Source organism: Collinsella sp. wc0583 (assembly GCF_046116915.1).
In the GTDB taxonomy this organism is placed as follows: domain Bacteria; phylum Actinomycetota; class Coriobacteriia; order Coriobacteriales; family Coriobacteriaceae; genus Collinsella.
In genome coordinates this window covers 1-57,671 of sequence record NZ_JBJXBN010000007.1, presented here as the reverse complement: position 1 = coordinate 57,671, position 57,671 = coordinate 1, and the positions used below count along the sequence as shown (strand labels likewise).

The window sequence follows — 57,671 nt, the reverse complement described above, 5'->3', positions numbered from 1 at the left end:
TACGGCTGCGGCGCCGAGAGCCTCTTTAAGATGTGCGTCGGCAACCAGATCGGCATCGAGCTTGCCGAGGATGTGGACGTGGAGAGCCTCTTCACCCCGCTCTACGGCAGCTTTATCGTCGAGCTCGCCGAGGACGCCAAGCTGCCCGAGGTCGCCGACGGCGTTGTCGTCGAGCCCCTGGGCACCACCGTCGAGGGCTATGTCATCGACACCGGCTCCGAGGTCATCGAGCTCGCCGAGCTCCAGGAAGCCTGGGAGAGCGGCATCGAGAGCGTCTTCGCCTACCGCAGCGCCGGCGAGACCCCCGAGGTCGAGACCATCGACTTCCGCGCCAAGGACATCCACGTGTACGGCGGCGCCAAGATCGCCCGCCCGCGCGTGATCATCCCCGTGTTCCCCGGCAACAACTGCGAGTACGACAGCGCCCGCGCCTTCCGTGCCGCCGGTGCCGAGGCCGACACCTTCGTGATCAACAACCTCACGCCCGAGGCCGTCGCCGAGAGCACCCACGAGCTTGCCCGCCGCATCCGTGCAAGCCAGATCGTCATGATCCCCGGCGGCTTCTCGGGCGGCGACGAGCCCGATGGCTCCGCGAAGTTCATCACGGCGTTCTTCCGCGCTCCCGAGGTCACCGAAGCAGTCCGCGACCTGCTCCAGGCCCGCGACGGCCTGATGCTGGGCATTTGCAACGGCTTCCAGGCCCTGGTCAAGCTCGGCCTGGTGCCCTACGGCGACATCGTCGACGCCACGCCCGATGCGCCCACGCTGACGTTCAACACCATCGGTCGCCATCAGAGCCGCCTGGTGCGCACCCGCATCTCGTCCAACCTGTCCCCGTGGCTGTCGCAGTGCAGCCTGGACGACCCCTACACCGTCGCCATCAGCCACGGCGAGGGCCGCTTTGTCGCCAATGACGAAGTGCTCGCCCAGCTGATTGCAAACGGCCAGGTCGCTACGCAGTACGTGGGCGAGGACGGCAAGCCCGGCATGGATCTTTCCGTCAACCCCAACGGCTCCGCACTCGCCATCGAGGGCATCACGAGCCCCGACGGCCGCGTCCTGGGCAAGATGGGCCATGCCGAGCGTCGCGGCGACAACCTGTACCGCAACGTGCCCGAGCATGTCCCCGGCGACAAGTTCATGCCGATCTTTGAGGGCGGCGTAGCCTACTTCGCCTAAACCTTTCCCATCGGGTACAATCCCTTCGGGTAACATCACCCGCCACCGACGCATCCGGTGGCGGGTTCTTTTTTGCTTCGCGCATGTAGGAAGGACATCATGGAAAGCCGCAAGCCGTATCTCGCCACCCTGCCCGGACTCATCCTGGGCTGTCTCGTCTGCTGTGCGCTCTGGGGGTCGGCTTTCCCCTGCATCAAGATCGGCTACGGCCTCTTTGGCATCCCCGCTCACGATAGCGCCTCACAGCTGCTCTTTGCGGGCTTGCGCTTCACGCTTGCCGGCGCCCTGGTTATCGTTGGGATGAGTGCGGCTCAGCGCCGTCCACTCGTTCCGCAAGCGCGCGATATCAAGCCCATCTGCATCTTGTCGCTCTTCCAGACCATCGGCCAGTACTTCTTTTTCTACCTTGGTCTCTCCCGGGCAAGCGCTATGTCGAGTTCCATCATCGAAGCCAGCGCCAACTTCCTCGCAATCCTCTTTGCCGCCCTGGCGTTTCGCACCGAGAAGCTCGATACGGCCAAGGTGCTTGGCTGTATGCTGGGCTTTGCCGGCGTCGCGCTCGTCAACCTTTCGGGCGCGGACGGCACCTTTGGCTTTGCGCTCGACGGCGAGGGCTTTATCCTGGCCTCCACCGTCGCGGGTGCCCTTTCGACCTGCCTGATCGGTATCTTCTCGCGCGAGCACGACGGCGTCTTGCTTGCCGGGTGGCAGTTCTTGGTCGGCGGCCTGGTCCTCACCGCCATCGGCTTTTTGATGGGTGGCGCGCTCTCCCCCACGGCGATTGCCCCCGCCATCGCGCTCATCATCTACATGGCGCTTATCTCCGCGGTCGCCTACTCGCTGTGGTCGCGCCTGCTTGCCGTCAACCCCGTCAGCCGCGTCTCGGTCTTTGGGTTTATGAACCCCGTCTTTGGTGTGGTGCTGAGCGCGCTGCTGCTCGGCGAGGGCGCTGGCACGAGCCCCGTTACCGTCATCGTTGCCCTGCTGTTGGTCTGCGGCGGCATCATCATCGTCAACAAACCCAAAAAGGCCTAACGAACTGCCCTTATTTAGTAGAGGAGATTCACATGCTTTAGCTTAATGGAGTACATCGGTGAGCTGAGGGCCGCAACGCACGCCAGCGTTCGCCCTTTTTTCTAGCGTATCTGGACGCCGGCTTTCTTCTTCTCGCGCTTTACGCGGTAGAGCTCCGCGTCGGCAGCGCGAAGCAAGTCTTGCCAGGTATCGACGCCATCACCAACCCGTGCGTAGCCGATGGACATCCGCAACAGATACGGGACCTCGGCGCGCGCGAGCTCGTCGCTGATTGCCGCGCACAGACACATGATGTGCTGCTCCGCCGTCGCCTTTTGAAGCACCACAAACTCATCGCCGCCATAACGTGCGATAAAGCCACCAGACGCCGAGCAGACCTCTTTGAGCGTAGCAGATATGACCTGGAGGGCATGATCGCCCTCAACATGTCCATACCGGTCGTTAATCTGCTTAAAGCCGTCAGCGTCCATCATAAGCAGATATACATCTTCGGCCTGATCCACATTTGAAAAGAGCGACAGCATATAGGTCTCAAAACGGTTGCGATTGTTGAGGCCAGTCAACGGGTCGGTCGAGATCAGCTGCTCCTGGTAGATGATGTAGAGCAGCAGGATGCTCAGCGTTATACCGACACAAAGGCCCGGTACCGAAAACAAAACCTGGAAGGTACCGCCCACCAGAGCGGGAACCGCAAAAAAGGCGAGGGTGCGATAAATGGCCTTCTTTTGCAGACTTTCGACTTTTCGAGTCTGAATAAAGGCATGCAAAGACGTATATATGATGTAGCAGTAGCTAACGATAGGCTGAATCATATAAAGCGCTCCGCGACGATATACGCCCTGTGCATCGATATAGAACATAGTGTGCGTCCAGTAGCTGGTAAATGCCAGCACGACCACCAATACGGTTGGCAACGTCACGAGCGCCACCCTATAGCGCGCGGTCAAAAGGCGTGAGCCCTGCACTGTCTCGGAATAGAAAAACCAAATGAGGCACGCGATGGCGAACAGCGAAAACGAGACCGCGTTGGAAATCCAGTTGGCCGTGATGCCTACAGGAGTGCTCACGCCGTCCGAGAGCGTCCAGATCATATCGAAGAAAATGTAGGCTGCAGACGTGTAGCCCAGCATGCTAAACAGAAGCTGCTGGGTGCTCGAGAACAAGGAGCGGCGGCTTCGTGCGGCAAGCCCGATAAGAACAATCATGCATAGCAGGAATATCTCGATTTTGAGTGCCTTAACCACTAGACGCCATCCCTTCAATATTCAAGTGGTCAGAATCGCCCGATTCTGGTCTGGGCAACAAACACCCCCTACCCGCAGGGGTAGGGGGAATCATAGCAGAGCGCCCGAACGTCACTGCAAAACAGTCATCGTTCGGGCGCTCAAACGGCGCGAATTGCACTCCGGCATCATTGATTGGTAGCGATTGCTATTCGCCATCGATGTCGGTCGCGACGGCCTCCTCGATGGCCTCGACACCGGCAGGCGACAGATCCTCCTTGCCCTGGCAAAACTTCTTGTCGACCCAGCCGGTCAGAATCGGGGCCATGATTGCTGTGATGATGACGGCGGTGGCGATCTGCGCATACGCGGTGGGCGCAAGCTCGGCATAGCGCGGAGCTACCTCGGCGAGGGCGACCGGCGTGGTCATAGCCGTGCCGGCGATAGTGGAGCAAGCCACAGCGGCCTTGCCATTGCCGCCGCACAGGCGCTCGAAGGCAAAGGTAATGGGACCGACGATAAAGAGCGTGATGAGGCCCAGCAGGATGCCCGAAATGCCGCCGGTGATAAAGCTCGAAAGACTCATGGACGCACCGAGCTGAAAACCGATAACGGCAATCGCAGGATTGGCGCCGGGAACCAGCAGGTTCTTGATGAACGGGAACAAGTTGCCCAGAACCATGCCGATAACAAGCGGCAAAATGGAGCCGATGATGGTGCCGACGGGGATGTTGGCGAGACCCGAGACACCGAGGATGATCATCGTGACGGCGGGGCCGGCCGTAAAGAACAGGATACCGACAGCGCCCTGCTCGGACTCGTCGCCGAACTCGCCCATGATGCCCGTGTAGAGCGCCATGTTGCAAAACGTAATGCCGCCGATGATGGAGACCGAGCTCAGACCCAAAAGGTTATCGTTAAAGAAGTACGCGACGCCCAGGCCCAACGCGGCCGCAACAACAAGCTTGGGGATCAGCACGACGATGCCGGTCTTGATAGCGCCCGGCGTGGACTTAAAGCTGATGCCGGCACCCACAAACAGCAGGATCGCGGCGACGATGGTGTTGGAACCACCGCGGCAGGCGGCGGTAAAGAAGCCGCCGATCTCAAAGACCTGCGGGCAGAAGGTATTGAGCAAAAGGCCAACGATCATCGGGTAGATCATGATGTCACCCGGGATACGCGGGACTTTGAATTTCTTTTGCTCGTTGGCGGTCGCTTCCTGTGCCATGAAACCCCCATTTCCGCTGACGCAGAACAAAAGCCCACGTCACACTTTGCTACAGTAAAGTTTGACCATGGTACCAGAAGAAGCAGACCGGCTCGGTGAGAAATTCGATTCGTTGTGCCGGGACGCTAAACGTGCCCCGCTCTTATATGAAGCTCAAAACGATATAGAACACGATGCCCGAGACGCAGCACCACAACATCGACTTTGTCTTGATTGCCACCGCCACGACGCCGACAGCCGCAATCCAGGGAATCAAGCCCTGCCACAAGCCGGCGTCGAAAGCGCCAGGGCTTATCAAATCGTTGGCAACCAGCGCCGCAAAGGCGGCAGGCGGAATATAACTCAAGGCCTCGGTAACGCGGGGCGACAGCGTTCTCCCGCGCAAGGCAAACGCCGGGGCAATGCGGAAAAACGCGATGGCCGCCCATGACGACAGCCATAGGACCAAAAACTCATTAACGGGCATCGCGAGCGCCCCTTCCCTCGGCGAGGACATCGCACGCGAGTGCCGTGACAACGCCGACGAGCACACTTGCCGGCACGGCGATATTCGTCCACCCCAAGAACTTGCATATGGCGACGGACACCGCAGCCAAACCGGCAGCTACGACATTGCCGCGCGACAGTCGCTGCGAAAAGAGTAGGCAGATAAAGAGCGATGTGCAGACAAAACCCGCAATAGCGGTGGGAACATCGACAACGGCGCCGACGATGGCGCCCGTCGTACACGAAACGCCCCATGTTGCGATGAGGATCACGTTGAGCACAAAGGACTCGAGCGGACCCCAATCCTCCCCTTTAACCAACTTGGCAAGCGAAATGCCGTATGCCTCCTCGGTAAGTGTCGCGGCAACAGCCAGCGTCTGACGCTTCGAAGCACCCCTCAAATGCGGTGCGATCGATGCCGAGTAAAGCGCAAAGCGCGAGGAGATTGCGGCGACGCTCGCGACGATCGACGCCGCAGGCACGCCTGCTAGCCACAGATTACAGATCATAAACTGCCCGCTGCCCGTCACGAACGTGCTGCTCAGGGCAAAAACCATCCAGGGTTCCATTCCCGTCTGCGCCATAATCATTCCGCACGGCGCGGCTATCGCAACATAGGTAAGCATCACCGGCCAGACGGTTTTAACGATTTTGAGCACCATAGCGTTCCTCGCCCCGACAAGATTTCCGAGCCGCATTCAACGACGCGGCAGAACCATCGCCCGATGGCAACCGAGTTCACCTACAATTGCCACCGGATCGAAAGACACAGAAAGACACAACTTTTTAGGAAGTCATTATGACAGCTATCGATCGAACGCGGGCTGCCGCGGCCTTCAAGACCTACACCGATGCCTACGATGCCGCCAATCCGCGTATCGCGCTCAAAATCGAGCATACGTACCACGTTGCCGAGGCATGCGATGCCGTGGCACGCGAACAGGGCTGGTCACCTCAGGACATTGACCTAGCGTGGCTTTGCGGCCTGCTGCACGATATGGGCCGCTTTGAGCAGCTGCGACGCTGGGACACGTTTAAGGATGCCGAGAGCATGAGTCATGCGGCGTTGGGCGTCGAGGTTCTCTTTGGCGAAAACCCTGCAGACGCGCCCGCGACAACAAGTATCCGCGACTTTATCGACGATCCGGTAGAAGACGAGTTGATTCGCGCAAGCATTGCCTATCACAGCGATTTCCGTCTACCCGCGCAGCTCGACGAGCGCACGCGGCGCTTCTGCGATATTGTGCGCGATGGCGACAAGGTCGACATTATGCGCACCATCGCCGACAGCACCATCGACACCATCCTCAAAGTGGATGAGGACGTGTTTCTTGCCAGCCACTTCTCGGCACCGACGCTGGCTGCCTTTGACGAGCACCGCTGCGTCACGCGCGATGAGCGCGATGAGCCCGCGGACTACTTGGTGGGGCTTATCTGCTTTATGTTTGAGCTCGTCTATCCGGCAAGCCGCGCGCTGACGCGCAAGCAGGGCGATATCTACCGCCTGCTCGACGCACCTTTTGGCATCGTGCGGCCCTTTACCGACCCCGCCACGCAAGCGACCTGGGAACGCCTAAAGAAAGAGATGCGAGCCTGGCTGGCCAGCGCCTAGCGCTCGAGCTGGGCCAGAAGCTCCTCGACAACTTCGACGGCGTCACCGACAACTTTGTACTGCGCAGCGCCGAAGATGGGGGCATCCGGGTCCTCGTTGACAGCGATGATGCACTCCGCGCCGCCGATGCCGGCAAGATGCTGGATAGCGCCCGAAACGCCGATACTCACAAGGAGCTTGGGCGAAACCGACACGCCGGTCTGGCCAATCTGGTGGCGATACTCCAACCAGCCTGCCTCCACAACGGGACGCGTGCAACCAAGCTCGGCACCCAAGGCATCGGCGAGTTTTCGCATCAGGGGCAGATTCTTCTTGGAGCCGATGCCGCGGCCCACCACGACCAGGCGCTCGGCATCGGCAATTGATGCCTGCTGCCCCCACTCCTCGGCGGGAATCGAGATCTCGACACGGGCCTTAACATCATTCGCAAGCGATACCTGGGTAATCGTGCCAGAGCGGCTGTAGTCAAACTTGGGTGCCCCAAAGATGCCGGGGCGCACCGTTGCCATCTGCGGCCGATGATTGGGGCAGATAATGGTGGCCATCAAGTTGCCGCCAAACGCCGGGCGGGTCTGCTGCAGTAGACCCGTCTCCGTATCCATCGAAAGCACCGTACAGTCGGCCGTAAGGCCCGTCTGCAAGCGTACGGCCACACCGGGCGCCAGCTCACGACCAAAGGCGGTTGCGCCGTACAGAATGGCCTCGGGTCTGCGCTCGGCCACCAAATCGCAGATGAGACGAGCATAGATCTCCGCATCGTTTTGGCGCAGTCGCTCGTCGCGGCAGACCACGACCTCGTCGGCACCGGCGCAGACCAGATGCTCCAGGTCCTCAAGCGAGCCCTCGGGGCCCATGCCGGCCAATGCCACCAGACGGCAACCGCGAGCATTGGCAAGCTCGCGCCCCTTACCCATGAGCTCGTAGGCCACCGGAGCCACGACATCGTGATCGTCGGTCTGAACGAATACCCATATGTCTCGATACGCATCGAGGTCAACCGCGCCAGCGGCCTCGTCGCGCTCGATCGAAATGGCATTGACGGGGCAGGCGTCGACGCACCCGCCGCACAAGATACAGCCGTCGGTCACATGGGTGCAGCGGTTGGGGCGCTCGCCCTCCATCACAATGCCACCCGAGGCACAGGCGCGAACGCAGCGGCCACAGCCAACGCACGCCTCGCTATCGATTATCAGTCCGCTCATCTATGCCATCCCCTCGATAATCTTGGCAATCTTTGCCGCCTGCTCGACCGGCGTGCCCTCGATGGCCTCGCACGTTTGGTCGCGGTCGGGCACAAACGAGCGCACGACCTGCGTCGGCGATCCGGTAAGGCCGCAACGCGAAGGGTCAGCATGTACATCGGCAGCACAGACCACCCGCACATCCGCATCTTCGGCCGCGCGAATGCCGGCGATGCTCGGCATGCGCAGCTGGCCGATCTCCTTGGCGGTCGTCATCGCGCACGGCATCTCCAGATAGACCGTCTCCTCGCCGGCATCGCAACCGTGAACGAGCGAAAGCGCACCGCACGTCGTAAAACCTGCGCTCTGCACGCAGCTCACATCGGTCACGCAGGGAATCTCGAAGGCGCCGGCCAGCTCGGGGCCAATCTGGGCGGTATCGCCATCTACCGCCATCTTGCCGCAGATGAGCAGGTCGAAGTCCTCGTCGAGCGCCTCGATACCGCATTTGAGGGCATAGGTGGTCGCCAACGTGTCCGCGCCCGCAAAGGCGCGATCGGTCAGCAGCAGCGCATCATCGGCGCCGCGGGCAATGCAGTCGCGCAGCAGCGATTCGGTTGCAGGGATACCCATCGACACCACCGTCACGCGCACATCCATGCCAAAGCCGATAAAGTCGTCCTTGAGCGCCAGCGCGCATTCGAGGGCACTTGCATCGAAGGGATTAATGACCGCCTGCTTGCCATCACGCACGATGGTATTGGTTTTGGGGTCCATCTTGACCTCGGTGCTTCCCGGTACCGCCTTGACGCACACCACCATATGGAAATCGCTCATCTTCACGCGCCCCCTTTCTGGACGAGTTCATCCAAGAGCTTCTCCGAAAATAGGTTGCCACGACCCAGCTGCCCGGCAGGATCGAGCTGCAGCTTGAGTCGAGCCGATTCGACCATGGCCTCGTGGCCGTACATCGTCTCCAAAAAGCCCGCTTTGATCTTGCCGACGCCGTGCTCGGCAGAGACGGCGCCGCCCATAGCCGTTACCTCCGCAGCCCACCGGGCAAACAGCTCACCACCGCGACGGTAGTCCTGCGCATCGCGCGGCAGGATATTCACATGCAGATGGTTGTTGCCGATATGTCCCCAGGCGGCAGACTCAAGCCCGCTTTCGGCCAGCGTGCGGCGATAGAAGGCAACGACATCGGCCAGGCGCGCGTTGGGTACCGACATATCCGACCCCAGTTTGGTAATGGTGGGGTCGGTGCGGCGACGCTCATCGATGAGCATGTTGACACTCTCGGGGACGGCGTGGCGGAAGAACCGCTGGCATTCGCGATCGACCTCGGTGCGCGCAACCCAGGTCGCGTCATCGCGGCCGCCCGCAAGCTCCAAAACCCATCCCAGGTGGTACAGCTCCTCAGTCGCTTGAGCCTCGTCGTCGCAGTCGAGTTCCACGTAAATACAGACCTTTGCCTCATCGTCGAGTGCCGGCAGCGAGGCAAACGCGGTCGACTGCTCGCGCTGGCGGCGAAGGATATCCAAGGCGCCGGCATCGAAATACTCAATAGCGGCGGCATGGGACAGCACGGGGCGCACGGAATCGGTAAAGGACACTGCCTTGTTCTCGCTGTCGAAAAAGCAGCTCACGCCCCATACGACCGAAGGTGCCGCCTGCAGGGCGATCTCGAGCTCGGTAATGACGCCGAGTGTGCCGCACGCACCGATAAAGAGGTCGATGGCGTCCATATCGTCCGCAACGAAATAACCCGACGCGTTTTTGGTCTTGGGCATGGTATAGCCGGGAAGATCCAGCTCGAGCGCGCGGCCTTCCGCTGTCACGAGCGACAAGTGGCGTGCGTCAGCGTGCGCCTGACCTCGATGAAGCTCAAGCAGGTCGCCGTCCGCCAGTGCCACGTGAAGCCCCGTAACGTGCGGGCGCATGGGGCCGTAGGCGTAACTGCGGGCACCAGAGGCATTGCACGCCGCCATGCCGCCCAGGCAGGCAGATGCCTCGGTGGGATCGGTGGGAAAGAACTGCTCAGGAGCTGCCTGGAACTCCTCATAGGCCTCAAGCGATACCTGATCCCAGTCAGCGGTCGGCAATGCCTTCTTACCCAGCTGCTTGCGCAACTCCGAAAGCACGACGCCCGGCTCCACGCGCAGCAGAAAACGGCCTCGCTCGTCGCGGCGAAGACCCAGGTAGCGATTCATACGAGAAGTGTTGAGGATGTGGCCGCCGTGGGGCACGGCACCGGCAGCCAGACCGGTCCGAGCACCCTGGACCGTTATCGGAACATGCTCGGCATGGAGCTTTCGCAGAATGGCGCGGACTTCGTCCTCCGTTGTCGGAAACGAGATGCTCGACGCCTCGCCCGATGTGCGAGATTCATCGCGACCATATTCTTCGAACTCGTCGCCGAAGGGTTTGATGGCTGCAGACACGCGAACTCCCCCTTTAGTTAACTACAGTGTTTGCAGGGAGATGTTACCGCATCGTTTCGTCGACGTGACTGAGACCGTCTCCATAATTGGCGAATTTTACGTTTGCGCAATTCGGCGAGCGGCAGCGTTTTCTCGGCAGGCGCTCTATTTAACGCGCTCCTTCCCATCGCTGCCACGCATGCAATTGGCGCCCGAAAAAAGTTGAGATATTTTTTACCCTCTCTCACCTGCGGCGATGTAAATCCGTCAAGCATTTGGTCAGAAATTGGTCAAGTTACGGCTGATACGGTCGGCATCGACAGCCAAAGCCAATGGAAGGTTTGGCCCAAAAACAGGGAGGTTCCCATGGCATATTACTGGCCCCAGTACGGCGTCGCTATCGAAGTTGACGACGACCCGTATCTTCTGCCCTTCGACGAGGAGGCATTTCCCGATGCGGCTGTCTATCACGTCACCACCGACGTGATTTGCGATCCCGAATCGTTTTCGGCACTCGCTCACCACATCGCCCACATCCACGACATCAAACTCGACCCAAACTTCGACGAGCTCATCTACTCGCGACGCCTCATGCTCCACATGCTCTTTGGTGCCGATCCGTCCACGTTCGCGCGCGTCTATACCACTAAGGATGCCGCATGAGCGCAAGGAAGCAGTCGAGCCCCCTAGGGTCAAAACATCGAAAAAGGCTCGGCGTTGTCTGCCTGGCCATCGCCTGCGCCCTTATCGCCGTCGGCCTTTACGCCTGGCAGTCAAAGCCTGTCGCCGAGACCGGTGCCTCGGTCACAGCGGCAGAGGGTAAGTCGCGTCAGGAAATCCAGGACGAGCTCGATGCCATCGTCCGCGACAACATGATGACGATCTCGGTCGCACCGGTCGCCCAGCTACAGAAAGGCGGCAAGCTGCGGGTCAACGTGCAAAACGTCCAGGATAACAAGTTTCCCCAGCGTTTCCGCGTGATCCAAAACGACGAGACCATCTATGAATCGGGCGTGGTCGAGACCGGCAAGACCGTTGAGGCCTGCCCTGCAGGCGACATCAAAGAAGGCGAGGCGTATATCGAGATCCAGGCGCTCGACGCCAAGACCTACGACGTCCATGGCAATCCCACGCGTGTCAAGGTGCGGGTTGCGCAGGCAGAAGACTAGACCTGCCACCTGTTATGAAAATGCGCACCCGTGCCGCTTTCGTCTAACCCTCACGGAAACGGTCCGTGACGAATAGAAAGGAACGATTATGGACATCACCAGGAACCTGAGTGGAACCAGGGCGCTTGTCGTGGGCGCGGGGCTGATGCTTGCGCTCTCAATGGGTGCCGCGCCGACCCCCGCCCTGGCGGAGGGACGCACTGGAACCACCAACGTGACCATCAGGACCCAAATCGACAACATCAAGTTCAAAGCCCCGACCGTCATCCCATTTGTCGCCAAGGCCGATGGCACGCTTCAGGGCCCTTCCGAGAATACAACCACCATCGACAATCTTTCGGCCTATGGCATCCACGTTACCAACATGAAGATCGGCGCCAAGAACTCCTGGAGCATCGTCGCCGACGCCAAGACGGGAACCGCCCAGAACTCCATCGATTTTAAGGTTGGCCCGGACAAGGCACTCCAAGACGCTCACGCCGCAACGCAGGAAGCGGGTCTCGACCTTTCCAAAAATGCATCCTTCGACATGGGCTACCAGGGCATCGCCGATGGTACGGACAAGATTAAGCTCAAAACGAGCGGCAATGTCGCCCGCGTCACGCGAGACATCTTCCATGTGACTGGCGAGGGCGACCAGGTCGCAAGCATTACGTGGACGGTCGAGCCCGGTGCGCACACGGCCTAAGGCGATTGTCCTTGCCCTCATCATCGGCGTTGTAACGTTTGCCCCAATCGCCGCCTTTGCCCAACAAGAGCAGGCGCAGGCTGCCACGCAGGTGACTGTCGATCTATCGAAGCTCGAACGCAGTGGCCAACATGAGCCCCTAGCGCAAACGGGCGACACGCGACAACTCCTGGCAGCAGGAATCGCCGCGGCAGGCGCAAGCGCCATCGGCCTTGGCCTGCGCATCAAACGCAGCCAGTAGCCACGCAAATCGAGACCGTCCAGAACAGGTAAGGAGAACCCATGGCATCAAAGAACCTTTTGCCCGTTGCCCTGCTCTGCAGCGCGCTTGCCACCGGCATGCCCGTCGCCGCTCTAGCGACACCCGCCGTGAACGTCCCCTTACCTGCCGTCAACCGTCTCGCCACAAACCAGATGAGCGCCATCGCGTGCCAACGCTTCTCCCTTGCGCAGGCAAGCATTTCGACCTCGGGGTGCCTCCGTCGCCGCGCAAATAGCTCGATAGTCGTGGATACCGAGCACTCGCGCACAACGGACGGTCCTCTAACGGGATGCGCTATCTTCACATGGCGCGCGGTTGCAACTGATGCCGATGGCGATTCCTGCGACGTGGAGCTGCGCCTCGACATCACCCTGTCCGATGACTCGGCAGACGGGGCAACGGTCGCCTTCGACAGCACATTTTTCGAAGACGGAGGAGGTGTATGCCTGGGCTGCGTCCCCTCGAGCGCCGATGGCACGCAGCCCGCCATCTCATTCACCGCATCGCTGAAAATGACCAAGGTGGGCACCGACGCCACAGCGAATGGCGAGATCGCCCTGATGTTCTACGCGAGCGACACAGAAAGCCAGGAGATTCGGGGCAAACAGCGGACCGGATCGCTCAGCCTGACGCGAGGGACAGATCCCGGTCCTGTCGATATCAGTACCGAAACGCAAGATGTGCATCACGCCCTTGTCGATCCGGCGCTCCTCGAGATGGAATGGAGCGGAGTAGGAGCGGTCGGACTCGCCCCCTCGACAGGTGACATCGCAAGCGACTCCAGCGAGAGCAGCGGTGAAATAGCGCCTGGGGACAATGGCGCACCAGGCGGCATAACACCGCCATCGAGCGGTCCTTCAGCCACTTTCAGCGAGCCAAGCGAAACGGCCGCCGCAGTGGGCGGCACGCAAGCTGGCGAAAACTTGGGGTGTCCCATGCCGGCAGACATCGACGAGGGCAATTGTTGCATGATGGTCGCGCTCGACCGCACGGAAACCGTCGACGCCGCGAGCATTGAGGTCACCGTTGCCGATAAGCCCGTCCGCAAAGCGGCCATTATCGCATTCCCTAAAACCGTCGAAGTTGTTTTTCTGCCATCGGGCGAGGTCGTAGCCCCCACCTTGCTCACCTTGCTTGGGGCAAAGGGCACGGCCAACCAAATCGACAACCTCACGGTCGTCGACCCTGCGACCACCGCAAAACTGCACCTGTATGCCGTAACCTCGGATGGAGGCAAAACCGAGGAATTCGACGGTGAGAACCTCCTGAATAACCGGATACTCCATAAAATGGAAGACGTCTCGTATCAAATTGAGCTCGAGGGATTTGACCGAGCTCGAGATGCCGATATCATCGCCGCGGCCATTGAGTCCCCGCAGCGACTCATGACGCTGTGCTTCGATTACAGCCCCTATGTCGTGATGGGAGGCTGAGGCTTGGGCACCAAATGCCGTCGTTAATACCACTTATATAACGTATAGGATGAGGCATGACGCACCCTGCAGCCCATTCTGCTACGATTGCCAGGTTGGCATCAATATGGGAGGGTTCATGCCGGGTTTGGGAACGGTCATCAACGTCGCGCTTTTGATCGCGGGCGGTCTGCTGGGCCTCATGGGCGGGCGCTTCATTACGCCCCGCATCCAAGACACGCTCATGAAGGCGTCGGGGTTGTGCGTTCTGTTTATCGGCCTGGGCGGCACCATGCAAAAGATGCTCGTCATTGACGGGAAAACGCTGGCGACCACCGGCACCACCATGCTTATCGTCTCATTTGCCCTTGGCTCGCTCATCGGCGAGGCCATAAACCTGGAAGCCGGCATCGAAAATCTGGGCGAATGGCTCAAGCGCAAAACCGGCAGCGAAGGCGACAACGAGTTCACCAATGCCTTTGTCTCGACATCGCTGACCGTCTGCATCGGTGCCATGGCTATCGTGGGATCAATCCAAGACGGCTTGCTCGGCGACTGGTCCACGCTTGCCCTCAAGGGCGCGTTGGACTGCATCATCGTCTGCACCATGACGGCTTCGCTCGGCCGCGGCTGCATCTTCTCCGCCCTGCCCGTTGCCGTATTCCAGGGAACGATTACGCTGTTTGCCGGCGCGCTCTCCCCCATCATGACCGCCGCCGCCCTCGACAGTCTATCGCTCGTGGGCTCTATACTCATCTTCTGCGTCGGCGTCAACCTCATCCGTCCTCAGACCTTCCGCACGGCCAATATGCTCCCCTCCGTTGTCATAGCCGTCATCTACGCCCTCCTGTTCTAAATCTATCTACGTAGCGGTATCTCGAACACCTGTTTGATGCTGTGCTATGATATGAGGTCACCGAAGCTGCGTTAGGAGAGGAGAAACGGTGGCCGACCAGGACATCAAGATGCTCATCGAGCGCATTATGGCCGAGGCCCGGACCCATCAGTCTGCTCGCTTCTCAAACGAAGTCTATGCTGACGAGCCGATTCTCAAGACCGGCCGACAGATGCAGAATTTCCTTCCCGACCAGTACCGCAAGATGCGCGAGATATCGCGCTGGCAGGATGACCCCAAAGGCGGTGCGGGACGCTGGCTTTCGGAAGCTGAGCTCTTCTACCGTCAAGGCCTGCTGATGGCCGACTTTGAGGACGACTGTCCCTACAACGGTACGTTCAAGTCGTACTTTCCCACCTACAACGCCATGAGTGATCGGCAACTGCGCGGCTATTTTACTTGGCGCGCCCAAGTGCGCCGCGGAACCGTCGAGGAAACGTCTACGTCCTTTGCCTTCCTGTATCTCTATGAGCTGATCTGCGGCATTGGCGTAGATGACCCACTCGATGGTTTTAACAAAATCAAGGCCTTTTGGGATGCCTATCGCGCCTTCGAGCCCGGCATCGACCGGTTTGCACGCGTGTGGCTGCAGGATTACGCCGTTTTCCACGGACTCGACCCCAAGCTACTTCGCGACTCTAAAACCGTCGCATTCGACAACGCCCTCATCGAACTGCGGCGTGCGGCGCGAGACCTTGCGCCCGCGCCGACGCCGTCAGACCTGGCGCCTGCGCGTCGCAAGGCCTCCAAGCCTACGCTCCCCCTTCCGCCCGACGAGGCGCGCGAGGAGCGACTCATGGCCGCCATCAATGCCCTCTCCACGTATAACCTCAATAACTCAAGACTCGATCGCGGCCACCATCGCGATCTACGCCACGTGGCATGCGCCGTGTATGTCCGTATGGCGCGCTACTATGACACGCACCGAAAGACCGGTATCGTGGCGAGCTTGTTTGGGGAGGAGACGGCCATGCCCTACACCATGTTTGCCTCGGCCGTGTTCTTTGCGCCCGAGCGCCACAAGGATTGCGAATACCGTCTGGACCCCATCCATATTTACCGTTGTCAAAACGGCTTTTGGGAATGCATGCGAATTCACGGCAGCAGGCAAAAAAGCAGCAAGCTTGGTGAGATGATGCGCGCCTGCGACCAACGTCTACGCCTGGCCCTAGACCCTGCCCACCCCCTGAAGGAGGAGAAGGTCCCCAAATATCTGGCCAAGATCATCGATGACGAGATCGTGGCATGGCTTTCGTGGGACGCCGCGCACCAGCCTGTCAAGATCGATATCGATTTGAGTCAGCTGGGGCACATTCGGAGCGCCGCCGCGCAAACGCGCGAAGCGCTTTTGATCGATGAGGAGCGCGAGGATGGCGCACCCGTGGAAGCCGAGGCGACACTTATCGAGCAACCGAGCACCGAGTCTGCGCCCGACATGACTGCCGAACCTGGAGAGATGACCATACAGCAAGACGAACCCGACGAGCCGACTGTCTCCACCGAAGAGTTTGGCGTCGTGGCACCGCTCCTCGCACCGACGCCCGTGTTCGCAGCTGTTGCGCCCGCTGACGCCACGAACGAACTCGCGCCTGCCGCAGACGCCTATCTCCGCGCGTTGCTCGAGCAGAACATGGCCCAGACGGCATCGGCAGTGGCACAGTCGGGCCAGGGCGAGGACATGCTCGTCGATAGCATCAACGAAGCGCTCTTTGACCTGGTGGGTGACACCGTTATTGAATTTGGCTCAGCAGGACCGCACATTATCGAGGACTACGAAGCAGACGTGAGAGGATACCTAGACCATGAGTGATACCGCACCCACAGCACCCCGCGTGCCCAAGCGCGTCGCCGCCGTCATTCTCAACTCGCTCAAGGGCGGCGTGGTCCCGCGCATCGGCCTTCCCTACATCACCGTAGGGCGCGAGGTCGAGATCCGCGCCCTGCTCACCGACCTGAGTCTCATCGCCGACGGCGGCGCGAGCTTCCGCTTTCTAGTCGGTCGTTACGGCGCCGGCAAGAGCTTTTTGCTCCAGACCATCCGCACGCACGCCATGGGTGAGGGTTTCGTCGTCGCCGATGCCGACCTATCCCCCGAGCGCCGCCTGCAGGGCGGGCAGGGACAGGGCCTTGCCACCTACCGTGAGCTCATCCGCAACATATCCACTAAAACGCGCCCCGAGGGCGGTGCGCTCAACCTTATCCTTGATCGCTGGGTCGCCTCGTGTGCCAATGTCGATGAGTCTGCCGTCAATGCCCAACTGGCCCCGCTCGAGGAAATGGTCCACGGCTTCGACTTCGCCCGCATGCTCCGCCGCTACCGCGCGGCCGTATCCGAGGGCGACGAAGAAGCTATGAGCCGCGTGACCAAATGGATTCGCGGCGAGTACCGTACCAAGAGCGAGGCACGCGCCGAGCTGGGATCCTCGACCATCATCAGCGATGACGACTGGTACGACTACGTTAAGCTCGTTGCGCGCTTTTTGGTCTGCAGCGGCTACAAGGGTATGCTGGTGCTCATCGACGAGCTCGTGAATCTGTATAAGATTCCCAACGCCATCACACGCCAATACAACTACGAGAAAATCCTGACCATGTACAACGACACGCTCCAGGGCAAGGCGCAGTACCTGGGCATGATCATGGGCGGCACGCCAACCTCCATCGAAGACCGCCGCCGTGGCGTGTTCTCCTACGAAGCCCTGCGCAGCCGACTCGCTCAAGGCCGCTTTGCACGCGAGGATCTTAAGGACATGCTCGCGCCCATCATCCGCTTGCAGCCACTCACCTACGAGGAGTTGCTGGTGCTGATCGAAAAACTCATGCAGATCCATGCCGGATACTTTGGCTGGACGCCCACGCTTACCGAGAACGACTTGGTGGACTTTCTCAAGATTGAGTTTGGCCGCGTGGGAGCCGATACGCACTTGACGCCGCGTGAGGTCATCCGCGACTTTATCGAGCTGCTCGATATCCTGTGCCAGAATCCCGATGCAAACGTGGCTGAGTTGCTGCAAAGCGTCGGCGGCGACACGCTGGCGCCGGCAGCCGCAACAGGCGACACCGGCACCGCAGACGGCGACCGCAACTTCGCCGAATTCACCATCTAACCTGCCAAAAAGGGACAGGTTTATTTTGGCAGGTTTTATCTGCACAAACGTTGAGACGGCAATGCAGCAAACCATTGCCAGCCGCGTTGAGAGATTCGTTTTTGAGAGGAGGCCCCGTGAACGCCTTTGACCGCTACGCCCCGTTTATCCAAGACTTCATCTACTCCCACGATTGGGAGAGCTTGCGCTCTATCCAGGTTGCGGCAGCAGATGCCATCTTTAACACGCAGGACAATGTGCTCCTGACGGCATCCACGGCTTCCGGCAAAACCGAGGCAGCCTTCTTTCCCATCCTGACCGAGTTTTGGGAGAACCCGCCCGCAAGCGTGGGCGCCCTCTACATCGGCCCCCTCAAAGCGCTCATCAATGATCAGTTCGTCCGCCTCAACGACCTCTGCGAAGAGGCCGATATCCCCGTCTGGCACTGGCATGGCGATGTCTCGCAGTCGCACAAGGCTAAGCTCATCAAAAAACCGAGCGGCATCTTGCAGATTACGCCCGAGTCACTCGAAGCGCTCTTAATCCATAAGCACATGGCGATCCCGCGCATGTTTTGCGACCTGCGCTATGTGGTCATCGATGAGGTTCATTCGCTCATGCGCGGCGACCGTGGCGGGCAGACGCTCTGTCTTATCGAGCGACTCTCGCGCATGGCTGGCGTGCAGCCTCGCCGCATTGGCCTTTCGGCCACCATCGGCGACCCCGAGCGCACGGGCGCTTTTCTCTCACAGGGAACGGGGCGCGACTGCGTTATCCCCCGCTTTGAAGAACCGCGCCGCGTGTGGCGCATCTCCATGGAGCACTTCTACAACTCGGGTCCCCAGGCACAGCAGCGGGGATTCATGGGCACAGGTCCGCAGGAAGCCGAAGTACTCGCATGCGAGCGCATCGAGGCGGCGGCATCCGCGGCACTGCCCGCCGGCGCCCAAGACATGCGTCACAGCGGACAGCCCACACAAGAGGAGCGCCGTCAACGTCGTGAGCGGGCACGGGGCAAGGCCGCTCCCAAGGACCGCCAAGCTTCCTCGGCCCCCGAGGGCGAAGTCGACATCCCCCAAGCACCCGAACAGGCATTACTCAACCCCACCGACACAGCACCAGACAACGCCGACCCCGGCATGGGCTATATCTTCGAACACACCCGCGGCCGCAAGTGCCTGGTCTTTGCCAACTCGCGCGAGGAGGCGGAGGCCGTATGCTCCATGCTGCGTAGCTACTGCGAGAGCCGACACGAGCCCGACCGCTTTCTCATCCACCACGGCAATCTTTCGGCATCGCTGCGCGAGACGGCCGAGGAACTCATGCGCGATGAGGAGCAGGCACAGACAACCGTCACCACCTCTACGCTGGAGCTCGGTATCGATATCGGCCGCCTGGAGCGCGCCTTCCAGATTGACGCGCCGTTTACCGTCAGCTCCTTTTTGCAGCGCATGGGGCGCACGGGACGCCGCGACCTTCCGCCCGAGATGTGGTTTGTCATGCGCGAGGAAGAACCCGAGCCGCGCACGATGATGCCCGAAACCATTCCGTGGAAGCTCCTGCAGGGCATCGCACTCGTACAACTCTATCGCGAGGAAAAGTGGGTCGAGCCGCCCGAGCTCGATCGACTCCCCTACAGTCTGCTCTATCACCAGACCATGTCGACGCTTGCCAGTACCGGCGAACTCACGCCGGCAGAGCTTGCCCAGCGCGTGCTCACGCTCAGCTACTTCCACCGCGTCTCGGCCGATGACTATCGCGTGCTACTGCGTCACCTCATTAAGATCGACCATATCCAAGTCACCGAGGGCGGCGGACTCATCGTGGGTCTCGCGGGCGAGCGCATCATCAACAACTTTAAGTTTTACGCCGTATTCCAGGAAAACGAGGAGTTCACCGTTCGCAGCGAGTCGGCCGAGTTGGGCACGATCGTCAATCCGCCACCGCCCGGTGAGCGCATCGCCATCGCCGGACACTGCTGGATTGTCGAGGAAGTGGACTGGAAGCGCCACACCGTCTTTGCCACGCAGGTCAAGGGCCGGGTGCCGGCCTACTTTGGCGACTGCCCCGGCGACATCAATACACACGTACTCGAGCGCATGCGCAAGGCGCTCAACGAGCACGCGGCGTATCCGTACCTTATGGGTAACGCGCGGGCCCGCTTGGCGCAGGCTCGTCATACGGCCGAGATTTCGGGCGCGGGAACTAAACCGCTCATTAACCTGGGCGGCGATACCTGGGTGCTCTTCCCCTGGCTGGGCAGCTACGCCTTTTTGGCCCTCGAGCGCATGCTCAAGATTAAGTGTGCCGCGGAGTTGGGCCTTCGCGGACTCGACCCATCACGCCCGTACTTTATGCAGTTTAAGATGAAGGCCGACGAGGAGACGTTCTTTGAGGTGCTCGCCGCCGAGGCCGAGAAGGACTTCGATCCCATCGAGCTCGTCTATCCCGGCGAGGTGCCTTATTTTGACCGCTACGACGAGTTTGTTCCCGAAGAGCTCGTGCGCAAGGGCTTTGCCGAAGGCGTGCTCGACATCGAGGGCATGAAGCAGCGCGTTCTCGGCTGGGGCGACCACGCCTAAGACCAGTCCCTTTTGGGACGGGGCTTGTTAACCAGTCTTTTTGGAACGGGGCTATTATAGCTACTTAATGTCGTCCAACGATTTCGATGGACCGCAAATAAGATCAATCTCGTATGTAGTGGCCGTCAAAATAGCCCCTCCCCTGCAAAAACAAAAGGTAACTGGCAGAAGACCCCTTGTCTTTACGGGCAAAAAGGGGCAGAACGGTAAAGTACACTTGTCATGTAAGGTGCTTATTATTCAGGAATTAGATTTGCTAAGCAGGGCTGCAACCACCAATCGTTGTGATTTTAATGTTACAAGAAAAGTCTAAATTCCTTCATAGTGCCAAAACCCGCAGAGTAAATTGCCGACTGCAGCACCTAAAAACTAAGACCTATCGCATTCCGCGACCTGAATTTTCAACATATTGTGAATTGCATTAAGGGGAAGTTTCCCGCATCCACGTCTAGTGCAGACGTAGACGGGAAGCCGCAATTATAAGTCACTAGTCTGGGGCAGGATTAAACGGTTCACCCCTGGTAAGATATAGCAATCTTCGCCCGAGACCATTACTATTCCGCCAGCATCGATAAAACGCTGATATTCCTCGGCATTAAGGCCCACCGATTCAAAGCTAACGCGTACACCCGTAGCCATCAAGAAGGCTCGAAACTTCTGGCAGCTCGTCAATCGATACATCAATTCTTGAAGGCATGTATTCCACCAATTTTTAATGAAACAACGGCGGTGATCGCTATCGCGATTGCGCCAATAATACCGAGCGCCATCTGAATGGGATATGACCCCAACACATGTCCAAATACGGAGAAAAACAATGCGGAAAAGAGGGCCCTTACCAGAGACGCGGCGGAAAGGATCGTCGCACGGAGATCGTCCGCTATCCCGTCTTGGATTAAGTTTTCCGAAGTGATGTACACCACTTCTGGGAGGAAACAAAGCACCATGCTAAGGCCAAACAAACACAAAGGATTTGAAGCGAACCACGGAAGAATCAAGAAAAGGCCCGCCTCGATTAGCATCGAGCCGAGCATGGTATTTCTTTTCCCGAAACGCGATGAGAAGAAATCTGCTGCAATGTAGGCCGTCGCATTTACTGCATAGGATGCACCGAAAAAGATTCCTATTATGGAGACGGGAGCATGAAACGCGTCGAATACCAACTGATTCAAGTTGTAATAACTCCCGTAGAATCCGTCGAGCATGCTTGTGCCGATGAGGAGAAGCAATATCGCAAATGCGGATTCTCCAACGCGCCAGGTTTCGCCCCTGAACATCTTGGCTGCGTCAAACCTCCCCTTTTCTGATCTTTCAGAACGGGTCGTTTCCGTCCTCTCAATGGGATACAGGAGGAAAAGCTGCAGGAGATAGAAAACGAAGACACATATGTAGAGGGCACTCCAAGACACTTGGGCAATGAAAGACCCGAGTACAATTGCTATTCCCGTAGCGATTGATTGCGCGGCGAGCAACCGAGCGTTGATGGTGAGGAAGCGCTCTCCTTGACCGGCATTTCGAACAATTTCATATAAAAGTGCTTGTTCGGATCCCGATTGAAGGGAGTAGGCGAGCGCCTCAACAAGGGAAAGCACAACAAGAAAGGGACCTGAGAGCAACAGCATGCCGGCCGTATGGAAGAAAAGCAGCAGCACGCCCACTTGAATCGAAAACTTCTTTCCAAAGAAATCGCCTACCAGCCCTGTTGGTAGCTCGAGGACGACCGTTGCAATGTTGAACAGGGCTTGATAAAGCGTGATTTCCGTGACAGACATTCCTTTCTCCGCAAGGAAAAGTAGAAACACTCCCCGATTTAAAACAAATCCCGTGAGAACGAAAAAGGCGGAATAGACGTGCAGTTGCGTAGTGGCTTGCTTGTTCATTTGATACTTCCGATGACAATTTTGGCCTAGCGGGCGGCGGAATCAACCGAAGATGAGGCGCGTTGGCGCCGGGCGTCCAGATGCGTCATGCTGAAAATAGATGAAGCGTATGATTGACAAAACCATAGAGCCCGTCACAAATTGACTACTCCCAATGCTGGTCGTGGAGGGCGGCACCGAGAAAGTCGGCATCGAAAGGCACAGCTTCAGCAAAGGCGTAGTCGCCGTCGCTGGCGATGAGCAGGTAGTTCTCCTCGCCGCCGAACTCCGCATCACCGCATGGGACCACCCAGGCGTGGGCGAATACCTCGAGTGCCGTGGCAGCGCAGTCGCGCAGGAACGTCACGTCGCTCCCCTCGTTTGCGCTCACGATATTGGCAACGTAGATACCCCCGGGGTTCAGGCTGCCCCGCACCAAACGCAACGCCTCAACCGTCGCCAGCTCGCGTACGGGCTCGGCACCGCCAAAGCAATCGCTCACGACCACGTCGTAGCGACGATGACCCACGCTTGTCACGCCCAGATACGAGCGAGCCTCGGCGGTAATCACCCGCAAGCGGTCGCCCACCGTGCGCTCCAGCTCGTCCAGGTAGAACCAACGGCGCGCCAGGCGCGTAATCTCGGCATCGTACTCAATGACGTCCATGCGCAAGCCCTCGTGCGACATCAGCGCAAACTTGGGATAGGCAAACCCGCCGCCGCCCAGCATGAGCATACGGTCGATACCATGCCCGTAAGCATCACGCATTGCTTCCTCAGCCTCAAACACGTCGTCAAATGCACGATAGTACACAAAGACGGGCTCCGCCCAGCGTTCGCCAACGTAACTCGCGCTTTGGTAGACGCCGCCCTGCACGAGCACGCGAATCTCATCGCCGCCCTCATCGTGCACGCGTTTCACGCGCGCCAACCCATTGCGGGTTCGCGCAACCTGCAGACAGGCAGCACGAACGGCGACAGCGGCCGCACCAAGCGCCGCGGCTCCCAGAGCAACGCCGGCAACGACGCCGGCAGAAACACTCGGCTTGTTCATCTAGAGCTCCTTTTGCAGATAAAGGCCATGGTCATAAAATCCAAGATGGCGATAGTACTCGCGTGTGCCAATCGCGCTAATCACGTTGATACGCGCATAACCCGCATCCCGGGCAATCTCGCACGCACGCTCTACGAGCAAACGCCCCAACCCGTGATGCTGCGCCGCCTGGCCCTGGTCGCCCACGCGTGCCGCCATGCCATACACGTGTACCTCGCGAATCATCGCCTCGTCCGGTGTCGTCGGCAACTCGTCCGCATGCGCGGCAACAAACGAATGGTCGGGCAGCGACAGGCGCAAAAAGCCGGCGATCTTGCCTTCGGGCGTCACCCACTGCAAAAAGCGTTCACGCGTCACCGGCGTCTCGTACGCCACCTCCTCGTCAAGGGTCAGCTCATCCAAGTCGGCACCCGCCGTGCTGATCTCGCGATAGCGAATCTCGCGCACCGTCGCACCATCCCCCCGAGCAGCCAGGCGGTTCTCAACGAGCTGACGCAGGTTGGGTTTCTTGTTGCCCACCATGATGTCATCGGAGCTAAAGTCGCGGATCATGCGGCTGATGCGGCAGAACGCCGGCGTCACCACGATATCGTCGGCCAGCACATCGAGCAGCTCTTCCTCGGTATAGGGACGCCACTCGCCGCGCTCATAGCAGCCCACCAGACGCGAACCCTCAATGAGCGCACACGGGTAGACCTTGACCTCGTCGGGCATAAAGGCCCCCTCGGTCATAAAGCGCTCGTAGTCGCGCTTGTCCCCCTCGGGTGTGGCGCCCAGTAAGTTGAGCATAAAATGCGCATGGATCTTAAAGCCAAACAGGCGCGCAAGCGAAAACGCCTGCTCGATCTGAGCCACCGAAATGCGGCGCTCGTTGATATCGAGCAGGTGCTGGTCGAGGCTCTGGATGCCCATCTGAATCTTGGTGCAACCCAGGCGGCGGATGAGCTTGAGGGCCTGCGGCGTTACAGCATCGGGGCGCGTCTCGACAACGAGCCCCACCACGCGATGCTTCGCCGTCTCGTTGACGCGCTGCTGACGCTCAAGCTCCTCCATCGTGGCCGTCTGCCACTCGGCAACCTCGCCCCACGGCGTACCAGGGCCGTACAGACGACGCACCGCGCGGTTATAGCCACCCACGGCAGCATCCACACGCCCCTGCTCGTCGGTAACACCGCTCGCAAGCTCGGCCTCGTCGGTCGCAATACCGACGGCCCGATAGCGTTCGCGACGCTCCGCCACCACCGGCGGCAGGGCATCGGCGGGAGCGTCATCGAGCAGGCGCCCTGCCTCGGCACGGCTGATGCCCGGACGCGCCAACATGGGGTTGGCCGCCACGCCGGCCACGGCATCGTCATTGAGCGCGCGGAAGAGCTCCGACATAAACCACATCTGATACCCTTGCGGATAGTCGCTCCAGGTACCGCCAAGCACAATGAGCTCGATCTTATCGGTCGCATGACCCATCTGCGAAAGCGCGGTCAAACGGGCGCTCACCTGCAGATATGGATCGAAGCAGTTTTGCTCTGCACGGGCACACGCCGGCTCGGCATGTAAATAGCTTTTGGGCATGCGCAGGTCGTTGGGGCAAAACAGGCAATCGCCCGAGCACGGCCACGGCTTGGTGATGACGGTAATGGTTGCCACGCCCGAAGCCGTGCGACGAGGCTTCATACGCAGCACCTGCAGCAGTTGACGTTCCAGCTCGGCACCGACATTCCACCCAGCCCAACGAGCCGGCTCCTCACGTTTAACCCGCTGGTAGAACGGCAGCAGACGGCGCTTGGCCAAATCGCGTTTGTCGGCACCCTCACGGCGCGCCTCGGCATGTATCAGTTTGACGAGCGCTTTGTCATCCACGGTCTCGCCGCGACGCAGAGCCTCGAGTATGTTCAAGATAATCTGTTCCATGCCCCCATTGTAAAGGCAAAGGCGCCGGAGCCGATCTCGGCTTCGGCGCCTTCATCAAACAGCGCGTCTATATCTTCGCCTAGGCTTTCGTCTGCCTCAATACTCCGAATCAAACGACATGTCGCCCGAACCGACCTCAAAACGATACGTGGCAGACTTGTCACCGTTATCGAATTCAAGATTCAAAATGGTCTCGCCGTCGTAGCCAAGCGGAAGGAAATCGCTCTCGAAGTCGCCGCTGCCCAAGGTGAGGCTCGCCTTAAAGCCCGTCGAGTTCGGAACCGTCATCTCCACATCGCCCGAGCCCACACTCACGTCCATCGACTTCGTGGGGGCCGGGTAAAGCTCGAACGTCACATCGCCCGAACCGACCTCGGCATTCAGGGTATCGGTCACGGTGCCCGTAAACTCAACGTCTCCCGAGTCCAGAGTCAGGTTGAGGTCATGACACGCAATGCCCGCGACCGTCAGATCACCCGATCCTACATTCGCTGTAATGCCCACCATGTTATCGGCAACTTTGCGCGGCAGTTCGACGGTAACCGTGCGGTCAATGGCGCGCTCGTCATCGCAATCGAACTGGCGAATCTTGAGCGTAGAGCCCTTGATTTCGGCCAGGTTCTGGGTTGCCGCATCGAAGGCAACGGCCCCCGTTGCCACGCGACCGCTTTCAATTACGCGCACTGGCCCGCCGGAGACGTGTTTGACCTCGACCGTGCCCGACGTCACGTCCAAGTCAAGCGATGTGAACGCGTCGGCATCAAAGGTTTCGCTCGAAAGCTGCTGAGGCTGAGCGGAATAGTTACCGTCATCCAAAAGATCGCCCTCGTCCACCACATCGTCCATACCAGACAGGCCGGATACAACATCGTCGAGATCCCACGGGCCATCAAAATGAATCAATGTCCGCGAAACGCCAAAGACAAGTCCGATGATAAGCACAAACGCTCCGATGCCAATGCCCAAGCGCCTCTTAGACTCATGCGAGAGCTTCATCATTCATCACCTTCTTTGGCACTCGACTCAGCGGTGGTCGCGGCAGCCAGGTCAGCGTCAACCGCTGTGGAAACGTCCTCCCCTTTAGTCCTAGCGACCGCCGGCGCCGAACCAACCTGGATATCCCCGCGCGCCCAATCGCCATCGAGCGCACGTGCCACCCAGTGATAGATGGGGATCGTAAAGAAGATCAGTGCGGGAAAGGGGCTGACACCAACCAGGAACATCAGTAAAAAGAACAGCAGCCAGCACACGGCCCAATACGGGAACGACTGGAACGGACCCTTCACCGGAGTCGGGCCGGCCGCAACGGCACCCGTCACCTGAGCCGTCGCCGCATTGGCGGCCTGCGCACTCCAGCTTGCCGCCTGCGCCGCCTTGGCTGCCGCGTCACTTGCCTGCGTTGCCGCCTCAGTCGCACGCGCCGCTGCCTCATGGGTGCGGGCGCGCTCTGCCGCCTCGGCCTCGCGCTGACGAGCGCGGTCCTCGTTCTCAAACTCGATATCGTCCTCGATCTCATCGCTCGGATTGAGGAGCTCGTCCAAACTCACGCCATAGAGTTTGGCGAGCGAGATCAGGTTTTCGGTATCGGGCGAGCTCTCCGCGCGCTCCCATTTACTGACCGCCTGGCGCGACAGTCCCAGCTTTCGCGCCAGCCCTTCTTGGCTAAAGCCCTTGCTGCGACGAAGGTCGGCGAGCCGCTGCGCAGTTTCTACATTCATGGTTCCTCCTATGTGATGCCAGCCGTGCCGCCGGACCGTTTTTGTTCTTAAGGCGCCTTGCACAGTTAAAAATGTATCCGCCACCGCCAAAAGCATGCCACCTATTCTAGTGAGATTTTTGACAACCGGCGGTTGCGGATGCATATGAGCTGCGGAAATGTGTCCAAACAAAGCAATGACCCGTAGCTTGGTTGTCCCCGTTGCGGCGTTAACGGTAGTATGGTCGTACTGTTTGTTTCGCACCGCCAACGGAGGGAGTTCCGCGCCGTGAACCGCGATTTCGCCTCATCGCTCATCCAGCTCAATAACACGTTCTATCGCGAGCACTCCGCCTCCTTTTCCGATACGCGCCAAGCCCCGTGGCCCGGCTGGGTGCGTACCATGGACATCGCGCTCGAACAGCTCGACGTCGCCACGATCGAGCATCCCGTCCGCGTCTTCGATCTTGCCTGCGGCAATATGCGATTCGAGAACTTTGCCGCCGGCGGCGCACTTGCCGCCAAGGGCGTCGACGGCGCAAACCCCTCGGCGGATGCCAGCTGCCCGTTTGAGTTCTATGGTGTCGACTCGTGCCAAGACCTGGCCATCGATGCACGTGGTCACGCCCTGCGCATTCCCAACCTGCACTTCCAGGAACTCGATGTGCTCGACGCTCTCATGAAGCTCAACCCCGCCGAGACGCCCGACGTGCTTTTCGACGCCCCACTCGCCGACATCTCGGTCTGCTTTGGCTTTATGCACCACGTACCGTCATGCGAGTACCGCGTACGCGTGCTCGACGCCATGGTGCGGCAGACGCGCCCAGGCGGCATCATCGCCATCAGCTTTTGGGAGTTCATGAACGACGAGCGCATGGCGCGCAAGGCCGTTCGAGCCGAGGCCCGCGCCGAGCTCACCCCGCCGTTTGAGGGTTACGATTCAGCGCAGTTTGAAGCCGGCGACCACCTCATCGGCTGGCAAAACGACCGCCACGCCTACCGCTATTGCCATCACTTTGACGATCAGCAGATCACCGACCTGGTGCGTGGCGTCCGTACGTTCTACAAGAGTGGCGAGGTTCCCGTACGCGAGCTCGAGCGCTTCCATGCCGACGGTCGCAGCGGCGAGCTCAACCGCTATGTGATTCTCAAGCGTCTGTAGGCATCGACGACTCGCCGTCGAGCCGCATCGCATCTTTCGGGCAAACTATGCCCACCCTTTTTTCAACCCATTGACGGAACGTGCAGCTATGCGTTCCATACTTATGACCAAGGAGCCTCATGGGAGCCGTCCACGTTCGCACGCCTAAGAACTTTGTGCTCGAGGAGCGCCTGGAGCGCTACGCCGATGCGATTGAGACGAACCCCGAGGCCTATGCCGGAGATTGGCGCAAGGCCTGTGCGCCAGCTGGCAGCAAGCCCTTCGAACACCTTCACCTTGATCTTGGCTGTGGCAAGGGAACGTACCTTGTAGAGCGCGCGGCCCACGAGCCAAACACCCTTTTTATCGGCATGGACCAGGAGCCCATCTGCATCGCCTATGCCGCGCAGAAAATCTGCGAGCAGGAACTGGCCAACGCACTCGTCCTGCCCCGAGGCGCCGCATCGCTGCCGCAGCTGTTTGCCGCAGGCGAGCTCGACGCCATCACCATCAACTTTCCCACGCCGCAGCCCAAGGCCAAGTACGCCAAAAAACGACTCGTCCATGTCGACCATCTAATGCTCTATCGCCCGCTCTTTGCAGCCGGCGCCACCGTAACGCTGCGCACCGACAGCAAACCATTGCGCGATTACGCCCTGGGACAGTTTGCCGCGGCAGGCTACGACACGCTTTGGATAAGTGACGACGTCCGCCGCGACCATCCCGAGCACCCCGAGACCGAATATGAATGCCGCACGCGCGAGATGGGTGCCGTCGTCTATGGCATTTGCGCCACACCCGGCGAGAAGCCTACCGACGAACAGCTCACGGTAGGCCGCGTGCAAGAGCAGAGCCTTGCGTGCTACCTGCCCGATAACCTCGATGAGCTCACCTATGTGCCTTTAGGCATGGAAGAGGCCGTCGAGAACTTTAGAAACCGTGCCCGCAAAGGCAAGAAGCGCCTGCCGCAAGAGTCCTAGGGGCTTCTTATGGTCGTGGCGTCGGCAAACAAGCGCGAATAGGCGCCAACGAACGACCCTCAAGCCTAAGTGAGTAGACTTTTTTGCAATAGCCAAGCACAACCCGCATAACGAAAACTAAAACCGCAGGTAAATCCCTTACGCAAAAGTCATGTGCTCGCGATATTGCAAAAAGTCTAGTCACTTAGCCGGCAACTGCACCAAACGGCTGGGCAGAACGCCCATTTCCTGCATTTTCTCGCGCGCTGGCACCCCGCGCCGCCGCTACGCCATAATAGTTGGCGGATAATCGCGAGAGAAAGCAACCACATGGCACAAACCACGACAGATACCGCCGCCAGCACCGTCTCCGGCGCCGGCGCCGCCAGCTCATTCTCGGGCGGCACGGGAACCGAAGCCGAGTTCGGCTCGCTCGGCGCGCTCTCCCCCACCTGGTGGGAGCCCGAGGACGGCAGTGAGCCCGAACCATGGCTCACGCCCGATCAGGCCTTCGAACGCTTCTTTGAATGGACAGGCGATCGCGGCATTGAGCTGTGGGATCACCAAGAAGAAGCCCTCATGGACCTGGCTGCCGGCGATCACGTCATTTTGGGCACACCGACCGGATCGGGTAAATCGCTCGTCGCGCTGGGCATGCTCTTTATGGGCATGGCGCAGGGCAAGCGCTGCTACTACACGGCTCCTATCAAGGCTCTGGTCAGCGAGAAGTTTTTCGACCTTGTGCAGGTGCTCGGCCGCGACAACGTCGGCATGATCACCGGCGACACGCATATCAACACCAAGGCACCCGTCATCTGCTGCACGGCCGAAATCCTTGCCAACGATGCGCTGCGCGAGGGCGAGGACGCCGATGTGGGCTGCGTGGCCATGGATGAGTTCCACTACTTTGCCGACCCCGACCGCGGTTGGGCCTGTCAGGTACCGCTGCTCACCCTGCCCCACACGCAGTTTATGCTCATGAGCGCCACGCTCGGCGATGTCACTGCCATCGCCGCCTCGCTCGAGGAACACACCGGCGCTGCTTGCGACTTGGTTGTCGACGCCCCGCGTCCTGTTCCGCTGAGCTACGACTATGTGACAACCTCCCTCGAGGGCACGGTCGAGCTCGCCATGCGCCGTGGCGAGGCCCCACTCTATATCGTGCACTTTAGCCAGGATGCCGCCCTTGCGACGGCACAGTCGCTCGCCAATTTTGGCATCGCTAGCAAGGAGCAGCGCGAGGCCATTAAGGAAGCGGCAAAGGGGACGAGCTTCTCCACGGCCTTTGGCAAGATTCTCAAGCGCCTGCTTGGATGCGGCGTCGGCGTGCACCATGCTGGCATGTTGCCGCGCTATCGCCTGCTGGTCGAGCGCTTGGCGCAACAGGGCCTGCTGCCCGTCATCTGCGGTACCGACACACTCGGCGTCGGCATTAACGTACCCATCCACACTGTGGTGCTCACCGCGCTCACCAAGTTCGATGGCTACAAGATGCGTCGTCTGCGCGCCCGCGAGTTCCATCAGATTGCTGGTCGCGCCGGCCGCTCGGGCTTCGATACCGAGGGCATGGTCATCGCCGAGGCCCCGGAGCACGAGATCGAGAATGCCAAGCTTATGGCCAAAGCGGGCGACGACCCCAAAAAACTCCGTAAGATTAAAAAGAAAAAGGCCCCCGAGGGCTTTGTCACCTGGAACAAGCAGACCTTCGAGCGCCTAATCGAGACGCAACCCGAGACGCTCAAGCCGCGCCTGCGCATCACACACTCCATGGTGATTAGCGTGGTCGAGCAGGGCGGCGATGCCCGCGCCCGCGTACACGACCTCATCGAGACGAGCCTGCAGACTCCCGAGGAAAAGGCTAAGCTCGAGGTTCGCGCCGACGAGATCTTCGCCACGCTCATCGATTCCGGCGTCGTCGTTCGCACCGAGGTGCCGCCCGCACCCGACGCCCCGACTGACGCCGCACCAGACATCGACTATGCGCTGACGGTCGATCTGCCCGAGGACTTCGCGCTCGATCAGCCGCTCTCGCCGTTCTTGCTTGCCGCATTGGAGCTGCTCGATCCCGAGAGCGAGACCTATACCATGGACCTGATCTCGATGGTCGAGGCAACGCTCGAGGATCCCAAGCAGGTGCTGCGCGCACAGGAGCGCGCCGCACGCGATCGCGCTATGGCCGAGATGAAGGCCGACGGCATCGAGTATGAGGAGCGCTTGGAGCGCATTCAGGACGTTACGTACGAAAAGCCGCTCGAGGATTTGCTCGACGCCGCTTTTGACAAGTACCGCCAGGAAGTACCCTGGGCAAACGACTACCAGCTCTCTCCCAAGAGCGTTCTGCGCGATATGCTGGAAAGCGCGAGCGATTTTAAGGGCTACATTCAAAAGCTCGGCATCGCCCGCTCCGAGGGTATTTTGCTGCGCTACCTGGCAGAGGCCTACCGTTCGCTCGACCGCACCGTGCCCATCGAGAAACGCGACGAGCGCCTGCGCGACATTATCTCGTGGCTGGGCTTTGTGGTGCGCTCGGTGGACTCGAGCCTGGTGGACGAGTGGGAGAACGCCGGCAACCCGGCGGCCCTCGATGCCGCGCCGCCACAGGGCATTGACGAGGTCGTGGCGGACCGCCGCGGCTGCACGCTGTTGGTGCGCAATGCGCTCTTCCGCCGCGTGACCCTTGCCGCCCGCGAGCACGTTCGTAACCTGGGCGAGCTCGACGACGGCTGGGGCATGAGCGAAATTCGCTGGCAAAAGGCGCTCGATGCCTACCACGAGCAGCACGAGGAAATCCTCACCGACGGAGATGCCCGCAGCGCCGCGATGTTTTCCATCGACGAGTCCGACGAGAAGACCGCGCACGTATGGCACGTGCACCAGATCTTTGCCGACGAGGATGGCGACCACGACTTTGGCATCATGGGCGATGTCGATCTGGACGCCACGCAAGACGGCGGCGAGGTCATCTTCAAAAACTACCGCGTTGGCTTTATCGAGGACCTGCTCGAGGACTAGCCGAACATACTGGAGCGAAACAAGCGGGGCCGTTGGCAATATCGCCAGCGGCCCCGCTTTTGCACTATCTGCTATGCCTTACTCGGCATCCTCGACCTCATACGAATCCGCCTCGGCTGGCTCATCGTTTGTCTCTGGCGCAGCCCCGCGTGCCTCGTCAAAGGCGGCCTTCATGGTCTTGTTGCCCCATGTGAGCTTGCGAATGGTAAGATCGTCGGCCTTCTTGTTGGCAAGGCGCAGATTGTTCTCGGAGGACAGCAACGCCTCCTTGGTTTTCTGCAGATGGCTAATCGTCTTGTCGATCTCATCGATTGCCGTTTGGAACTTGCGGCTCGCGATCTCGTAGTTGCGGCCGAAGTCGTTCTTGAACTTTTCCATCTTGGCTTCGAAGTTCGTGACGTCGATATTCTGCTGTTTGTACTCCGCCAGCTCCTGTTTATAGCGCAGCGAACCCATGGCGGCGTTGCGAAGAAGTGTAATCATGGGAATGAAAAACTGTGGGCGAATCACGTACATCTTCTCGTAGCGATAGCTCACGTCCACGATTCCCGCGTTATAGAGCTCGCTCTCAGGCTCGAGTAGCGTGCAGAGCACCGCGTACTCACAGCCTTTCTGGCGACGATCGTGATCGAGCTTCTTAAAGAAGTCCTCGTTTTTGTGCTTGGTCGCGGTCTCGTCGTTCTCATTTTTCATCTCGAACATAATCGAAATGACCTCGTTGCCGCTCGCATCGCACTCGCGGAAGATAAAGTCGCCCTTGGTACCCTCGGACGCATCGTTGTCTTTCTCGAAGTACGCGTTGGGAAACGCCGTCATGCGTAGGCGGTTAAACTCGGTCTCGCAGTGCTGCTCGAGCGACTCGCCCACCATCTTGGTGGACAGGCGCACCTTCATGTCCTTAAGGCGCTCAATCTCTTCATCCTTATAGCGAATCAGGTCATCACTCGCGCGCTTGGCCTGCGCAAGCTCGAGCTCGTGTGCCGCCTTGGCCTGTTCCTCGCGAGAATCGCGCACCGCCAGCTCGCTCGTCAGCTTGGCACGTGCCTCATCGCGCTCTCGCTCCGCCGCGGCGACCGCCTCCGACAGGTTCATTTTTGCCATCAGTTCCTGCTCGCGCAACTGGGCACGCAGACCCTCGGCCTCTTGCTCAGATTGTGCCTTTGCGGCGGAAAACTTCTCCTGTACCGTCGCGCGGTAGTCAGCAAGCGCGCGCTCAGCTTCACCGCGAGCAGCATCGAGCTCGCGCTGCGACTCTGCCGCGGCAGCGGCAAGCGCCATCTCCTGGGCCTTGTCCGCCGCGGCAAGCCTGGCCTGCAGCTCGGCAATCTGAGCATCACGTGCAGCCAAATCGTTTTGAGCAGCATTGCGCGCCACCGACTCGACGAGCTTGGCTTCGTCATCTTTGCGCTCCAGCTGCGCACGCAAATTGTCGATTTCTCGCTGAAGCTCGGCGTTTTCCTTTTGAGCGTCGGCACGGGCCTCAACCGCCGCGCGCTGACTTGCGCTCTCGCGCTCTGTGGCAGCGCCCTCGAGCTTGGCGCGCAGCTCGGCAAGCTCAGCGTCGCGCTTGGCAACCTCTTGTGCCAGCTTCTGCTCCGCAGTGTTCTTCTGCTCGGCAAGCTGAGCGTTGCGCTGAGACTCTGCCTTTTGCAAGGCAGCCGTCGAACGCGAGCGCTCAAGCTCCAGCGCCTGCTCGCCCTCGCGCTGGACTGCCCTCACACGCTCATCCAGATCGCGCGAAAACTCGGCATCGCGTACTTGCTTGACGATATCCGCATAGCCAGACGCATCGACCTTAAAGACTTCGCCACAATGCGGACACTTGATCTCATTCATAGCAGCTCCTCGATGGACGCAAATTTCAACCGCTTACACTCTACCGCGCCGCACGGACAAAAAAGGCGCCGCCACCATAATGGCAACGGCGCCAGAACCACCGCAGAGTTACCAGCTCCCTTTGTGGTGGTTCGAGAATTACAGTCCAAAGAAACCAAGGATTTGATCTCGGCTTACGGGCTTGTACTCGTTGGCGTCGAGGCCGACATCGTAGCGAAAGACAGGGCGCTCGCGATCGCGGTTGCGCACGTTGGTGCGGTCTCCTCTGCTGTGGATATGCCCGTGTAGCATGATGGCGCCACGCGCCTTACCATTCCAGCTGAGCATGGGGTAATGGCTCATCACCAGACGATGGCCCTTGGCATAGCCGGGAGTAATCTCCAGGTAATCGCGCACGTCTTCCCAGATTTGGGGCGCAGCTGGATCTTCCCAGTCACCGTCATGGTTGCCACGGATGAGCGTTACGTTCTGACATTCGATGCGCTCGCGCAGGCGCACAGCATCCGCCAGGGGCAAACGATAGGTAAAGTCTCCCAAGATATAGAGACGGTCGTCCGCCGCCACGCACTCATTCACGGCATCGATGACCTTGCGGTTCATCTCCTCGACCGAATCAAACGGTCGATCCATGTCGTGCAGGATATTCGTGTCGCCCAGGTGCAGGTCGGCGGTAAACCACATCATCGTCTCTGTCCTCATTTCGCAACGTGTTCAACTCGTGCTAAGTATACAGACGCAGCGATGCGGCGGTTATCCAAAGAGCCCGCCGAACAGTCCGCGGCGGCGCTTGTCTTGCTTTTTCGAAGCATCACCCTGAGTTTTCTTGTCCTGCCGCTTCTTACGGTCCTGCTCCAGCTCATCATCGTCGAGCAGCATATCCCACTCAAACGGGTCATCCGTCAGATCGAACAGGCCATCGTCATCAAACATGGCAGCCTCCCTTACCGACTAGCGAGCATCCACCACGTAGAGGCCAACGCGCACCTGGTGCCACGGGCTACGCTCGGGGGCAACCTGCTGCACGCGCGCCTCAAATACACCCTCGTGTCCGTAATACATCATCACGGATAGCGGACCGACCTCGTTTCCCGGAACATAGCCGAGCTTGGTGTTGCCGTAATAGATCGCAACCGCCTCGGGGTCATGGGGATTATCGCGCTCGGCACACAGCGTCAGCTTATCGCCGACCTTAAGATCGCCCAGGACCAAGGCACCGTCGGCATACTGAAATCCTGCGATATGAAACGACAAAAGAACACGTGAAGGCTCGTACATGGCAGCTCCTCTAACGGCCGGATAAACCGGCGCTTAACCTTATTGAGAAGTCTACGAACTCGTGCGGACAAAATTTCACCCGCCCGTGCCTTTCGCTCATTTGTCGCAACGCTCACATGACAGAACGCTTGCAAATAAGATAGGAATACGCGGATGGCACCTGTTGCAGCGGGTCTTGCCAACTCCGATACACGTTTTCATCGTAAGAAATGACCGCCTTCGCTTGCGCGGAGACGGCCATTTTGTTTGCCCTATGTCATCTGATTCTAATGCACAAACATGCGCACGAACTTGTGCTTCCAGCTTGCGTAAGGGGCATAGCGGAATGGCACGTCCAGCCACGTTGCCTTGTTCACGATGCTCTTCTTGTGGCTAAACGTATCGAAGCTCTCGCGGCCATGGTACTGGCCTATACCGCTCGCACCCATGCCGCCAAAGCCCATATGGCTCGTAGCCAAGTGCATGATCGTGTCGTTGACGCAGCCGCCGCCAAAGGGCACGTAGCGCACAAAGCGCTGCTGAACCGCGCGATCCTGACTAAAGACATACAGGGCCAGCGGCGTCGGACGATCCGTAATAAACGTCTCGGCCTCGTCTAAGCTCTCAAACGTCAGCACCGGCAAGATGGGACCGAAGATTTCTTCCTGCATCACGGCGTCATCGGGGGACACGCCGTCCAAAATCGTCGGCTCAATCTTGAGCGAAGCCTCGCGCGCGGCACCTCCAAACACGACCTTATCGGAATCGATCAGCCCGCGTACGCGTGCGAAATGCTTGGCGTTGACGATATGCCCGTAATCCTCGTTATCGAGCGGATGCTCGCCAAACATGCGACGAACCTCCTCCTTGATGAGGCCCAGCAGCTCATCGTGCACGCGCGTATCGACCAGCAGGTAGTCGGGCGCCACGCAGGTCTGCCCCACATTGAGCCATTTACCAAAGGCGATACGCCGCGCCGCGACCTTCAAGTTTGCCGTCGCATCCACGATGCAGGGACTCTTACCGCCCAGCTCAAGCGTCACGGGCGTAAGGTTTTTACTTGCGCGCTCCATGACGAGCTTGCCGACCGGAACGCTACCGGTAAAGAAGACCTTGTCCCAGCACTCGTCGAGCAGCGCTTCGTTTTCGGTGCGCCCGCCCTCGACAACCGTCACCAGGCGCGGATCAAATGTCTCTTCACAGATTTGCCTGAGCACCGCGCTCGATGCCGGAGCATAGGCGCTCGGCTTGATGACCACGGTGTTACCCGCAGCGAGCGCGCCGGCGAGCGGCTCAAGCGTCAGCAAAAACGGGTAGTTCCACGGAGCCATGATGAGCGCGACGCCATAGGGCACGGCTTGCGTTTTGCACACACTCACGGCGTTGGCAAGGTCGCACGGACGCAGGCGTGGACGACTCCATCGAGCCACATGCGCGATCTGATGACGAATCTCGGAAAGCGAGGTGCCGATCTCGCACATATAGGCCTCGTCATGCGGCTTTCCCAAATCGGTCTTGAGCGCATGGGCAATATCGGCCTCGTGGGCCCGTACCGCATCGCGTAAACTCACGAGCGCACGACGTCGAGCATCGACATCAAACGTGGCGTGCGTCTTAAAGTAGGCGCGCTGATCGCCGACGATGCGCGCAATTTCCTCGGTGCTCATGGACCCTCCTAGTTCTCGCCCTCAAACATACCACCTGCAACGACTTCGTACATATGCTCGAGCTCCAAGCGGTCCATCAAAAGCGGAACGGGGTACAGGGGATTGGCCTCGGCATCGGCATGCGCCGCCATTTCAGGAATGTCGGAGCGGCGAATACCTGAGACATATTTGGGGATTCCCAGGGCCCCGTTCATGCGGTCGACCCAATCGATAAAGGCCTCGGCCGCAAGACCATCCTGTGCGGTAGCCGACGCAATGCCCGCCATGCGAGCGAGGTCGGCAAGCTTGGGGGCGGCGGCGTCACCATAAGCGCGAAGCATATGCGGCAGGATGATGGCGTTAGCCAAGCCGTGCGGAATCCCATAACGCCCGCCCAAGCTGTGTGCGATGGCATGAACGTATCCAACATAGGAGCGCGTAAAGGCAACACCCGCCTTATACGCCGCCGAAAGCATATTGCGGCGCGCACGCATGTTGTCGCCATGCTCATAGGCCTCGAGCAAATTGTCGTAGATGAGCTGAACCGCCTGTCGCGCCATCTTGCGCGTATAGGGCGTGGTGCTTCGCCCGATAAAGGCCTCGACGGCATGCGTCAGGGCGTCCATGCCCGTCTGCCCCGTAATGGAGGCGGGCAGGCCGCGCGTAAGCTCGGGGTCGTGCACCGCAAGGCGCGGGATAAGCACAAAGTCGTTAATGGGGTACTTGTAGTGCGTCTCGTCATCAGTAATTACCGCTGCAAGTGTGACCTCGCTTCCCGTGCCTGCCGTGGTGGGAACGGCGATGAGCAGCGGCAGGCGACGATGAATCCGCAGCAGCCCGCGCATCTTGTTGATGGGCTTGTTTGGCTGCGCGATGCGTGCTCCCACGCCCTTGGCACAGTCCATGGCCGAACCACCGCCAAAGCCGATAATGGCCCGGCAGTCGTTCTCGCGATACAGCGCCGCCGCTTCCTCCACGTTTGAGACCGTGGGGTTCGCACGCGTTTCGGCATAGACCGTAACGCCAATTCCCCTGGATGCGAGCGCCGTCTCGAGCGGCGCCGTGAGCCCCAGACGGGCAATGCCGGGATCCGTTACCATAAGAACCCGCTGTATCGAGCGCTTTTGAAGCACCGCGGGCATATACTCGGCATGCTCCAGAATGCGTGGCTCGGTATAGGGCAGCACCGGCAATGCGATGCGAAAAATCGTTTGATACGTTCGGCACCAGGCGCGGCGGGCTAGATGCATAAAGGAAACTCCTTCATTTGTTGATTCGTCAACATTTGCTCGACCGATTGTACTCAGCGGTGGTCAAAGACGGCCTGCCAATCGTTAATCAATCAACATCTTCATATCTCAAAATTGTTTTATTAAAAATCATTCCTAATAGGCTTCACTTTCAGTCTCATTTATGGATAATAGAACTCGTCAAGACGCACGTCCGGAGAGGGCCCTTATGGGACCGGGCGAGCGCACCATCGCCATCGATCGAAAGGATCGAATCATGAAGTTTGTTTGCCCCGTTTGCGGTTATGTGGAAGAGTTCGACGGCGACCAGCTGCCCGAGGACTTCAAGTGCCCCCAGTGCGGCGTTCCCGGTTCTCGTTTCCTGAAGCAGGAGGAGGGTCAGCTCGAGTGGGCTGCCGAGCACGTCGTGGGCGTCGCCAAGATGGAGGGCGTCTCCGAGGACATCGTTGCCGACCTGCGCGCCAACTTTGAGGGCGAGTGCTCTGAGGTCGGTATGTACCTGGCCATGGCTCGTGTCGCTCATCGCGAGGGCTATCCCGAGATCGGCCTGTACTGGGAGAAGGCTGCCCACGAGGAGGCCGAGCACGCCGCCAAGTTCGCTGAGCTCCTGGGCGAGGTCGTGACCGACTCCACCAAGAAGAACCTCGAGATGCGCGTTGAGGCCGAGAACGGCGCCACCGCCGGCAAGACCGATCTCGCCAAGCGCGCCAAGGCCGCTGGTCTCGATGCCATCCACGACACCGTGCACGAGATGGCTCGCGACGAGGCTCGCCACGGCAAGGCTTTCGCCGGCCTGCTCAAGCGCTACTTCGGCTAAGCCAAACGCCTGAGAGACATTCTCTAGCTTTATAAGGCCCGGACCGTATTGGTTCGGGCCTTTTTGTGTCTCGAGGACTCGTTAACGCCCTGAAATAGAACTATCTTCGGCATCGGTTTCTCGTCAAAAACTAAGTGAGTAGACTTTTTGGAACTTGCCGAGCACACCATCCATATTGCTTTATAAAGCCGCAGGTAAATGACTTGCTGCAAAACGACCTGGTCGCCATCAAGCCAAAAGTCTACTCACTTAGTTCCGCAGCCGTCCACGATCGAACTGCTTTGTGTCTAACGGGCATCTTTCCGTCGATTACTCCCAATTTTGTCCAGTCAACAAATAGTTCAGACCGGAGTAATGCCTCAGCCCTTTGCTCATCCGAACTTTTATCACGATATTCAGCATCGAGCATCCTGCATACGGCCTTAACGATCGCGCGGAATCTATCCTCATCGGATATCTGTCTGTGTGTCAGGAGAAGTACATCGTAGCCCATGGCCTGAAGGGCTGTCATGCGGTCAGCGTCACGCAAGCCATCCCCTGCGCGTCCGTGCGAGGCCTTTCCCTGACATTCAATGGCCACCTGTCGCTTACCGTCCGGTGAAGAAAGAAGTAGGTCGATATATACACGGGACTTTCCCACAATCGCTCGAGCACTTGTGCTTAACGTCACTTCAACATTAAGCTCTATGCCGCAAAAACCTTCGCCTCCCAGGGATCGCGGCAGTGCAAGTAGCAAATACGCCTCGACCTCAAAAGGCGACGCGGCACCCAATGGAACGAGTTGCGATACCGCCATAAATCTATTGCCGTAACGCATCCCGCAAACATCTGAACAAAAACGGTCAAGGTCTCCGCCCAAAACCAAAGCGTCTCGACGCCATAAATTTGAGGCGGTGCCGTCCTCGGACGGGCAGCGCACCCAACCGAACGTTGTCGAAATCGCGCCCGAATCAATTGCACGCGAAAGCTCCGCCTCAAGTGCCGCCGGCAGGGCACACACCGCAAACAGGCCGCACATCTCCGCCAACACAAAAAGAAGCTGAAGATCCGTCAGATGCCGCGACATGATGAATGCCGTCAGTAGAGGAGACGTAATCAAAAATCCATGCTCCGTTTCCAGCACGGATTCCCTGGGAAGCTCGCCCAGAAACAGCCGCTGCCTAATGCTGGCAGAGCATGTCCGTTTGCTTCTCGTCCGAACCAATGTATACAACGGAAAGCCGAGTGCAACCGCAGCCGTCGGGTTACGGGCGAGGTCATATCGCTGCCGGTCTTCTTCCGGTCGCGGAAGCGGCGGACACAAAGCGCGGACTTGAGGGGGCAAACGCCAGTATCTAAAAGCCGATATGTCACAAAGTAAATCCTTCATAGGCACAGGAAAACACGAATTTCAACCCAGCCTGTCTCGCATTGGGGCGAACGCACCAAAAATGGCACCGAACGGACTGCTAAGTTTTCAACAGCCCTCCCCAACTGACCAAAAGCTTGCCGAAAGCTGGACGAAGCACTGTTGAAAACCCCATTTTTTTCTCATGCAGAAGCTTTGCGCGGCAAGTGAGTAGACTTTTTCGAACTTGCCGCGCAGACCATCCATATTGCTTTATAAAGTCGCAGGTAAATGACTTGTTACAAAACTGCCTGGTCGCCAAAGTTCCAAAAGTCTACTCACTTAGGTTGCAGAGTGCCCCCATTGGCTGCAATTCCAAGGTATTAAGCACTTCCGGACCCAGATTGTCATACTGGACAAGAATTTGAGTCGAGTTTTCAGGGACAAATGCACCATCGGCACACCAATAACAGTCACTGATATCGATAAACGGAATACCCGAGCGCGTGAGGGCCCGCACAAAAGAGCTTCCACCCGTTCCGCGCTCCGCAACCACAGTGCAGTAAAGGCCTGCGTCTGCATGCTCGATCGAGACCTCCCCTGCCGGAAACGCCTTCCGTACAAGCGCCGCTAGGCCATCACGCGCCTCGCGAGCACGAACGCGCACGCGGTTCACATGTCGCTCGTAATCACCCGATTCCAGCAAACGAGCCAAAGCGACCTGGTCAACAGAACTCACCGACGAGGCGTAAAAACCAAGGTTGCGCCTAAACCGCTCCATTAGCTCGTCGGGCAGCACCATGTACGCTAGACGCAACGCCGATGACAGGCTCTTCGAAAACGTGTCGGTGTAGATAACCGACTGGGCGGCATCGATCGACGCGAGCGCGGGAATCGGTTTGCCGGCAAGGCGAAACTCACAATCAAAGTCATCTTCGATGAGATACCGACCTGGTCGCTCGGCGGCCCAGCCCAGCAGGGCATAGCGACGCGCAATGCTCGTCACCAGGCCGGTCGGATACTGATGGGACGGCATCAGGTGAAGGACATCAGTCCCGCTTTTCTGCAGAGTGCTCAAGTCCACGCCCTCATCATCCAACGGGATATGTCGAACTTTGCAGCCCATGGCCTGATAGATGCGCGTCAGGCGCAAATAGCCCGGATCCTCAACGGCATACACCTTGTCGGCTCCAAGCAACTGAACCAACATGGTATCGAGCAGCTGGGCGCCCGCACCGATAACGATGTTGTCGGGGTCGACATTCATACCCCTTGTCCCGCGCAGGTGGTGAGCAATTGCGCGTCGTAGCCGAGCGGTGCCCTGTGCCGGCGCAGTCGAAAAGATTTCGCGTTCGTCTTCGGATGCCAGCGTCGCCCGCAGCGCGCTTTGCCAAAGCCGCGCCGCTTCCAAAGCGGAAGGAGAAAGCACATCAAATCGCTCGACCTGTCCGTTGATATCATGTGCGCTGGGGCCCACGGAGACGGCATCTCGGTCGATGCCCTCCGCAGCCGAAGGCAAAACCGGTGCATCCGGAAGCTCGCAAGCGTAGTAGCCCCGACGCGGCATTGAGCAAATATAGCCCTCGGCAAGTAACTGGTTATATGCATTCTCGATGGTAATGACACTGATTCCCAGATGACTGGCAAAGGCGCGCTTAGACGGAAGATGTTCCCCCGCCGCAATGCGTCCAGCTACGATATCATCTCGAATTTGCTGGTAAACATACTCATAGAGCGATGCTTCGCCGCGTTTTTCCAAATTGTAGTCAAGCATGTGTTTGCCACCTGACCTTATCGCGCTGTTCAATCTGGTATTAGTCTGACCTTGTAATTATCTCGAAAACTGAGTATTTCGCCATACCCAGCTCCCCGATAGGATGTTCCGTCAAGCAATGCACATGCCAACCAAGGGAGCAACCATGGTAGAACAGACCAGCAAGGCCGATCGCGTCAAACTCAATCGCGAGCTCGCGCAGATGCTCAAGGGCGGCGTCATCATGGACGTCACCACGCCCGAGCAGGCACGCATCGCCGAGGAAGCGGGCGCCTGCGCCGTCATGGCACTCGAGCGCATCCCGGCCGACATCCGTGCCGCAGGCGGCGTCTCGCGCATGAGCGACCCCAAGATGATCAAGGGCATTCAAGAGGCCGTTTCCATCCCCGTTATGGCCAAGTGCCGCATCGGCCACATTGTCGAGGCGCAGGTCCTTCAGGCCATCGAGATCGACTACATCGATGAGTCCGAGGTTCTCTCCCCCGCCGACGATGTCTACCACATCGACAAGACCCAGTTTGACGTCCCGTTTGTCTGCGGCGCCCGTGATCTGGGCGAGGCGCTGCGCCGTGTTGCCGAGGGCGCCACGATGATCCGCACCAAGGGTGAGCCGGGCACGGGCGACGTGGTCCAGGCCGTGCGCCACATGCGCAAGATCCAAAAGCAGATCCGTGACGTTGTTGCCCTGCGCGACGACGAGCTCTTTGAGGCAGCCAAGCAACTGCAGGTTCCGGTCGAGCTGGTCCGCGAGGTCCATGCCACGGGCAAGCTTCCCGTCGTGAACTTTGCCGCCGGCGGCGTAGCGACCCCCGCCGACGCCGCGCTGATGATGCAGCTGGGCGCCGAGGGCGTCTTTGTCGGCTCGGGCATCTTTAAGAGTGGCGACCCCGCCAAGCGCGCCGCCGCCATCGTTAAGGCTGTGGCAAACTTCACCGACGCCAAGCTCATTGCCGAGCTTTCGGAGGACCTGGGCGAGGCCATGGTGGGCATCAACGCCGACGAGATCGAGATTATCATGGAGGAGCGCGGGCGCTAGTCCGGCAGAAAGGGTCGCATATGAGCGATTATGTAGACCAGACGGTCGCCGTGCTGGCGGTCCAAGGCGCTTTTGCCGAGCACGAGGCAAGACTATCCCAGCTGGGCGTACACTGTATTGAGCTGAGGCAGGCGGCCGATTTGCAGCAGAACTTTGACCGCCTGGTCCTCCCCGGCGGCGAGTCCACCGTTCAGGGCAAGCTACTTGCCGAGCTCGGTATGCTCGAGGGGCTTCGCACCCGCATTGTTGAAGGCATGCCTGTATTGGGAACTTGCGCCGGCTTGATTCTGCTGGCGCGCGACCTTGCCGCCCACGACGATAAGGGGACGCCGCGCCTGGCAACCATGGATGTACTCGTTGAGCGTAATGCCTATGGCAGACAGCTCGGCAGCTTTCACACCAAGGGGCAGGTAGACGGCATCGACGGTGAAGTGCCATTAACATTTATCCGTGCGCCCCGCATCGTCGAGGTGCACGGCGACGCCAAGGCCTTAGCGAAAGTCGACGGGCGCATCGTCGCCGCCCGTCAGGGCAACCAGCTCGGCGTCACCTTCCACCCCGAACTCGATAAAGACACCCGCCTCCACGAGCTCTTCCTCCAAATGTAGGCGAAGCAGAAACGAGCGTGGATTTTCGGACAAACAACAAATGAGAGTGGATAATCTCCCACTTTGAGCTTGAATGCAGGCTCAAACCGGGAGATTATCCACTCTCATGCTATGTAGTCGTTGGGGACGTTCTTAAACGACTAGTCAAATAAGAACGTCCCCAACGACTACATTGCGATAGACAACCACGTTTACCCAGATAAAACCGACCAAAATAAACCTGTCCCTTTTTGGCAGGTTTGGACTATGGGAACGCCGATGTTTTGGCAACGCCAGCGAGCGCCCGCCAGAGCGAACAAATTGGCATGAAAAGAGGACGGCATAGACCTTCTGGTCATGCCGTCCTCTTTGAATGACAAGTTGTCGCTCTGGTGGGCGCGCAGCGTCAACTAGTTACGCGGTTTGGTAAAACCGCGTAACCCAACTAAAAACGATTGCCGCGGAAGCCGCCACCGTTGCGGCCGCCACGGTCGCCGCCGCGACCGCCGCGGTCGTTACCACGGTTGCCGCCAAAACCGCCACGGTTGCCACCGCGGTCGCCATAGCCGCCACGGTTGCCGCCAAAGCCGCCGCGACCGCCACGGTCGCCGCCACGGTCACCAAAGCCGCCACGGCCACCGCGATCGCCACCGCGACCGCCACGGTCGCCGCCACGGCCACCGCGATCGCCAAAGCCGCCGCGACCGCCACGGTCGCCGCCACGGCCACCGCGATCGTCACGGCCGCCGCGAGGACCGCGGTCCTCGTCCAGGCCCATGGCGACGAGCGGAGCGATAACCTTATCGAGAGCAGCCATCAGCTCGGTGGCCTCCTCGTAAGAAAGCTCGGGCAGGAGCTTCTCCTTCTTGTTGGCAAGCTCGACCAGGCCCTCAGCGGCATCCTCGGCAGCGAAGACGACGATCTTGCGCATATCGCCCTCAGCGTCGTCGATGCGGCCGACCAGGTCGGCAGCCTCGGCCTCGGCCATCAGGCCATCGAGCTCACGGAGGCGCATGCCCAGCAGGTCGGACATTTCCTTCTGCTCCATCTTGGGCTTGAGGTCAAGGAGCTTGATGGCGCGCTCGATGTTCGCCATGCGCTCGGCCTTGGCCTCCTCCTCCTTGGAAATAGCAAAGCGACGGCTACGCAGCAGGCGGGCGGCCTTCTGCATCTTGTCCATCAGCTCTTCGTCATCGTAATCAACGGCGGCCTCGACAACCTCGGCCTCCTCCTCGGCGGAAACCTCGTCAGCAGCCTCAACCTCGGCAGCTTCGGTCTCCACGGTCTCGACTGCCTCAACCTCGGCAGCCATGGTCTCGTTCTCGGTCTCGTTCATGATCTCTTCGTTCTCAGACATGAGACTCCTTCTTGGCCCTCTCGGGCATCATCGCCCCATTCGCGGGGCCCGTCGCGCACTCTTTGCGCTTTAAACATTCATGCCTCTCGGCAAAACGTCCATTAGTTTATGGTGTCGCCCGCTAATCTAGCTGCAGAATCTATGTGCACACATTAATGCGACATGTGCGACTCGCGACGAGCGTACACCAGCGACGCCACGAACCCGACCACGGCAATTACAGCCGCCACACGCACGGCCGCCGCAAATCCAATCGCCTGGGCAACGTCGGTCGCAACGCCAGCGGCGCCGGCAGTCGCCGCAGAACTCGAGAGCAGGCCGATAAACAGCGACGGGCCAAACGATGCGGCAATCATGTTCCACGTGTTGAGCAATGCCGTTCCGTGAGGATGCTCAGCGCCAGGCAGCGTCTCCAAGCCGGCCGTTTGCGAGGGGCTCAGCACCAAACCGACTCCGGCATACACCACAACGGTCAGCGCCACGACGACGCCGATGTTCATGCTTACCGCCGTCACCGAGATGGCAGTCTGCCCCACGGCAATCAGGGCAAAGCCGACCGGCAGCAGCGGCCATGCGCCACGGGCGTCCATCACGCGTCCGCCCACAATCGAGGTCACGGCGTTGCAGGCAATTGCTGGCAAAATGAGCAAGCCCGCAACAAGTGCGGTCATGCCGTATGCGCCCTCAAAATAGAGCGGCAACAAAACGCTCATCGAGAACGTCGTCATCATCGATACCACCACAAGCAAGCACGCAGGCCAAAAACGAACACTCGCCATGGGACGCACGTTAAGCACCGGATGCTCAAGCTTGAGCTGACGGGCCGCAAACAGGCCGAGCAGCACAATGGCGGCTAAGAGCGTCACGGTACCGCCAACCAGATTGGTCGAGAACTCGCCTACGGAATACACAAATGCTGTTATACCGGCAGCGAGCAAAACAACCGACAGAATATCAAGCGTGGTGTTCGAGCGCTCTCCGACATTCTGAACATGCTTTACGCCCGCCGCAGCGACCACAATGCCGCCCACCAGCGGCACTACGAACACCGCCCTCCAGCCAAACAACGTGCACATTAGACCGCTGATCACGGGTCCAAACGCCGGCCCCAGCGTAATGCAGGCACCGCCCAGGCTCAGATACAGACCGAGCTTCTCGCGCGGGGCACAAGACAGCACCACATTCATCATGAGCGGAAACAAGATGCCCGATCCCGCAGCCTGCAAAATACGGCTTGGCAGCAAAACGCTAAACGACGGAGCGACCAGGCACAGGACTTCGCCGGCGACCATGCATCCGCATGCGAAAAACAGCAGCTTGCGCGTCGAGAAACGACCGGACAGGAAGGCCATGATAGCCGTAAAGATCGACGTCACGATCATGTAGCCCGAAACGAGCCACTGCGCCGTGGTGGCACTCACCGAAAAGGCCGCCATAATGTCGTGCAGCGCCACGTTAATGATGTTCTCGTTAAACGCGGCAACAAAGGCTGCAACATACATTACGACGAGAATCGCCGAGGCTGTCGACGGTGATTGAGTTTGCTTTTGGGATTTGGTCCCCATGAAATTCCTTCCTCTTAGAACGACAATCGCATCGCCCCAGAGGAACAGTCCAGGGCGAAAATGAGCCCTAGACTTACACCAGACGCCGTACACGACGAATCTGGCAACATGGTCCAACGTCGAAAGATTGTAACGCGGACGCGCAGCTTTCCTTCCGCGCTATTATTAAAAGTCCACGAAAGCATAAGACATGAGGAGCCCGCCATGATCAAACCCATCATGAAGTCCGAGTTCTTTTTACGCCTGCCCTCCGAGGATGCCGACCCCGAAGACGCCGCTACCGGACAGGACCTTTTGGACACGCTTCACGAACACGAGCACGAGTGTGTCGGTCTCGCCGCCAACATGATCGGCGTGCGCAAACGCATCATCTGCGTAAAAGACGGCAACAAGACGCTCCTGATGTACAACCCTCAAATTCTTGAGCAGGTCAATGCCTATCAGACAAGCGAAGGATGCCTCTCGCTAATCGGCGAGCGTCCCTGTACCCGCTATCGCCGCATTAAGGTTGAGTATTTGGACGAGAACTTTATCCACCGCATCAAAAACTTCTCGGGCTACACCGCCGAGATCATCCAACACGAAATCGACCACTGCAACGGAATTGTTATATAGTTCCGCCGATTCAAGAAAGCTCCCTGCAGCAAAACAACTGCAGGGAGCTTTTCATAGTGCGGAGCTTCTATCCCACTAGCTCTGGCGGTAATGATCGAAGAAGTCGGCGAGGTCTTCGAGCGACTCTTTAAGCACTTCCATGCGCGGCAGGTACACGATGCGGAAGTGATCAGGCTCGGCCCAGTTAAAGCCGCCGCCGCGCGTGATCAGGATCTTCTTCTCGTGCAGCAGGTCGAGAGCGAACTGCTCGTCATCGGTGATGTTGAACTTCTTAACATCCATCTTGGGGAAGATGTAGAACGCCGCGCGCGGCTTGACCACCGAGATGCCGTCGATCTTGTTGAGCGCCTCATACACAAAGTTGCGCTGCTCGTAGACACGACCGCCGGGACGGATATAGTCGTTGACCGACTGATGGCCGCCGAGCGCCGTCTGGACGATTGACTGGGCCGGCACGTTGGAGCACAGGCGCATGTTGGAGAGCATGTTGATGCCCATGATGAAGTCGCTCATGCAGCGCTGGTTGCCCGAAAGCACCATCCAGCCAATGCGATAGCCCGCGATCATGTGCGACTTGGAAAGGCCGCTAAAGGTGACACAGGGCAGATCGGGAGCGAGCGAGGCAATCGAGACGTGCTCATAGCCGTCCATGCACAGGCGGTCGTAGATCTCGTCTGCAAAAATCATGAGCTGGTGCCTGCGCGCAACCTCAACGATGCCCTCGAGCACCTCACGCGGGTAAACGGAGCCCGTGGGGTTGTTGGGGTTGATGATGACGAGGGCCTTGGTCGCGCTCGTGATCTTGGACTCCATATCCTGCAGATCGGGATACCAATCGGCCTGCTCGTCGCACAGGTAGTGCACAGGATGGCCGCCGGCAAGGGTCGCGCACGCCGTCCAGAGCGGGTAGTCGGGGCTGGGGATCAGGATCTCATCGCCGTTGTCGAGCAGCGCGTTCATCGAAAGTTGAATGAGCTCGGACACGCCGTTGCCCGTGTAGATGTGCTCCATCTGAACGTTGGGCAGGCCTTTGATCTGCGAGTACTGCATGATTGCCTTGCGCGCGGAGAACAGGCCACGCGAGTTGGAATAGCCTTCGCAGTCGGGCAGCTGCTGGCGCATGTCCTTGATGACCTCGTCGGGCGTGCGGAAACCGAAGGGCGCCGGGTTGCCGATATTGAGCTTGAGGATGCGCTCGCCCTCGTCCTCCATGCGGGCAGCCTCGTCGACGACGGGACCGCGCACGTCATACAGGACATTATCGAGCTTGGTGGATTTAGAAAAAGTACGCATGGTGGTGCTCCTTGGAATTTGAGCTGAGGGATGGGGTTCGGGCTTGGAAACGTTACGGGGCGATGATGCCTCGCCTTGATCGGCGTCACCGGCAAGCAGCCAGGTAACATCGACCTCCAAAATGCGGGCGAGCAGCTCTGCCACATCGCGCCGCGGAATCGTCTTGCCGCTCACATATTGGCTCATCTGACTCTTGCCGAGTTTTTTGCCGAGCATCTCCGATGCGCGGATTACGTCCGACTGGCGAACGTCGCGATCGGACATAGTCTGTCGCAGGCGATCGCTAAACGTCTCTTGGGCCACTAGAACCTCCTTGCTGGCAAAGTTCAATTTATAGAACACGAATTGAACCAGAGTTCAATTTAGGCAGCAGTATAACGCGGCACCTCATTCCAAAGTTCAATTTCATAAGAAAATGTACCGAACCCCGAGGATTGTCCCAAAGTGGACAACAGGTACGCGCCTTTAGAGATATTCAAGGAGACGAGCCGCCGCAAGCGAAACGTCAGCCGTGCGATATATCGCATTGATCTGCCGATGAGGATGTCCCTCGAGTGGGCGCACGGCAACATCGAACTGGCAGCGGCGCAAGATGAGCGCCGGAAGAATGCTCACGCCCAGGCCGTCCTCGACCATAGCCATAATCGCATAGTCATCCCAGGTCGACAGCTTAGAACGCACCGTCAGGCCCGCGCGACGAAACAGCGGCGTAATCTCGTCATCGGTGCCGCGTTCCAGCAGAATAAACTGCTCGTTGGCCAAATCGGCAAGGGAAACGACCTCCGCGGTGGCAAGCGAGGAGTCCGCTGGCACCACGGCCATCAGCTCGTCTTGCACCAACGGCCGCGACGCTATGCCGGCGCCGCGTGGTTCGCGCGGAATAAAGCCCAGGTCGCAGCGGCCTTCCGCCACCCATTGCTCAATCTCGGAGTAATCACCCATCAGCAACTCGTAATCGACGTCCGGGTGATCGGCGCGAAAGTGCGCAATCACCGGCGGCAGCACGTGGGTCGCCACACTCGAAAACGTACCGATGCAGATTTTGCCGCGCATGAGCCCACGCATCTCATCCACCCGTCGCTGCAAGCGAGTGAATTCCTCACAGAGCGCCTCGACCGCCGGCATAACTTGCCGCCCGTCGGCAGAAAGTACTACGCCCTCGCGGCTTCTATCGAGAACTTTAAAGCCCCAGTCGGCCTCAAGATCGGCCACCATACGGCTCACGCCCGACTGCGAATAGCTCAGCCGCTCGGCGGCGCGCGTAAAGCTTCCGGCGCGCACGGTCTCCAGCAGCACCTGCATCTTTTGAACATTCGTTTCCACGGCACCCCTCCACCCATGCATGAGCTTTTGTCATGTTATCTATGCATTATATTCGCTTTTCTTCTATAGCCAGTTCACCCATAGTGAACATGCACGGATATAGAGGGGATGTCAGCGCATGAACAACGGACTGCTTACGTACTTAGCAGCATTGCTATTGTTTGGCTCCAACGGCATCATCGCCGCTGCCATCGCGCTGCCGAGCTCCGATATCGTGCTACTACGCACGTTTTTGGGCGCACTCTCGCTTGTCACCATCCTCGTCATCACCCAACGCCATAAGCTGCAGGCGCCATCTCGCCCCCGCGAAGCCGTAGCCCTCCTCCTCTCGGGAGCCGCGCTGGGCGCCAGCTGGATTTTTCTGTTCCGCGCCTACCAGACGATCGGCGTCGGCGTATCCTCGCTGCTGTACTACTGCGGCCCCATCATTGTCATGGCGCTCTCCCCGCTCATCTTTGGCGAAAAGCTGACCGGCGGCAAAATCGCCGGCTTTATCGCCGTCGCTTGCGGTGCTTTTCTCATTGCAGCGCAAGGTCTAGGCGGCAATATGCCCATTGCTGGTATCGCCTGCGGAATCGCCTCGGCATTTTGCTATGCGCTGATGGTCATCGCCAGCAAGGGTGCGCCACACATCGAAGGCCTTGAGAACTCCGCGCTCCAGGTGAGCGCAGCCTTTGTGACCGCGCTGGTCCTCACGCTCATCACGCAGGGCGCCCCCTCATTCCTGTCCGCCGGCGTCGCCGCCAATATTGATTGGCGCGCCGTCGTCATGCTCGGCGTCGTCAACACCGGCATCGGTTGCCTGCTCTACTTTAGCGCTGTCGCCAAGCTGCCCGTCCAGACCGTCGCGGTCGTCGGCTACCTCGAGCCGCTTTCGGCGGTCGTGTTCTCGGCCGTCCTTTTGGGCGAAGCCATAACACCGGTCCGTCTGATGGGCGCCGCGCTTATCATCGGCGGCGCGATCTTTTGCGAACTCGCCGGCAAACGCGCAAACGCCAAAGCCGGTATCGCTCAAGCAGCACGTGCTTAATAGCCCCCGCTTTGAAATGCTGCCTGCGTATATGAATAATCCCCATCTGGGGATTATTGTCTAAAGCTAACCAATGTGCCAAACTGCTCTTGTATGTATAAAGACGGCATAAAGGTTATCTGTCCTAGATAGATAACCGGATGTCCAAGGGAGTCCACGTGGCACAAAACGAACTGGAGGCAAGCCCCCAAGACCAGCGTGGTCAAGGCGGGCACGGAGCCATTCCCCTCTCCGCTGGCATGTTGCTCGTAACGCTCGGCGTCGTCTATGGCGACATCGGCACGAGCCCCATGTACACCATGAAATCAATCGTCGCCAACAACGGCGGCATCGGCACCGTCAGCGAGGACATGATCTTGGGCGCGCTTTCGCTCGTCATCTGGACCATGACGCTCGTGACCACGGTCAAGTACGTGGTTATCGCCATGAAGGCCGACAACCACAACGAAGGCGGCATCTTTGCCCTGTTTAGCCTGGTGCGCAAGGTGGCACCGTGGCTGATTCTCCCCGCCATGATCGGCGGCGCGGCGCTGCTCGCCGACGGCATCCTCACCCCTGCGGTCACGGTTACCACGGCCATCGAGGGCTTGCGCACTATCGAGTGGGGCCATGCGCTTTTGGGTGACGGCCAGACCAACGTCATCATCATCACCATCATCATTATCTGCGGCCTGTTTGCCATGCAGCGCGCCGGCACCTCGTCGATCGGCAAGTTGTTCGGCCCGCTTATGACGCTATGGTTCCTATTCCTGGCTGGCGCCGGCCTGTTCAACATGCTCGGCAACCTGTCCATCCTGCGCGCGCTCAACCCCATTCGCGGCATCATGTTCCTATTCTCGCCCATCAACCACTCGGGCATCATGGTGCTCGGCTTCGTCTTTCTGTCGACGACCGGCGCCGAGGCGCTCTACTCGGACATGGGCCACGTGGGCAAGGCAAACATCTATGCATCCTGGCCGTTTGTTAAGGCGGCCCTTATCCTCAACTATCTGGGTCAGGGAGCTTGGCTGCTCGCCAATAACTCCAACCCCCAGATGCTCGCGATGGATATCGTCAACCCGTTCTACATGATGCTTCCCGAGCCCCTGCGCCCCTTTGCCATCGTGCTTTCGGCCGTAGCGGCCATCATCGCCTCGCAGGCGCTCATCACCGGCTCGTTCTCGCTGGTATCCGAGGCAACCCGTCTCAATCTCATGCCGCACCTGCGCATCCACTACCCCAGCGACACCAAGGGCCAGCTCTATATTCCGCTCGTCAACAACATCATGTGGGTCGGCTGTATCTTCATCGTGCTGCTGTTCCAGAACTCCGAGCGCATGGAGAGCGCCTACGGCCTCGCCATCACCGTGACCATGCTCATGACCACGACGCTTTTGACGAGCTACATCGCCGGCATCCTCAAGCACAAACTGGGTGCCTGCGTCTTCGCACTGCTCTTTGGCGCCATTGAGCTGTGCTTCTTTGCCTCGTGCCTCACCATGTTCTTTGACGGCGGCTATGTCATGATCTTCTTGGCCGCGCTGCTGTTTGGCCTTATGTACGTGTGGCGCCGCGGCACCGCCATCGAGCGCACGCAGACCATCCTGCTGCCCGTCTCCAAGTACATTGACCAGCTCGACCGCCTGCGCAACGACGAGACCTATCCCGTGCTTGCCGACAACCTGGTGTTCCTCACCAACAGCCCCGACCCGCTCACGCTCGACCGCGATGTGCTCTATTCCATCTTGGATAAGCATCCCAAGCGCGCCAAGGCATACTGGTTCATCAACGTGTACGTTACCGATGAGCCCTATACGCACGAGTATTCCGTCGAGACCTTTGGCACGGACTTCCTGTTCCGCGTGCGCCTGGACCTGGGCTTTAAGGTCAACCAGCGCATCAATGCCTACCTGCGCCAGATCGTTGGCGACCTGATGGCATCGGGTGAGCTGCCGCCGCAGCATCACACCTACTCCATCTACGAGACACGCGGCAACGTGGGCGACTTCCGTTTTTGCATGCTGCGCAAGATGCTCGCCCCCGAAACGGACATCAACCGCAACGACCACCGCGTGATGGCCATCAAGTACGCCGTCCGCCGCGCCTGCGGAAGCCCGGCACGCTGGTACGGTCTAGAGAACTCGGCCATCATCATCGAGTACGTGCCCCTCTTTGCCCGCATGCGTCCGGCAGTCAAACTCGTACGCACCCAAGTGCCGCTCGAAGTTCAGATCGAGGAAGCCGAGGAAATGGAAGTCGATATCTTCTCGGACGACTTGGTCAACGGCAACGAGGCCGGTAGGGACATGAACGTCGATCCCACCGAGCTGCTCGAGAGCGTCGCCGATACGCCCGAACAGCAACAGCTCGACGGCCTCGAGAGCGAACAACTCAACGACGTCAACTTCTAGCGACGTCACAAATCAACGACAGCGGCCCTGCACCTCGCGAGAGATGCAGGGCCGCTTTGCATTGCAGTAAAGCTATCGGCTACGAACGACGCGGCTCGGGAACCACGAGCCTATCAGGACTCGCGCCCTCGGCATCTGTCAGGCTCACGTAGCGAATCGACGGATCCTCATACATCGCGTAGTAATAATTGCCCGTGCGCGCGCTAAAGCATCCGGTGTAGATAGTCTTCTCGAACTTGCCATCGCCCATCCTGGACGCCCCCTCAATCATTACCACGCCTTCGAGCGAGCGGAACATACGGACGACGTTTTCGGTCTCGCTCTCCTTTTGCGGGTAATTGGCATTGAGGTACGCCGCCTTTACAAAACGGCTCGGTGAATAGCAGTCACCCGGAATACCGCGCATGCCGGCACCCGCGCCATAGGGCTTGAGCTCGGCGCCACGCCATGTCGCCGTCTGCGGAAAATCGCTTGTGGCAGTGATATAGGTGCGCAGGTTTTCCATGTGCCACGGGAAGGTCGGCTGGTTGGCAAGGGTGTCGACCGGATCGTCGTATACATGCAGGCCGTCAGCCATCATCTCGACCACGATGCTGCGCTGGCTGTCGCCGATAATCCAATGGAGCAGCGACACGCCCAGCCCCTCTCCGGCAGATTTGGCGACAATCACCGTGTCGCGCAGCGCGGCCTCGACCTCATCGACCGTCGAGAACGTCGCTGCCACCCACAGGGGAAACTCATAGGCCGCGATATTGGTCTTTCCATCAACCGGCCCCTCGGCATACTCGGCATAACCCGGGAAATTGAGACCCGCCACGGCGAGGCCCGCATCGTTGCCGCAATCGAAGAACATAGGGTAGTTCTTGTAATCGATGCACATACCGATCACCGCGTGTACCGCCGTCGCGTCGTCGATAAACGAATACGGGATGTGAAACCCGCGCGGCATCACGCGAACCTGTTGGCCGTAGTCAAAGCTCCAGTCGAGGTTGCGGCCCAGATACATGTGACCAGAATTATCGGTAAATCGGATACTCGTACACATGGCGCCTCCTAGCTTTACGTTCTTGCTAAGTTCATTGTCTCCAAACAAAAAGGCGCTAAACACAAAAGCCCGGACATGACAACAATGTCATGCCCGGGCCAAAAGAGACGAAGTGCGGTGCTGTAGTCACCCTAGACAAGTTTACCTTGGCAGTGGTCGATCATATGCTGGATCATCTGTGCCTCAAAGCCCGCGTAGTCACGGCGGCACTCCTTCATCTTGCCGTCGACAATCTGGTCAAAGGCAACCTTGCACTTGATATAGCGCGTGGACTTGGTGACCTCCTCGTGCGTCAGGCAGCTCTCCTCCATCTTGCTGGCGCCCAGGCCAAACACCAAACGGGGGTTGTAGAGCACGTGGGGCTCGCCGGCGTCGTCCAGATAGACGCAAACCTTCTTGGTAACGCCAATCTGGTTAGCGGCAAGGCAGCCGGCATCGTCGAGCGACTTGATGGTATCGATCAGGTCCTGTGCGACCGACTCGTCCTCGACGGTCGCAACCTCGCAACGCTGGGACAGGATAGCCTCGTCGTGGCAAAGCTCTTTAATCATACGTTCCTCCATAGGGGTCGTTGTAACCGCTTAAGTATACGGTACCCACACATTTTCATACGGAAAATACCGCCCGTCCGCTACAAAGCGCCGAACATCAACATGTGAGGAACAGCAAGGTTGTAAAGGCGATATAGTAAGTGAGTTCGTGTCAATTGGCCTAAACTCGGGGCCGAACAAGGAAAGGGTATGCATGGACGAACTATTTCACGTCAGCGAGCGTAAGTCCACAATCGGGACCGAACTTCGCGCTGGACTGACAACGTTCCTGGCAATGGCCTACATCATTGCCGTCAACCCCGCGGTGCTCTCGGGCGCCGGCATCGATGCGGGGGCGCTCGCCTGCGCCACCTGCCTGGGCGCCGGCATCATGACCATCTGCATGGGCATCTTCGCCAACCGCCCGCTCGCCTGCGCGTCGGGCTTAGGCGTCAACGCGATGATCGCTGGAATCACCACCACCGTCTGCGGCGGTGACTGGCACGTGGCCATGAGCGTCATCTTCCTTGAGGGCGTCGTCATCTTGCTGCTCGTGCTTTGTGGCCTGCGCGAGGCCATCATGGACGCCATCCCGGTTGTCCTGCGTCACGCCATCTCGGTGGGTCTGGGCCTGTTCATCGCCATGATTGGCCTGTGCGATGCCGGCATTATCACCGCTGGCGCCGGTACACTCGTCGGTCTGGGCGACATCACCTCCCCCACCTTCATCGTCGGCATCATCTCCATCCTGGTGACAGTCGCCCTCGCCTGCCGCAACGTCCCCGGCTCGCTGCTCATCGGCATCGTCGTCGCCGTCATCGCCGGTATCCCCCTAGGTGTGACCCAGGCTCCGACCGGTATCATCGCCCCGCTCGACTTCTCGAGCATCGGTGGCCCCATCGCCGACGCCGGCGGCGTGCCTGCCATCGTCAAGGTCCTTACCGACCCCGCGCTCCTCGTCATCTCGTTCTCGCTGCTCATGAGCGACTTCTTCGACACCATGGGCACCGCGATGGCCGTGGCCAAGCAGGGCGAGTTCCTCACCGACGACGGCAACGTCGAGAATATCAAGGAGATCCTGATCGTCGACTCCGCCGCCGCTGCTGTGGGCGGTTTCATGGGCGTCTCCTCCATCACCACCTTCGTCGAGTCCACCTCTGGCGCTGCCGACGGTGGCCGCACGGGCCTCACCTCCGTCACCACCGGCGTGTTGTTCATTCTCGCCGCGTTCTTCTCCCCCATCGTCACCATCGTTTCCAGCGCCGCCACCTGCGGTGCTCTGGTCTACGTCGGCTACCTCATGATGAGCGAGGCCTCCGAGATCGACTGGTCCGACGTGTCGCAGGGTTTCCCGGCGTTCATGATTGTCGCCGGCGTGCCCTTCACCTACTCCATCTCTGCCGGCATTGGTCTGGGCTTTATCGCCTACGTGATCGTCGCACTCTTTAAGGGCGAGGCCTCCAAGATCAAGCCGCTCATGTGGATCGCAGCCCTCGCCTTCCTCGTCTACTTCTTTGTAGCGTAGCGGCAAAGCTGCCAAAGCAGAACACCAAAGCGCGGAGTCGCCATGCGGCCCCGCGCTTTTCTTTTAGCGCCGGTCCCTGCGCCGGCGTGCGGCCTATTTCTCCCCCATTTTGGCCATTTTGCCCTCCAAACGGCACTACCGCCGGCAACATCCAGCAGATACGCTGAATCTAGTCGTATAGGCCCTATGAGAACGGGAGCAACCATGGCAGCCTTGTTCACGACCCCCAAACGCAATGACACTACCGCCGGAACCCATGTTGCCGAACCCGACGTTCGCCGTCGCATAGGACTCGCGCACGGCAGCTGGCGCCGCGTGACGCGCCGCATCGTCGCGGGCGCCGTGTGCGCGCTCACGGTGAGCTCGCTGCTCATGCCGAGCGTCTCGCTCGCAGCGGAATGGGTCAAGGTCGGCGGCAACAAGTACAACACCGCGGCGAGCGACGAGGCCGGTACCTGGTCGTGGGACGGCGCCGACGACTTGAAGCTCAACAACTATAACGGCGGCGAGATCCAGGCCGCAGGCAAGCTCAACGTGAATTACTCGGGAACCAACATCGTCACTGCCGAATGGATCGAAAGCATCAACGTTTCTCATGGCACTAACGAGAATGCCGAGCTCAATATCCAAGGCGACGAGGGCGGCACGCTCAGCGTGACATCTACTGAGGACGCTATCCTCTCCACGGGTAATATCAACATCGACGGAGCCGGATCCGTCAACGCCACGAGCACTGGGCTTGATGGCATCAATGCCGGAGGTGATCTCGCTATCAAAGGTTCGGGCAACGTCAACGCCACGGGTGCATCGGATGGCATCAGGGCAAACGGCAATATCACGATTGACGACAGCGGAGCCGTCACCGCCAGGGCCACCAAGGACAAGGGTATTGGAGCCGACAAGAACCTCACCATCAAGGGTGGCGGGACGGTCGAGGCAAGCTCCGAGAAAGACGCTGCCGTCGAGGCCAAGGGCAGCCTCGCAGCCACAAATGCCTCCCTCAACGTAAACGGTGTTGAATATGGCGTCTATGCCCACAAGGGCATCACCCTCGATCATGCAAACGTGACGGTCCGTGCAAGTAAAGGCAGATACGGTGGCGCCAACGCCCTCTTCACCTACCAGGACGACATCGTCGTCAAGAACGGCTCCACCGTGGACGCGTTTGCGGAAGGCGAGGTTTCGGCTGCATTCTCCACCAGAAACGATCGACCCAACGAGAAGGGCGGCCACATCTACATCAGCGACTCCGTTGTCAAGGCCATAGCCCGCTATGTCGAGAACGGCGACGGCCCCATCCCCTACAGACACTATGACCCAATCCAGGGGCACGGAAACGACAGGAGCCCCCGCTCGTGACCGCGGGTCGGGGCTGCGACAA

49 protein-coding genes (1 of these 49 running past the window's edge) are annotated in these 57,671 nt (G+C 59.4%); 23 read left to right on the top strand and 26 right to left on the bottom strand.

What is annotated here, in order from left to right; all coding sequences use genetic code 11:
- Both ACKUUJ_RS07325 and ACKUUJ_RS07320 read left to right on the top strand, forming a co-directional pair.
- Window positions 1-1,179 carry the 3' end of a phosphoribosylformylglycinamidine synthase gene (locus ACKUUJ_RS07325; RefSeq protein WP_409065175.1) on the top strand. It extends 2,568 nt beyond the left edge of the window, so 1,179 of the gene's 3,747 nt are visible here — the last part of the coding sequence; its start codon lies off the left edge, out of view; the stop codon is at window positions 1,177-1,179.
- Window positions 1,180-1,278: 99 nt separating this feature from the next.
- Window positions 1,279-2,214, top strand: coding sequence for a DMT family transporter (locus ACKUUJ_RS07320; RefSeq protein WP_409065174.1), 936 nt, complete (start codon window positions 1,279-1,281; stop codon window positions 2,212-2,214).
- A gap of 101 nt (window positions 2,215-2,315) precedes the next feature.
- On the opposite strand, the gene ACKUUJ_RS07315 is transcribed toward ACKUUJ_RS07320, so the two are convergent.
- The 4 genes from ACKUUJ_RS07315 to ACKUUJ_RS07300 all read right to left on the bottom strand — a co-directional run bounded on the left by ACKUUJ_RS07315 (window position 2,316) and on the right by ACKUUJ_RS07300 (window position 5,816).
- Window positions 2,316-3,458, bottom strand: coding sequence for a GGDEF domain-containing protein (locus tag ACKUUJ_RS07315; protein WP_409065173.1), 1,143 nt, complete (start codon window positions 3,456-3,458; stop codon window positions 2,316-2,318).
- A gap of 187 nt (window positions 3,459-3,645) precedes the next feature.
- Window positions 3,646-4,668, bottom strand: a complete 1,023-nt coding sequence (locus ACKUUJ_RS07310; protein WP_055250648.1) for a 2-keto-3-deoxygluconate permease — start codon at window positions 4,666-4,668, stop codon at window positions 3,646-3,648.
- Window positions 4,669-4,810: 142 nt separating this feature from the next.
- Window positions 4,811-5,134: an AzlD domain-containing protein gene (locus tag ACKUUJ_RS07305; RefSeq protein WP_409065172.1), complete on the bottom strand. Its 324-nt coding sequence runs from the start codon at window positions 5,132-5,134 to the stop codon at window positions 4,811-4,813.
- Window positions 5,124-5,816 carry an AzlC family ABC transporter permease gene (locus tag ACKUUJ_RS07300; RefSeq protein WP_055250651.1) on the bottom strand — a complete coding sequence of 231 codons (693 nt, stop codon included), beginning with the start codon at window positions 5,814-5,816 and terminating at the stop codon, window positions 5,124-5,126. Before ACKUUJ_RS07300 ends, ACKUUJ_RS07305 begins: the two co-directional genes overlap by 11 nt.
- A 137-nt stretch (window positions 5,817-5,953) precedes the next feature.
- Here ACKUUJ_RS07300 and ACKUUJ_RS07295 point away from each other — a divergent pair, with 137 nt between their 5' ends.
- Entirely contained in the window at window positions 5,954-6,766 is an 813-nt protein-coding gene (locus tag ACKUUJ_RS07295; RefSeq protein WP_409065171.1) for an HD domain-containing protein, read from the top strand.
- Here the strand turns inward: ACKUUJ_RS07295 and ACKUUJ_RS07290 are convergent.
- Genes ACKUUJ_RS07290 through ACKUUJ_RS07280 form a run of 3 tightly spaced genes read right to left on the bottom strand, consistent with a single transcriptional unit; the run spans window position 6,763 to window position 10,388 of the window.
- Window positions 6,763-7,968 carry an FAD-binding protein gene (locus tag ACKUUJ_RS07290; protein ID WP_409065170.1) on the bottom strand — a complete coding sequence of 402 codons (1,206 nt, stop codon included), beginning with the start codon at window positions 7,966-7,968 and terminating at the stop codon, window positions 6,763-6,765. The two genes, ACKUUJ_RS07295 and ACKUUJ_RS07290, sit on opposite strands and share 4 nt — an antisense overlap.
- Entirely contained in the window at window positions 7,969-8,784 is an 816-nt protein-coding gene (locus ACKUUJ_RS07285; protein ID WP_118081271.1) for an electron transfer flavoprotein subunit beta/FixA family protein, read from the bottom strand.
- A 2-nt stretch (window positions 8,785-8,786) separates the two neighbouring features.
- Complete coding sequence (locus tag ACKUUJ_RS07280; RefSeq protein WP_409065169.1) at window positions 8,787-10,388, bottom strand: FAD-binding oxidoreductase; 1,602 nt, start codon at window positions 10,386-10,388, stop codon at window positions 8,787-8,789.
- Window positions 10,389-10,733: 345 nt separating this feature from the next.
- On the opposite strand from ACKUUJ_RS07280, the gene ACKUUJ_RS07275 reads away from it, so the two are divergent.
- From ACKUUJ_RS07275 to ACKUUJ_RS07235, 9 genes are all read left to right on the top strand, one after another.
- Window positions 10,734-11,030, top strand: coding sequence for a hypothetical protein (locus ACKUUJ_RS07275; RefSeq protein WP_409065168.1), 297 nt, complete (start codon window positions 10,734-10,736; stop codon window positions 11,028-11,030).
- Window positions 11,027-11,536, top strand: coding sequence for a hypothetical protein (locus ACKUUJ_RS07270; protein WP_409065167.1), 510 nt, complete (start codon window positions 11,027-11,029; stop codon window positions 11,534-11,536). The genes ACKUUJ_RS07275 and ACKUUJ_RS07270 overlap by 4 nt, the downstream gene beginning before the upstream one ends.
- Before the next feature lie 88 nt (window positions 11,537-11,624).
- Window positions 11,625-12,224, top strand: coding sequence for a hypothetical protein (locus ACKUUJ_RS07265; protein ID WP_409065166.1), 600 nt, complete (start codon window positions 11,625-11,627; stop codon window positions 12,222-12,224).
- The gene (locus tag ACKUUJ_RS07260; protein WP_409065165.1) at window positions 12,208-12,465 is read left to right on the top strand and encodes a hypothetical protein; all 258 of its coding nucleotides are present in this window, start codon (window positions 12,208-12,210) and stop codon (window positions 12,463-12,465) included. Before ACKUUJ_RS07265 ends, ACKUUJ_RS07260 begins: the two co-directional genes overlap by 17 nt.
- Before the next feature lie 41 nt (window positions 12,466-12,506).
- Window positions 12,507-13,919: a hypothetical protein gene (locus tag ACKUUJ_RS07255; RefSeq protein WP_409065164.1), complete on the top strand. Its 1,413-nt coding sequence runs from the start codon at window positions 12,507-12,509 to the stop codon at window positions 13,917-13,919.
- Between the two features lie 118 nt (window positions 13,920-14,037).
- Window positions 14,038-14,754: a DUF554 domain-containing protein gene (locus ACKUUJ_RS07250; protein ID WP_199574386.1), complete on the top strand. Its 717-nt coding sequence runs from the start codon at window positions 14,038-14,040 to the stop codon at window positions 14,752-14,754.
- A gap of 88 nt (window positions 14,755-14,842) precedes the next feature.
- A complete protein-coding gene (locus ACKUUJ_RS07245; RefSeq protein ID WP_409065163.1) occupies window positions 14,843-16,603 on the top strand; it encodes a TerB N-terminal domain-containing protein in 1,761 nt (586 codons plus the stop codon).
- Window positions 16,596-17,900, top strand: a complete 1,305-nt coding sequence (locus tag ACKUUJ_RS07240; RefSeq protein WP_409065162.1) for an ATP-binding protein — start codon at window positions 16,596-16,598, stop codon at window positions 17,898-17,900. The genes ACKUUJ_RS07245 and ACKUUJ_RS07240 overlap by 8 nt, the downstream gene beginning before the upstream one ends.
- 116 nt (window positions 17,901-18,016) lie before the next feature.
- Window positions 18,017-20,461 carry a DEAD/DEAH box helicase gene (locus ACKUUJ_RS07235; protein ID WP_409065161.1) on the top strand — a complete coding sequence of 815 codons (2,445 nt, stop codon included), beginning with the start codon at window positions 18,017-18,019 and terminating at the stop codon, window positions 20,459-20,461.
- Between the two features lie 680 nt (window positions 20,462-21,141).
- Here the strand turns inward: ACKUUJ_RS07235 and ACKUUJ_RS07230 are convergent.
- From ACKUUJ_RS07230 to ACKUUJ_RS07210, 5 genes are all read right to left on the bottom strand, one after another.
- Window positions 21,142-22,341: an MFS transporter gene (locus ACKUUJ_RS07230; RefSeq protein ID WP_409065160.1), complete on the bottom strand. Its 1,200-nt coding sequence runs from the start codon at window positions 22,339-22,341 to the stop codon at window positions 21,142-21,144.
- A 145-nt stretch (window positions 22,342-22,486) separates the two neighbouring features.
- Window positions 22,487-23,374 (bottom strand): spermidine synthase, encoded by an 888-nt coding sequence (locus ACKUUJ_RS07225; RefSeq protein WP_409065159.1) that lies wholly within the window; start codon window positions 23,372-23,374, stop codon window positions 22,487-22,489.
- The gene (locus ACKUUJ_RS07220) at window positions 23,375-25,282 is read right to left on the bottom strand and encodes an elongator complex protein 3 (RefSeq protein ID WP_409065158.1); all 1,908 of its coding nucleotides are present in this window, start codon (window positions 25,280-25,282) and stop codon (window positions 23,375-23,377) included.
- Window positions 25,283-25,378: 96 nt separating this feature from the next.
- Window positions 25,379-26,278: a DUF4097 family beta strand repeat-containing protein gene (locus ACKUUJ_RS07215; protein ID WP_409065157.1), complete on the bottom strand. Its 900-nt coding sequence runs from the start codon at window positions 26,276-26,278 to the stop codon at window positions 25,379-25,381.
- The gene (locus ACKUUJ_RS07210; protein WP_409065156.1) at window positions 26,278-27,000 is read right to left on the bottom strand and encodes a helix-turn-helix domain-containing protein; all 723 of its coding nucleotides are present in this window, start codon (window positions 26,998-27,000) and stop codon (window positions 26,278-26,280) included. Before ACKUUJ_RS07210 ends, ACKUUJ_RS07215 begins: the two co-directional genes overlap by 1 nt.
- Window positions 27,001-27,267: 267 nt before the next feature.
- On the opposite strand from ACKUUJ_RS07210, the gene ACKUUJ_RS07205 reads away from it, so the two are divergent.
- The 3 genes from ACKUUJ_RS07205 (at window position 27,268) to ACKUUJ_RS07195 (ending at window position 32,090) form a co-directional block, all read left to right on the top strand.
- Entirely contained in the window at window positions 27,268-28,140 is an 873-nt protein-coding gene (locus ACKUUJ_RS07205) for a hypothetical protein (RefSeq protein WP_409065155.1), read from the top strand.
- A gap of 119 nt (window positions 28,141-28,259) precedes the next feature.
- A complete protein-coding gene (locus ACKUUJ_RS07200) occupies window positions 28,260-29,099 on the top strand; it encodes a tRNA (guanine(46)-N(7))-methyltransferase TrmB (protein ID WP_409065154.1) in 840 nt (279 codons plus the stop codon).
- 309 nt (window positions 29,100-29,408) lie between these two features.
- Window positions 29,409-32,090 carry a DEAD/DEAH box helicase gene (locus ACKUUJ_RS07195; protein ID WP_409065153.1) on the top strand — a complete coding sequence of 894 codons (2,682 nt, stop codon included), beginning with the start codon at window positions 29,409-29,411 and terminating at the stop codon, window positions 32,088-32,090.
- A 78-nt stretch (window positions 32,091-32,168) separates the two neighbouring features.
- Here ACKUUJ_RS07195 and ACKUUJ_RS07190 read toward each other — a convergent pair whose 3' ends face one another.
- The 6 genes from ACKUUJ_RS07190 to ACKUUJ_RS07165 all read right to left on the bottom strand — a co-directional run bounded on the left by ACKUUJ_RS07190 (window position 32,169) and on the right by ACKUUJ_RS07165 (window position 38,076).
- A complete protein-coding gene (locus ACKUUJ_RS07190) occupies window positions 32,169-33,926 on the bottom strand; it encodes a DUF2130 domain-containing protein (RefSeq protein ID WP_409065152.1) in 1,758 nt (585 codons plus the stop codon).
- A gap of 138 nt (window positions 33,927-34,064) precedes the next feature.
- Entirely contained in the window at window positions 34,065-34,610 is a 546-nt protein-coding gene (locus ACKUUJ_RS07185; RefSeq protein WP_409065151.1) for a metallophosphoesterase, read from the bottom strand.
- Window positions 34,611-34,676: 66 nt separating this feature from the next.
- Window positions 34,677-34,856 carry a hypothetical protein gene (locus tag ACKUUJ_RS07180; RefSeq protein ID WP_117716490.1) on the bottom strand — a complete coding sequence of 60 codons (180 nt, stop codon included), beginning with the start codon at window positions 34,854-34,856 and terminating at the stop codon, window positions 34,677-34,679.
- 18 nt (window positions 34,857-34,874) lie between these two features.
- Window positions 34,875-35,201, bottom strand: coding sequence for an HIRAN domain-containing protein (locus ACKUUJ_RS07175; protein WP_409065150.1), 327 nt, complete (start codon window positions 35,199-35,201; stop codon window positions 34,875-34,877).
- 266 nt (window positions 35,202-35,467) lie between these two features.
- Window positions 35,468-36,847, bottom strand: coding sequence for an aldehyde dehydrogenase (locus ACKUUJ_RS07170; protein ID WP_409065149.1), 1,380 nt, complete (start codon window positions 36,845-36,847; stop codon window positions 35,468-35,470).
- A gap of 8 nt (window positions 36,848-36,855) precedes the next feature.
- Window positions 36,856-38,076, bottom strand: coding sequence for an iron-containing alcohol dehydrogenase (locus tag ACKUUJ_RS07165; RefSeq protein ID WP_409065148.1), 1,221 nt, complete (start codon window positions 38,074-38,076; stop codon window positions 36,856-36,858).
- A gap of 253 nt (window positions 38,077-38,329) precedes the next feature.
- Between ACKUUJ_RS07165 and ACKUUJ_RS07160 the strand changes: the two genes are divergently transcribed.
- Window positions 38,330-38,893: a ferritin family protein gene (locus tag ACKUUJ_RS07160; RefSeq protein ID WP_070097113.1), complete on the top strand. Its 564-nt coding sequence runs from the start codon at window positions 38,330-38,332 to the stop codon at window positions 38,891-38,893.
- A gap of 241 nt (window positions 38,894-39,134) precedes the next feature.
- Here the strand turns inward: ACKUUJ_RS07160 and ACKUUJ_RS07155 are convergent, their stop codons facing one another.
- Window positions 39,135-40,016, bottom strand: coding sequence for a hypothetical protein (locus tag ACKUUJ_RS07155; RefSeq protein ID WP_409065147.1), 882 nt, complete (start codon window positions 40,014-40,016; stop codon window positions 39,135-39,137).
- A 538-nt stretch (window positions 40,017-40,554) separates the two neighbouring features.
- Entirely contained in the window at window positions 40,555-41,994 is a 1,440-nt protein-coding gene (locus ACKUUJ_RS07150) for a PLP-dependent aminotransferase family protein (protein ID WP_409065146.1), read from the bottom strand.
- A 145-nt stretch (window positions 41,995-42,139) separates the two neighbouring features.
- Between ACKUUJ_RS07150 and pdxS the strand changes: the two genes are divergently transcribed.
- Together pdxS and pdxT are read left to right on the top strand one after the other, a co-directional pair.
- A complete protein-coding gene (gene pdxS, locus ACKUUJ_RS07145; protein ID WP_409065145.1) occupies window positions 42,140-43,030 on the top strand; it encodes a pyridoxal 5'-phosphate synthase lyase subunit PdxS in 891 nt (296 codons plus the stop codon).
- 20 nt (window positions 43,031-43,050) lie between these two features.
- A complete protein-coding gene (gene pdxT / locus ACKUUJ_RS07140) occupies window positions 43,051-43,638 on the top strand; it encodes a pyridoxal 5'-phosphate synthase glutaminase subunit PdxT (RefSeq protein WP_409065144.1) in 588 nt (195 codons plus the stop codon).
- A gap of 424 nt (window positions 43,639-44,062) precedes the next feature.
- Here the strand turns inward: pdxT and ACKUUJ_RS07135 are convergent, their stop codons facing one another.
- Both ACKUUJ_RS07135 and ACKUUJ_RS07130 read right to left on the bottom strand, forming a co-directional pair.
- Window positions 44,063-44,974, bottom strand: a complete 912-nt coding sequence (locus tag ACKUUJ_RS07135; RefSeq protein ID WP_035137032.1) for a hypothetical protein — start codon at window positions 44,972-44,974, stop codon at window positions 44,063-44,065.
- Between the two features lie 152 nt (window positions 44,975-45,126).
- Window positions 45,127-46,539, bottom strand: coding sequence for an MFS transporter (locus ACKUUJ_RS07130; protein WP_409065143.1), 1,413 nt, complete (start codon window positions 46,537-46,539; stop codon window positions 45,127-45,129).
- Window positions 46,540-46,743: 204 nt separating this feature from the next.
- On the opposite strand from ACKUUJ_RS07130, the gene ACKUUJ_RS07125 reads away from it, so the two are divergent.
- Window positions 46,744-47,154: a peptide deformylase gene (locus tag ACKUUJ_RS07125; RefSeq protein WP_250786976.1), complete on the top strand. Its 411-nt coding sequence runs from the start codon at window positions 46,744-46,746 to the stop codon at window positions 47,152-47,154.
- Between the two features lie 75 nt (window positions 47,155-47,229).
- Here ACKUUJ_RS07125 and ACKUUJ_RS07120 read toward each other — a convergent pair whose 3' ends face one another.
- Window positions 47,230-48,711, bottom strand: coding sequence for an aminotransferase class I/II-fold pyridoxal phosphate-dependent enzyme (locus ACKUUJ_RS07120; protein ID WP_117716532.1), 1,482 nt, complete (start codon window positions 48,709-48,711; stop codon window positions 47,230-47,232).
- Window positions 48,712-48,912: 201 nt separating this feature from the next.
- Window positions 48,913-49,770 carry a LysR family transcriptional regulator gene (locus ACKUUJ_RS07115; protein ID WP_233509009.1) on the bottom strand — a complete coding sequence of 286 codons (858 nt, stop codon included), beginning with the start codon at window positions 49,768-49,770 and terminating at the stop codon, window positions 48,913-48,915.
- Window positions 49,771-49,888: 118 nt separating this feature from the next.
- On the opposite strand from ACKUUJ_RS07115, the gene ACKUUJ_RS07110 reads away from it, so the two are divergent.
- Both ACKUUJ_RS07110 and ACKUUJ_RS07105 read left to right on the top strand, forming a co-directional pair.
- The gene (locus ACKUUJ_RS07110; RefSeq protein ID WP_409064114.1) at window positions 49,889-50,800 is read left to right on the top strand and encodes a DMT family transporter; all 912 of its coding nucleotides are present in this window, start codon (window positions 49,889-49,891) and stop codon (window positions 50,798-50,800) included.
- 140 nt (window positions 50,801-50,940) lie between these two features.
- On the top strand, window positions 50,941-53,190 hold the full coding sequence (locus tag ACKUUJ_RS07105) for a KUP/HAK/KT family potassium transporter (protein WP_409065142.1): 2,250 nt from the start codon (window positions 50,941-50,943) through the stop codon (window positions 53,188-53,190).
- Window positions 53,191-53,269: 79 nt separating this feature from the next.
- Here ACKUUJ_RS07105 and bsh read toward each other — a convergent pair whose 3' ends face one another.
- Window positions 53,270-54,235: a choloylglycine hydrolase gene (gene bsh / locus ACKUUJ_RS07100; protein ID WP_409064112.1), complete on the bottom strand. Its 966-nt coding sequence runs from the start codon at window positions 54,233-54,235 to the stop codon at window positions 53,270-53,272.
- Between the two features lie 131 nt (window positions 54,236-54,366).
- Window positions 54,367-54,786: a peptide deformylase gene (locus ACKUUJ_RS07095; RefSeq protein ID WP_022094377.1), complete on the bottom strand. Its 420-nt coding sequence runs from the start codon at window positions 54,784-54,786 to the stop codon at window positions 54,367-54,369.
- A 193-nt stretch (window positions 54,787-54,979) separates the two neighbouring features.
- On the opposite strand from ACKUUJ_RS07095, the gene ACKUUJ_RS07090 reads away from it, so the two are divergent.
- Together ACKUUJ_RS07090 and ACKUUJ_RS07085 are read left to right on the top strand one after the other, a co-directional pair.
- Window positions 54,980-56,290: an NCS2 family permease gene (locus ACKUUJ_RS07090; RefSeq protein WP_138375321.1), complete on the top strand. Its 1,311-nt coding sequence runs from the start codon at window positions 54,980-54,982 to the stop codon at window positions 56,288-56,290.
- Between the two features lie 204 nt (window positions 56,291-56,494).
- Window positions 56,495-57,649, top strand: coding sequence for a hypothetical protein (locus ACKUUJ_RS07085; RefSeq protein ID WP_409065141.1), 1,155 nt, complete (start codon window positions 56,495-56,497; stop codon window positions 57,647-57,649).
- Window positions 57,650-57,671: the final 22 nt, after the last annotated feature.

Coding starts and splice junctions, on each gene's coding strand:
- ACKUUJ_RS07270 (WP_409065167.1), top strand. CDS start 11,027: ATGAGCGCAAGGAAGCAGTCGAGCCCCCTAGGGTCAAAACATCGAAAA.
- ACKUUJ_RS07085 (WP_409065141.1), top strand. CDS start 56,495: ATGGCAGCCTTGTTCACGACCCCCAAACGCAATGACACTACCGCCGGA.
- ACKUUJ_RS07210 (WP_409065156.1), bottom strand. CDS start 27,000: ATGAATGTAGAAACTGCGCAGCGGCTCGCCGACCTTCGTCGCAGCAAG.
- ACKUUJ_RS07220 (WP_409065158.1), bottom strand. CDS start 25,282: ATGGAACAGATTATCTTGAACATACTCGAGGCTCTGCGTCGCGGCGAG.
- ACKUUJ_RS07215 (WP_409065157.1), bottom strand. CDS start 26,278: ATGAAGCTCTCGCATGAGTCTAAGAGGCGCTTGGGCATTGGCATCGGA.
- pdxT (WP_409065144.1), top strand. CDS start 43,051: ATGAGCGATTATGTAGACCAGACGGTCGCCGTGCTGGCGGTCCAAGGC.
- ACKUUJ_RS07240 (WP_409065162.1), top strand. CDS start 16,596: ATGAGTGATACCGCACCCACAGCACCCCGCGTGCCCAAGCGCGTCGCC.
- bsh (WP_409064112.1), bottom strand. CDS start 54,235: ATGTGTACGAGTATCCGATTTACCGATAATTCTGGTCACATGTATCTG.
- ACKUUJ_RS07095 (WP_022094377.1), bottom strand. CDS start 54,786: ATGATTAAAGAGCTTTGCCACGACGAGGCTATCCTGTCCCAGCGTTGC.
- ACKUUJ_RS07135 (WP_035137032.1), bottom strand. CDS start 44,974: ATGTCTGAGAACGAAGAGATCATGAACGAGACCGAGAACGAGACCATG.
- ACKUUJ_RS07225 (WP_409065159.1), bottom strand. CDS start 23,374: ATGAACAAGCCGAGTGTTTCTGCCGGCGTCGTTGCCGGCGTTGCTCTG.
- ACKUUJ_RS07265 (WP_409065166.1), top strand. CDS start 11,625: ATGGACATCACCAGGAACCTGAGTGGAACCAGGGCGCTTGTCGTGGGC.
- ACKUUJ_RS07200 (WP_409065154.1), top strand. CDS start 28,260: ATGGGAGCCGTCCACGTTCGCACGCCTAAGAACTTTGTGCTCGAGGAG.
- ACKUUJ_RS07165 (WP_409065148.1), bottom strand. CDS start 38,076: ATGCATCTAGCCCGCCGCGCCTGGTGCCGAACGTATCAAACGATTTTT.
- ACKUUJ_RS07090 (WP_138375321.1), top strand. CDS start 54,980: ATGGACGAACTATTTCACGTCAGCGAGCGTAAGTCCACAATCGGGACC.
- pdxS (WP_409065145.1), top strand. CDS start 42,140: ATGGTAGAACAGACCAGCAAGGCCGATCGCGTCAAACTCAATCGCGAG.
- ACKUUJ_RS07120 (WP_117716532.1), bottom strand. CDS start 48,711: ATGTCCGATCGCGACGTTCGCCAGTCGGACGTAATCCGCGCATCGGAG.
- ACKUUJ_RS07255 (WP_409065164.1), top strand. CDS start 12,507: ATGGCATCAAAGAACCTTTTGCCCGTTGCCCTGCTCTGCAGCGCGCTT.
- ACKUUJ_RS07250 (WP_199574386.1), top strand. CDS start 14,038: ATGCCGGGTTTGGGAACGGTCATCAACGTCGCGCTTTTGATCGCGGGC.
- ACKUUJ_RS07230 (WP_409065160.1), bottom strand. CDS start 22,341: ATGAACAAGCAAGCCACTACGCAACTGCACGTCTATTCCGCCTTTTTC.
- ACKUUJ_RS07295 (WP_409065171.1), top strand. CDS start 5,954: ATGACAGCTATCGATCGAACGCGGGCTGCCGCGGCCTTCAAGACCTAC.
- ACKUUJ_RS07285 (WP_118081271.1), bottom strand. CDS start 8,784: ATGAGCGATTTCCATATGGTGGTGTGCGTCAAGGCGGTACCGGGAAGC.
- ACKUUJ_RS07125 (WP_250786976.1), top strand. CDS start 46,744: ATGATCAAACCCATCATGAAGTCCGAGTTCTTTTTACGCCTGCCCTCC.
- ACKUUJ_RS07130 (WP_409065143.1), bottom strand. CDS start 46,539: ATGGGGACCAAATCCCAAAAGCAAACTCAATCACCGTCGACAGCCTCG.
- ACKUUJ_RS07175 (WP_409065150.1), bottom strand. CDS start 35,201: ATGTACGAGCCTTCACGTGTTCTTTTGTCGTTTCATATCGCAGGATTT.
- ACKUUJ_RS07310 (WP_055250648.1), bottom strand. CDS start 4,668: ATGGCACAGGAAGCGACCGCCAACGAGCAAAAGAAATTCAAAGTCCCG.
- ACKUUJ_RS07190 (WP_409065152.1), bottom strand. CDS start 33,926: ATGAATGAGATCAAGTGTCCGCATTGTGGCGAAGTCTTTAAGGTCGAT.
- ACKUUJ_RS07150 (WP_409065146.1), bottom strand. CDS start 41,994: ATGCTTGACTACAATTTGGAAAAACGCGGCGAAGCATCGCTCTATGAG.
- ACKUUJ_RS07185 (WP_409065151.1), bottom strand. CDS start 34,610: ATGATGTGGTTTACCGCCGACCTGCACCTGGGCGACACGAATATCCTG.
- ACKUUJ_RS07290 (WP_409065170.1), bottom strand. CDS start 7,968: ATGAGCGGACTGATAATCGATAGCGAGGCGTGCGTTGGCTGTGGCCGC.
- ACKUUJ_RS07275 (WP_409065168.1), top strand. CDS start 10,734: ATGGCATATTACTGGCCCCAGTACGGCGTCGCTATCGAAGTTGACGAC.
- ACKUUJ_RS07195 (WP_409065153.1), top strand. CDS start 29,409: ATGGCACAAACCACGACAGATACCGCCGCCAGCACCGTCTCCGGCGCC.
- ACKUUJ_RS07320 (WP_409065174.1), top strand. CDS start 1,279: ATGGAAAGCCGCAAGCCGTATCTCGCCACCCTGCCCGGACTCATCCTG.
- ACKUUJ_RS07180 (WP_117716490.1), bottom strand. CDS start 34,856: ATGTTTGATGACGATGGCCTGTTCGATCTGACGGATGACCCGTTTGAG.
- ACKUUJ_RS07170 (WP_409065149.1), bottom strand. CDS start 36,847: ATGAGCACCGAGGAAATTGCGCGCATCGTCGGCGATCAGCGCGCCTAC.
- ACKUUJ_RS07305 (WP_409065172.1), bottom strand. CDS start 5,134: ATGCCCGTTAATGAGTTTTTGGTCCTATGGCTGTCGTCATGGGCGGCC.
- ACKUUJ_RS07300 (WP_055250651.1), bottom strand. CDS start 5,816: ATGGTGCTCAAAATCGTTAAAACCGTCTGGCCGGTGATGCTTACCTAT.
- ACKUUJ_RS07110 (WP_409064114.1), top strand. CDS start 49,889: ATGAACAACGGACTGCTTACGTACTTAGCAGCATTGCTATTGTTTGGC.
- ACKUUJ_RS07105 (WP_409065142.1), top strand. CDS start 50,941: ATGTCCAAGGGAGTCCACGTGGCACAAAACGAACTGGAGGCAAGCCCC.